At 62.5% G+C, this 53,446-nt stretch carries 68 protein-coding genes (1 of these 68 cut by a window edge); 16 read left to right on the plus strand and 52 right to left on the minus strand.

What is annotated here, in order from left to right; translation table 11 throughout:
- Positions 1–826 carry the beginning of a dihydroxy-acid dehydratase gene (gene ilvD, locus CIT40_RS24180; protein ID WP_094891373.1) on the minus strand. The gene continues 869 nt to the left of window position 1, outside the view, so 826 of the gene's 1,695 nt are visible here — the first part of the coding sequence; its start codon is at positions 824–826; the stop codon falls past the left edge of the window.
- Positions 827–904: 78 nt separating this feature from the next.
- Complete coding sequence (locus tag CIT40_RS24185) at positions 905–1,888, minus strand: ABC transporter substrate-binding protein (protein WP_094891637.1); 984 nt, start codon at positions 1,886–1,888, stop codon at positions 905–907.
- Between the two features lie 168 nt (positions 1,889–2,056).
- Between CIT40_RS24185 and CIT40_RS24190 the strand changes: the two genes are divergently transcribed.
- Positions 2,057–2,965 carry an NAD(P)-dependent oxidoreductase gene (locus CIT40_RS24190; RefSeq protein WP_162307654.1) on the plus strand — a complete coding sequence of 303 codons (909 nt, stop codon included), beginning with the start codon at positions 2,057–2,059 and terminating at the stop codon, positions 2,963–2,965.
- A gap of 25 nt (positions 2,966–2,990) precedes the next feature.
- Here CIT40_RS24190 and CIT40_RS24195 read toward each other — a convergent pair whose 3' ends face one another.
- From CIT40_RS24195 to CIT40_RS24235, 9 genes are all read right to left on the minus strand, one after another.
- On the minus strand, positions 2,991–3,554 hold the full coding sequence (locus CIT40_RS24195) for a flavin reductase family protein (protein WP_094891371.1): 564 nt from the start codon (positions 3,552–3,554) through the stop codon (positions 2,991–2,993).
- A 9-nt stretch (positions 3,555–3,563) separates the two neighbouring features.
- The gene (locus CIT40_RS24200) at positions 3,564–4,769 is read right to left on the minus strand and encodes an acyl-CoA dehydrogenase family protein (RefSeq protein WP_244611836.1); all 1,206 of its coding nucleotides are present in this window, start codon (positions 4,767–4,769) and stop codon (positions 3,564–3,566) included.
- Between the two features lie 152 nt (positions 4,770–4,921).
- Positions 4,922–6,190, minus strand: coding sequence for a CaiB/BaiF CoA transferase family protein (locus CIT40_RS24205; protein WP_162307891.1), 1,269 nt, complete (start codon positions 6,188–6,190; stop codon positions 4,922–4,924).
- Positions 6,191–6,450: 260 nt separating this feature from the next.
- On the minus strand, positions 6,451–6,879 hold the full coding sequence (locus CIT40_RS24210; RefSeq protein WP_094891368.1) for a GNAT family N-acetyltransferase: 429 nt from the start codon (positions 6,877–6,879) through the stop codon (positions 6,451–6,453).
- 62 nt (positions 6,880–6,941) lie between these two features.
- On the minus strand, positions 6,942–7,241 hold the full coding sequence (locus CIT40_RS24215; protein ID WP_094891367.1) for a hypothetical protein: 300 nt from the start codon (positions 7,239–7,241) through the stop codon (positions 6,942–6,944).
- Complete coding sequence (locus tag CIT40_RS24220; protein ID WP_094891366.1) at positions 7,238–7,621, minus strand: hypothetical protein; 384 nt, start codon at positions 7,619–7,621, stop codon at positions 7,238–7,240. The genes CIT40_RS24215 and CIT40_RS24220 overlap by 4 nt, the downstream gene beginning before the upstream one ends.
- Positions 7,621–7,863, minus strand: coding sequence for a hypothetical protein (locus tag CIT40_RS24225; RefSeq protein ID WP_094891365.1), 243 nt, complete (start codon positions 7,861–7,863; stop codon positions 7,621–7,623). The genes CIT40_RS24220 and CIT40_RS24225 overlap by 1 nt, the downstream gene beginning before the upstream one ends.
- Positions 7,863–8,003, minus strand: a complete 141-nt coding sequence (locus CIT40_RS24230) for a hypothetical protein (RefSeq protein ID WP_162307305.1) — start codon at positions 8,001–8,003, stop codon at positions 7,863–7,865. The genes CIT40_RS24225 and CIT40_RS24230 overlap by 1 nt, the downstream gene beginning before the upstream one ends.
- A gap of 11 nt (positions 8,004–8,014) precedes the next feature.
- Positions 8,015–8,701, minus strand: coding sequence for a hypothetical protein (locus CIT40_RS24235; protein ID WP_094891364.1), 687 nt, complete (start codon positions 8,699–8,701; stop codon positions 8,015–8,017).
- 254 nt (positions 8,702–8,955) lie between these two features.
- Here CIT40_RS24235 and CIT40_RS24240 point away from each other — a divergent pair, with 254 nt between their 5' ends.
- Positions 8,956–9,600: a class I SAM-dependent methyltransferase gene (locus CIT40_RS24240; RefSeq protein WP_094891363.1), complete on the plus strand. Its 645-nt coding sequence runs from the start codon at positions 8,956–8,958 to the stop codon at positions 9,598–9,600.
- On the opposite strand, the gene CIT40_RS24245 is transcribed toward CIT40_RS24240, so the two are convergent.
- The 24 genes from CIT40_RS24245 to CIT40_RS32940 all read right to left on the minus strand — a co-directional run bounded on the left by CIT40_RS24245 (position 9,575) and on the right by CIT40_RS32940 (position 27,737).
- A complete protein-coding gene (locus tag CIT40_RS24245) occupies positions 9,575–10,594 on the minus strand; it encodes a phage tail protein (protein WP_094891362.1) in 1,020 nt (339 codons plus the stop codon). The two genes, CIT40_RS24240 and CIT40_RS24245, sit on opposite strands and share 26 nt — an antisense overlap.
- A 75-nt stretch (positions 10,595–10,669) precedes the next feature.
- Positions 10,670–10,870, minus strand: a complete 201-nt coding sequence (locus CIT40_RS24250) for a hypothetical protein (RefSeq protein WP_244611837.1) — start codon at positions 10,868–10,870, stop codon at positions 10,670–10,672.
- Positions 10,857–11,345, minus strand: coding sequence for a hypothetical protein (locus CIT40_RS24255; RefSeq protein ID WP_094891361.1), 489 nt, complete (start codon positions 11,343–11,345; stop codon positions 10,857–10,859). Before CIT40_RS24255 ends, CIT40_RS24250 begins: the two co-directional genes overlap by 14 nt.
- Positions 11,342–11,608, minus strand: coding sequence for a hypothetical protein (locus CIT40_RS24260; protein ID WP_094891360.1), 267 nt, complete (start codon positions 11,606–11,608; stop codon positions 11,342–11,344). The genes CIT40_RS24255 and CIT40_RS24260 overlap by 4 nt, the downstream gene beginning before the upstream one ends.
- A gap of 55 nt (positions 11,609–11,663) precedes the next feature.
- Positions 11,664–12,185, minus strand: a complete 522-nt coding sequence (locus CIT40_RS24265; RefSeq protein ID WP_094891359.1) for a hypothetical protein — start codon at positions 12,183–12,185, stop codon at positions 11,664–11,666.
- A gap of 105 nt (positions 12,186–12,290) precedes the next feature.
- Entirely contained in the window at positions 12,291–12,749 is a 459-nt protein-coding gene (locus CIT40_RS24270; protein WP_094891358.1) for a hypothetical protein, read from the minus strand.
- Between the two features lie 232 nt (positions 12,750–12,981).
- Positions 12,982–14,166 carry a hypothetical protein gene (locus CIT40_RS24275; RefSeq protein ID WP_244611838.1) on the minus strand — a complete coding sequence of 395 codons (1,185 nt, stop codon included), beginning with the start codon at positions 14,164–14,166 and terminating at the stop codon, positions 12,982–12,984.
- 5 nt (positions 14,167–14,171) lie between these two features.
- Entirely contained in the window at positions 14,172–15,041 is an 870-nt protein-coding gene (locus CIT40_RS24280) for a hypothetical protein (RefSeq protein WP_094891356.1), read from the minus strand.
- A gap of 91 nt (positions 15,042–15,132) precedes the next feature.
- On the minus strand, positions 15,133–15,576 hold the full coding sequence (locus tag CIT40_RS24285) for a hypothetical protein (protein WP_244611839.1): 444 nt from the start codon (positions 15,574–15,576) through the stop codon (positions 15,133–15,135).
- A gap of 517 nt (positions 15,577–16,093) precedes the next feature.
- Complete coding sequence (locus CIT40_RS24290; protein ID WP_148667223.1) at positions 16,094–16,543, minus strand: hypothetical protein; 450 nt, start codon at positions 16,541–16,543, stop codon at positions 16,094–16,096.
- 939 nt (positions 16,544–17,482) lie between these two features.
- Positions 17,483–17,797 carry a hypothetical protein gene (locus CIT40_RS24295; protein WP_094891355.1) on the minus strand — a complete coding sequence of 105 codons (315 nt, stop codon included), beginning with the start codon at positions 17,795–17,797 and terminating at the stop codon, positions 17,483–17,485.
- The gene (locus tag CIT40_RS24300; protein ID WP_094891354.1) at positions 17,794–19,266 is read right to left on the minus strand and encodes a hypothetical protein; all 1,473 of its coding nucleotides are present in this window, start codon (positions 19,264–19,266) and stop codon (positions 17,794–17,796) included. The genes CIT40_RS24295 and CIT40_RS24300 overlap by 4 nt, the downstream gene beginning before the upstream one ends.
- The gene (locus CIT40_RS24305; RefSeq protein WP_094891353.1) at positions 19,266–19,874 is read right to left on the minus strand and encodes a hypothetical protein; all 609 of its coding nucleotides are present in this window, start codon (positions 19,872–19,874) and stop codon (positions 19,266–19,268) included. The genes CIT40_RS24300 and CIT40_RS24305 overlap by 1 nt, the downstream gene beginning before the upstream one ends.
- On the minus strand, positions 19,875–21,299 hold the full coding sequence (locus CIT40_RS24310; protein WP_094891352.1) for a hypothetical protein: 1,425 nt from the start codon (positions 21,297–21,299) through the stop codon (positions 19,875–19,877).
- Position 21,300: 1 nt separating this feature from the next.
- The gene (locus CIT40_RS24315; RefSeq protein ID WP_094891351.1) at positions 21,301–21,732 is read right to left on the minus strand and encodes a hypothetical protein; all 432 of its coding nucleotides are present in this window, start codon (positions 21,730–21,732) and stop codon (positions 21,301–21,303) included.
- Between the two features lie 9 nt (positions 21,733–21,741).
- Entirely contained in the window at positions 21,742–22,395 is a 654-nt protein-coding gene (locus tag CIT40_RS24320) for a phage adaptor protein (RefSeq protein ID WP_094891350.1), read from the minus strand.
- Positions 22,392–22,724 (minus strand): hypothetical protein, encoded by a 333-nt coding sequence (locus tag CIT40_RS24325; RefSeq protein WP_094891349.1) that lies wholly within the window; start codon positions 22,722–22,724, stop codon positions 22,392–22,394. Before CIT40_RS24325 ends, CIT40_RS24320 begins: the two co-directional genes overlap by 4 nt.
- Positions 22,724–23,035 carry a hypothetical protein gene (locus tag CIT40_RS24330; protein ID WP_094891348.1) on the minus strand — a complete coding sequence of 104 codons (312 nt, stop codon included), beginning with the start codon at positions 23,033–23,035 and terminating at the stop codon, positions 22,724–22,726. The genes CIT40_RS24325 and CIT40_RS24330 overlap by 1 nt, the downstream gene beginning before the upstream one ends.
- 1 nt (position 23,036) lies before the next feature.
- Positions 23,037–23,399, minus strand: coding sequence for a hypothetical protein (locus tag CIT40_RS24335; RefSeq protein WP_094891347.1), 363 nt, complete (start codon positions 23,397–23,399; stop codon positions 23,037–23,039).
- A gap of 71 nt (positions 23,400–23,470) precedes the next feature.
- On the minus strand, positions 23,471–24,433 hold the full coding sequence (locus CIT40_RS24340) for a DUF5309 domain-containing protein (RefSeq protein ID WP_094891346.1): 963 nt from the start codon (positions 24,431–24,433) through the stop codon (positions 23,471–23,473).
- Positions 24,434–25,004: 571 nt separating this feature from the next.
- Entirely contained in the window at positions 25,005–25,841 is an 837-nt protein-coding gene (locus CIT40_RS24345; RefSeq protein WP_094891345.1) for a hypothetical protein, read from the minus strand.
- Positions 25,842–26,024: 183 nt separating this feature from the next.
- Positions 26,025–26,324 carry a hypothetical protein gene (locus tag CIT40_RS24350; RefSeq protein ID WP_094891344.1) on the minus strand — a complete coding sequence of 100 codons (300 nt, stop codon included), beginning with the start codon at positions 26,322–26,324 and terminating at the stop codon, positions 26,025–26,027.
- A 682-nt stretch (positions 26,325–27,006) separates the two neighbouring features.
- Positions 27,007–27,465, minus strand: coding sequence for an SMI1/KNR4 family protein (locus tag CIT40_RS24355; protein WP_162307655.1), 459 nt, complete (start codon positions 27,463–27,465; stop codon positions 27,007–27,009).
- Positions 27,466–27,479: 14 nt separating this feature from the next.
- Complete coding sequence (locus CIT40_RS32940; RefSeq protein ID WP_094891634.1) at positions 27,480–27,737, minus strand: HNH endonuclease; 258 nt, start codon at positions 27,735–27,737, stop codon at positions 27,480–27,482.
- 679 nt (positions 27,738–28,416) lie between these two features.
- Between CIT40_RS32940 and CIT40_RS24365 the strand changes: the two genes are divergently transcribed.
- The gene (locus CIT40_RS24365) at positions 28,417–28,605 is read left to right on the plus strand and encodes a hypothetical protein (protein WP_094891342.1); all 189 of its coding nucleotides are present in this window, start codon (positions 28,417–28,419) and stop codon (positions 28,603–28,605) included.
- A gap of 102 nt (positions 28,606–28,707) precedes the next feature.
- On the opposite strand, the gene CIT40_RS24370 is transcribed toward CIT40_RS24365, so the two are convergent.
- From CIT40_RS24370 to CIT40_RS24410, 9 genes are all read right to left on the minus strand, one after another.
- Positions 28,708–29,160, minus strand: coding sequence for an SMI1/KNR4 family protein (locus CIT40_RS24370; RefSeq protein WP_094891341.1), 453 nt, complete (start codon positions 29,158–29,160; stop codon positions 28,708–28,710).
- A 14-nt stretch (positions 29,161–29,174) separates the two neighbouring features.
- The gene (locus CIT40_RS24375) at positions 29,175–30,170 is read right to left on the minus strand and encodes an HNH endonuclease (RefSeq protein ID WP_094891340.1); all 996 of its coding nucleotides are present in this window, start codon (positions 30,168–30,170) and stop codon (positions 29,175–29,177) included.
- Complete coding sequence (locus CIT40_RS24380; RefSeq protein WP_244611841.1) at positions 30,163–31,770, minus strand: portal protein; 1,608 nt, start codon at positions 31,768–31,770, stop codon at positions 30,163–30,165. Before CIT40_RS24380 ends, CIT40_RS24375 begins: the two co-directional genes overlap by 8 nt.
- Before the next feature lie 742 nt (positions 31,771–32,512).
- Positions 32,513–33,256, minus strand: a complete 744-nt coding sequence (locus CIT40_RS24385) for a hypothetical protein (protein WP_094891339.1) — start codon at positions 33,254–33,256, stop codon at positions 32,513–32,515.
- A complete protein-coding gene (locus tag CIT40_RS24390; RefSeq protein ID WP_094891338.1) occupies positions 33,253–33,642 on the minus strand; it encodes a hypothetical protein in 390 nt (129 codons plus the stop codon). The genes CIT40_RS24385 and CIT40_RS24390 overlap by 4 nt, the downstream gene beginning before the upstream one ends.
- Positions 33,643–33,818: 176 nt before the next feature.
- A complete protein-coding gene (locus tag CIT40_RS24395) occupies positions 33,819–34,403 on the minus strand; it encodes a portal protein (RefSeq protein WP_094891337.1) in 585 nt (194 codons plus the stop codon).
- A gap of 389 nt (positions 34,404–34,792) precedes the next feature.
- Positions 34,793–35,032, minus strand: a complete 240-nt coding sequence (locus CIT40_RS24400) for a hypothetical protein (protein WP_148667225.1) — start codon at positions 35,030–35,032, stop codon at positions 34,793–34,795.
- Between the two features lie 107 nt (positions 35,033–35,139).
- Positions 35,140–36,426 carry a PBSX family phage terminase large subunit gene (locus tag CIT40_RS24405; protein ID WP_094891335.1) on the minus strand — a complete coding sequence of 429 codons (1,287 nt, stop codon included), beginning with the start codon at positions 36,424–36,426 and terminating at the stop codon, positions 35,140–35,142.
- Between the two features lie 100 nt (positions 36,427–36,526).
- Positions 36,527–36,871, minus strand: a complete 345-nt coding sequence (locus CIT40_RS24410; protein WP_094891334.1) for a hypothetical protein — start codon at positions 36,869–36,871, stop codon at positions 36,527–36,529.
- Positions 36,872–37,443: 572 nt separating this feature from the next.
- On the opposite strand from CIT40_RS24410, the gene CIT40_RS24415 reads away from it, so the two are divergent.
- The 3 genes from CIT40_RS24415 (at position 37,444) to CIT40_RS24425 (ending at position 39,823) form a co-directional block, all read left to right on the plus strand.
- Positions 37,444–37,635, plus strand: a complete 192-nt coding sequence (locus tag CIT40_RS24415) for a hypothetical protein (protein ID WP_094891633.1) — start codon at positions 37,444–37,446, stop codon at positions 37,633–37,635.
- A 71-nt stretch (positions 37,636–37,706) separates the two neighbouring features.
- Positions 37,707–38,039: a response regulator gene (locus CIT40_RS24420; RefSeq protein WP_244611842.1), complete on the plus strand. Its 333-nt coding sequence runs from the start codon at positions 37,707–37,709 to the stop codon at positions 38,037–38,039.
- Positions 38,040–38,263: 224 nt separating this feature from the next.
- The gene (locus CIT40_RS24425; protein ID WP_094891332.1) at positions 38,264–39,823 is read left to right on the plus strand and encodes an FAD-dependent monooxygenase; all 1,560 of its coding nucleotides are present in this window, start codon (positions 38,264–38,266) and stop codon (positions 39,821–39,823) included.
- Between the two features lie 107 nt (positions 39,824–39,930).
- Here the strand turns inward: CIT40_RS24425 and CIT40_RS24430 are convergent, their stop codons facing one another.
- The 3 genes from CIT40_RS24430 to CIT40_RS24440 all read right to left on the minus strand — a co-directional run bounded on the left by CIT40_RS24430 (position 39,931) and on the right by CIT40_RS24440 (position 43,490).
- Positions 39,931–41,559 carry an AHH domain-containing protein gene (locus CIT40_RS24430; protein WP_094891331.1) on the minus strand — a complete coding sequence of 543 codons (1,629 nt, stop codon included), beginning with the start codon at positions 41,557–41,559 and terminating at the stop codon, positions 39,931–39,933.
- Positions 41,560–41,926: 367 nt separating this feature from the next.
- Positions 41,927–42,574 (minus strand): imm11 family protein, encoded by a 648-nt coding sequence (locus tag CIT40_RS24435; protein WP_094891329.1) that lies wholly within the window; start codon positions 42,572–42,574, stop codon positions 41,927–41,929.
- 322 nt (positions 42,575–42,896) lie between these two features.
- Positions 42,897–43,490, minus strand: a complete 594-nt coding sequence (locus CIT40_RS24440; RefSeq protein WP_244611843.1) for a DUF4261 domain-containing protein — start codon at positions 43,488–43,490, stop codon at positions 42,897–42,899.
- Positions 43,491–43,823: 333 nt separating this feature from the next.
- Between CIT40_RS24440 and CIT40_RS24445 the strand changes: the two genes are divergently transcribed.
- The 3 genes from CIT40_RS24445 to CIT40_RS24455 all read left to right on the plus strand — a co-directional run bounded on the left by CIT40_RS24445 (position 43,824) and on the right by CIT40_RS24455 (position 44,989).
- Positions 43,824–44,288: a GNAT family N-acetyltransferase gene (locus CIT40_RS24445; RefSeq protein WP_094891327.1), complete on the plus strand. Its 465-nt coding sequence runs from the start codon at positions 43,824–43,826 to the stop codon at positions 44,286–44,288.
- A 297-nt stretch (positions 44,289–44,585) separates the two neighbouring features.
- Entirely contained in the window at positions 44,586–44,786 is a 201-nt protein-coding gene (locus CIT40_RS24450) for a hypothetical protein (protein WP_094891326.1), read from the plus strand.
- Complete coding sequence (locus CIT40_RS24455; protein WP_094891325.1) at positions 44,783–44,989, plus strand: hypothetical protein; 207 nt, start codon at positions 44,783–44,785, stop codon at positions 44,987–44,989. The genes CIT40_RS24450 and CIT40_RS24455 overlap by 4 nt, the downstream gene beginning before the upstream one ends.
- 4 nt (positions 44,990–44,993) lie before the next feature.
- On the opposite strand, the gene CIT40_RS24460 is transcribed toward CIT40_RS24455, so the two are convergent.
- Both CIT40_RS24460 and CIT40_RS24465 read right to left on the minus strand, forming a co-directional pair.
- Positions 44,994–45,251, minus strand: a complete 258-nt coding sequence (locus CIT40_RS24460; protein WP_094891324.1) for a DUF6894 family protein — start codon at positions 45,249–45,251, stop codon at positions 44,994–44,996.
- A gap of 147 nt (positions 45,252–45,398) precedes the next feature.
- Positions 45,399–45,647, minus strand: a complete 249-nt coding sequence (locus CIT40_RS24465; protein ID WP_094891323.1) for a hypothetical protein — start codon at positions 45,645–45,647, stop codon at positions 45,399–45,401.
- Positions 45,648–46,000: 353 nt separating this feature from the next.
- On the opposite strand from CIT40_RS24465, the gene CIT40_RS24470 reads away from it, so the two are divergent.
- The 6 genes from CIT40_RS24470 (at position 46,001) to CIT40_RS24495 (ending at position 50,906) form a co-directional block, all read left to right on the plus strand.
- Positions 46,001–46,771, plus strand: coding sequence for an EAL domain-containing protein (locus tag CIT40_RS24470; protein ID WP_094891321.1), 771 nt, complete (start codon positions 46,001–46,003; stop codon positions 46,769–46,771).
- 240 nt (positions 46,772–47,011) lie between these two features.
- Positions 47,012–47,206 (plus strand): hypothetical protein, encoded by a 195-nt coding sequence (locus CIT40_RS24475; RefSeq protein ID WP_094891320.1) that lies wholly within the window; start codon positions 47,012–47,014, stop codon positions 47,204–47,206.
- Between the two features lie 782 nt (positions 47,207–47,988).
- Positions 47,989–48,309 (plus strand): PepSY domain-containing protein, encoded by a 321-nt coding sequence (locus tag CIT40_RS24480; RefSeq protein ID WP_094891319.1) that lies wholly within the window; start codon positions 47,989–47,991, stop codon positions 48,307–48,309.
- Positions 48,310–48,348: 39 nt separating this feature from the next.
- Positions 48,349–48,975 carry a hypothetical protein gene (locus CIT40_RS24485; protein ID WP_094891318.1) on the plus strand — a complete coding sequence of 209 codons (627 nt, stop codon included), beginning with the start codon at positions 48,349–48,351 and terminating at the stop codon, positions 48,973–48,975.
- Between the two features lie 238 nt (positions 48,976–49,213).
- Positions 49,214–49,399, plus strand: a complete 186-nt coding sequence (locus tag CIT40_RS24490) for a hypothetical protein (protein ID WP_094891632.1) — start codon at positions 49,214–49,216, stop codon at positions 49,397–49,399.
- Positions 49,400–49,619: 220 nt separating this feature from the next.
- Complete coding sequence (locus tag CIT40_RS24495) at positions 49,620–50,906, plus strand: NRAMP family divalent metal transporter (protein ID WP_094891317.1); 1,287 nt, start codon at positions 49,620–49,622, stop codon at positions 50,904–50,906.
- 143 nt (positions 50,907–51,049) lie between these two features.
- Here CIT40_RS24495 and CIT40_RS24500 read toward each other — a convergent pair whose 3' ends face one another.
- The 3 genes from CIT40_RS24500 to rocF all read right to left on the minus strand — a co-directional run bounded on the left by CIT40_RS24500 (position 51,050) and on the right by rocF (position 52,674).
- The gene (locus tag CIT40_RS24500) at positions 51,050–51,250 is read right to left on the minus strand and encodes a hypothetical protein (protein ID WP_244611844.1); all 201 of its coding nucleotides are present in this window, start codon (positions 51,248–51,250) and stop codon (positions 51,050–51,052) included.
- 34 nt (positions 51,251–51,284) lie between these two features.
- Positions 51,285–51,569, minus strand: a complete 285-nt coding sequence (locus tag CIT40_RS24505; RefSeq protein ID WP_094891316.1) for a hypothetical protein — start codon at positions 51,567–51,569, stop codon at positions 51,285–51,287.
- Positions 51,570–51,696: 127 nt separating this feature from the next.
- Positions 51,697–52,674, minus strand: a complete 978-nt coding sequence (gene rocF, locus CIT40_RS24510) for an arginase (RefSeq protein WP_094891315.1) — start codon at positions 52,672–52,674, stop codon at positions 51,697–51,699.
- Between the two features lie 248 nt (positions 52,675–52,922).
- On the opposite strand from rocF, the gene CIT40_RS24515 reads away from it, so the two are divergent.
- On the plus strand, positions 52,923–53,183 hold the full coding sequence (locus CIT40_RS24515) for a hypothetical protein (RefSeq protein ID WP_094891314.1): 261 nt from the start codon (positions 52,923–52,925) through the stop codon (positions 53,181–53,183).
- Positions 53,184–53,446: the final 263 nt, after the last annotated feature.

Raw genomic sequence — 53,446 nt, forward strand, 5'->3', positions numbered from 1 at the left:
GCGCGGCGTTGGTCGAGCCCCCCGTCGCCGCAACGATCGCCGCGCCGTTCTCGAGGGACTTCCGCGTCACGATGTCACGAGGCAACGGTCCGCCGCGGGCCAGCATCTCCATGATCAGGCGTCCAGCACGTCGCGATATCTGCGCACGCTCGGCATAGACACCGGGCACCATCGAGACGTTGGGAATCGTCAGCCCCATCGCCTCGGAGACCATTCCCATGGTGTTGGCGGTGAACTGGCCGGCGCACGCGCCGATCGTCGGCAGGCAGGCGCGCTCGATCCGCTCGAGCGTGGCGCCGTCGATCTCACCGGTCATGAAGCTACCGACGGCCTCATAGGAATCGAGCACCGTCAGCGTGCGCCCATCCACGCGGCCCGGCAGCGAGCTGCCGCCGTAGATGAAGATCGAAGGCACGTTGCAGCGAACCATGCCCATCATCACGCCAGGCAACGTCTTGTCGCATCCGCCGTATCCGATCAGCGCATCGTAGGCCAGACCGTGGACGACGGCCTCGATCGAGTCGGCGATCAGTTCACGCGAAAACAGCGAGAACTTCATTCCCTCATGGTTCATGCTGATGCCGTCGGAGACCGACACAGTCGAGAATTCGCGCGGCGTACCGCCGGCTTCCTCGATACCCGTCTTGGCCGCGGCCACCTGAAAATCGTGGGTCATGTTGCAGGGCGTCTGCTCGCCCTTCATGCTGACGACGCCCACCATCGGCCTGGCGATCGCAGCGTCGTCGAGCCCCATCGCGCGCATGAACGCGCGGTGTGGGGCCCGGTCGAGGCCATCAGTCGTCACTCGTGATCGCAACTTCTTCATACGTGCATCTTCTTCGTGCCTCGTCCCGGATGACCCGGGACGCCGCAAGATCCTCGTTCGGATCGTTCGCTCGCTCGCCTACTGCAGCGGCGCGACGATCGTCGGATGCTTGAACTGCGTGACATCCAGTTTCGGCAGCATTCCGGTCTCGGCGTAGATGTCCAGCATCTTCTGGATCGCCGGGAAGTTCGGCGCCGCACCTGGATCACGGCCGAAATCGTTGTCCTTGAGCAAATAGGTCTCGAGCACCGGGATCGGCGCCTTCAGCACTTCGTTGACGACCTTGAGAGTTTCCTCGCGGTTCGCCAGCGCCTTCTTCATGCCCGAGGTAATATCGCGGACATAGGCCTTGACCACTTCCGGGTTCTTGTCGACGAAATCGGCGCGGCAGGCTTCCAGGATGTGCACGATGTTCGGCATGGCCTGGGACAGCGAGAAGAGCTTCCTTGTGCCGCCCTTTGCCTCGGCCCGCGCGGCGAACGGCTGGTTCATGTTGACCGCATCGACGCGGCCTTGGCGCAGCGCATCCTCAGATACGGCAAAGCCGACCTCGACCAGCTTGATATCCTTGGCTGGGTCGACGCCATTCTGCTTCAGGAGCAGGTTGAACGGGCCTTGCGTGCCGCCGCCGATCACGGAGATGCCGACCGTCTTGCCCTTGAGATCAGCGATCGTCTTGATGGGCGAGTCATCCTTGACGGCCCAGTAGACCGAGAAGCCGCCGGGCTTCTCGAACACGTGCTGGGCTACGATGTAGGCTTTGAGATTGCCGCCGACCACACCATTGGCAAGCGACAGCGGTGCCTGCGTCGCGCAGTCCAGCGCGCCGGCTGCCAGGGCTTGCGTCATAGGCGCCGTGCCCTGGAATTGAGTCCATTCGATATTGTAGGCCTTGCCGATATTGGGGAATTCGGTCGGCCTGCGCATCATCCAGTACTTGGATTCCTCGGCCGGGATCGTCCAACCGACGCGGATCGTCTGCTGTGCCCGTGCCGGGCTTGTCCCGGCGCTCACCGCCGCCACCGCCCCCAAAGCCAGGATCCATCTCGAAACGGTTCGCATCGTGCCCACTCCGCTGCTCCGGCGCCGACAGGCGCCACCCAACCCCGACCGGGCTCAAATCTTTCATGGTTCAAACAATCAGGCAAGCCATGCGAGCCCGGCGGTTTTGCCGTCCGACGCGCAATGTATGGTAAAGCGGCGTCGCGCTGCGGCAGAAGGAGGCAACCTATGGCTGATGCGAGCAAGACAAACCCGCAACACGTCGAGAGAATCGGCTATCTCGGCCTCGGCCTGATGGGAACACCGATGACCCGACGCCTGCTCAAGGCCGGCTATCAAGTCACTGTCTGGAACCGTTCTGAGGGCAAGGTGGCTCCGCTCGCCGAGGCCGGAGCCAGGCGCGCAGTCACGCCTCGCGATCTCCTGGCGAACGCCGATATCGCCTTCATGTGCGTGACGGATGCCGCGGCCGTCGAGGAGGTGATCTTCGGGCCTGAGGGGCTGGCAGCGGCGCCCGGCGCAGGCAAGCTTGTCGTCGACTTCTCGTCGATACATCCCGACGCCGCGCGCGATCTGGCAAAGCGATTGAGAGCCGCCAATGGCGCCGGCTGGATCGATGCACCGGTTTCCGGCGGAACGAAGGGCGCCGAGGAAGGCACCCTTGCGATCATGGCCGGCGGAGACGCAGGCGAGATCGAGAGGGTACGCCCCTACGTGCTGGCCATGGCGCGCAGGTTCACCCACATGGGCCCGACCGGCGCCGGCCAGACCACGAAACTCTGCAATCAGGTGATCGTGGGCTGCGCGATGGCCGTGCTGGCAGAAGCCACGCGTCTGGCCGTCAACGCGGGTATTGACGCCAATCGCCTGCCCGAAGCGCTCGCCGGCGGATTCGCGGACTCGATCCCGCTTCAGCTTTTCGTGCCGAGAATGGTGCAAGGCATTCACTCGCCCCCGCTCGGTCACATTGCCACGATGCTCAAGGATCTCGATACGGTCGCCGACGTCGCGCAGGCGACCTCGACGCCGGTGCCGATGGCCTCGCTCGCGGGGCAGCTTTTCAGGCTCGCCAAGGTCGCACGCGGCGCGGAAGCGGACGCGCTGGAGATTTACAAGCTTTCAGTGGCGGAGAGCTGAGCTATCGAGGGCGATCTGAAGCACGTCAAGGCGACGTCTTGCGCTCGTCATCTGCGAGGAATCGGCCGAACGTCCCTCGCGCGAAGAGCAGCGGCTCCTTCGAGCTGTAGGTGTAGGCCTCGACCGCGCCGAGGAAGATGACGTGGTCGCCGCCATAATAACGATTCACGGAGCGACATTGAAAATTGGCGACGCTCTCCGCAAGCACCGGCGCTCCGCCGAGGCCCGGCGTCCAGCCCACACCCGTGAACTTGTCGTCGGACGACTTGGCAAATTTCGTCGCAAGCGCCTGTTGCGAAGCTCCAAGCACGTTGACAGTGAAATGGCTGGCATTCTGGAAGATGGTCAGACTCGAGGAATAGACGACCAGGCTCCACAGGACCAGCGGAGGGTTGAGCGAGACGGAGGCGAACGAATTACAAGTCAGTCCGTAGGGCTTGCCCTCAGGCGCTGCGGCCGTGATGATCGTCACGCCCGTTGCATAGGTTCCGAGCGCGTTGCGAAAGTCGCGAGGATTGATCGACGAGCTGTCGCTCGCGAACTCGTTGGCGGGATCGGACGCGCCGGGTTGCTGCGGCAGATCATTCATCGGCCGGCCTCACAGCGTGAGATTTTCGGACGGCAGGCCCAGCGCTACCCGTCCATAGTTCGTGCCGGCCGCATCGAAGTTGAATGCGAGATGTGAGTTGATCGCGTGCGCGTCGCGGAATTGCCGCTGCAACACGCCCGTCGTGAACAGACCGCGCGCGCCGCTCGCGGCAAACAGCATCGAGACGGCGTCCGTGCAAAGGTTCACCGAAAAAGATCCGTCGCGCCGATAACGGGTCTTGGTCGCCATGTCAGGGATGTGGCCGCGCCGCGCTTCCTCCATGGCGTCGAGGCAGGCCGACCGCATGATCAGGCGCGCGGCATCAATCTTCGCCGAGGCCTCCGCGATCTTGATCTGGGTGCTCTGGAAATCGCTGAGCTTGGCGCGATTGTAGGTCGAAATACGGTGACGCGCGACCTCCGTGTAATCGTCGAGGCACGCCTGCGCATTCCCCAGCGCGACACCGGAGAGGACGTATGGGAACAGCGAGAACACGGGCAGCGCATATAGCGGATTTGGATTGACCGTACTTCCCGGCGTCGGGCCGCCTGAGAGGTCACCGACGGCGACCGTCATGTGGTCGGCCACGAAGGCATCCCTGACCTCCACGTCGCAAGACCCCGTCCCGCGCAGTCCCGCAACATTCCACGTGTCCAGCACCTTGTAATCGACCTTGGGCAGCAGAAAAATCCGATACTCGATACCGTCCGCCTCGTCGTCGGAGTAGACCACGCTTGCAAGCATGTTCCATTCGCAGGAGGCCACGCCGGAGGAGAACGGCCAGCTGCCGTGCAATCGGTATCCGCCCTCGACTCGCGTGGCGCGTCCGGCGGGAAAAATGAACGAGGATGCGATCAGCGCGTCCGGATCACGGCCCCAGACCAGATCCTGCGCCCTCTGCGCGAACATGCCGAGCATCCAGTGATGGCTCGCCAGATTGGCGAGATTCCAGGCTACCGACGCATCCGCCTGTCCAAGCAGCTCAGCGCAGTCGACAAGAGCGACATAGTCAAGCTCGGCGCCGCCAATACGTGCCGGTTGGAGCATCCGGAACAGGCCGGCTTCATGGAGATCGATCTCGGTTTCCGACGGGAGATGCCGCAATTCCTCCGTTCGCACCGCCCGCTCTCGTAGCCGCGGCACGAGGGCCCGGGCTTTCGCGATCATTGCCGCATACGCGCGTTCGCCGGCTTCCGGCCCGGTGGGCTGACCCATGCTCGGCTTTCGACCCGGCGCCATTCGCATCCCTCACTTCCGCGTATTTATGCGGCCGGCCCTTCACCAAATCAAGCCAATGCGGTCCGCATCACAAAGCATCGATTCCCACGCCGCGCGATGCCTGTTGCCTGGGGACCGGCCGTGCCGGCCTAGACCGCCGTCGAGGGCTTACCCGAGCCAAAGACGCCCTTCCGGGTCAACTCCGTGATCCGACGCTCGTCATAACCGAGCATGCTGCGCAAGACGTCCTCGGTATGCTCACCCAACAGAGGGGCCGCAACGGGATCGATCGCGCCGGTCAGGCTCATGGTAATCGGCGGCTCGATGTTCGGCACCCATTCCGCCGTACGGTGCGGAATGCGGCTCAAGCGATGGCGCTCGCGAGCCTCTGGCGCGTTAAACCCCTCCTCGACCGTCCGGAGATAGCCGACCGGAATATTGGCCTGTTTCATCTTCGCCATCCAGTTCTCAAGCGTATCGCCGGCAAAGACCTCTGCAATGGCTGCCCGCAAAAGCTCCTTGTTCTCAGAACGGGCCTTGCGCGTGGCAAACTGCGGATCGGTGATGAGATCAGGTCGGCTCAGCACCTCGACCACCAACCGGCGATACAGCCGATCGTTGGCGCAGGCCATGTAGAGCGGCCCATCGGAGGCCTCATAGACGCCAACGGTGGGAGACCCGCTCGGTGAATTGCCGAACCGGCCGGGGTTTTCGCCGTTGATGAGATACGCCATGCCGTAGAAGCCAGTCATCCCCATCGCAACATCGAACAAGGCGACTTCGACACGCTGCCCGCGGCCGAGCCGGTCCCGCGCCAACAGCGCCAGCAGGATGGCGTTACAGGCAGACATCCCCGTCGCCATGTCCACGATGGGCGGACCGGTACGAACCGCCGGGCCGTCGGCAAATCCATTGAGCGACATGAAGCCGCTCTCCGCCTGCGTGATGGGATCGAAGCCGGGACGCGAGGCGAACGGCCCGGAGCGCCCGTAGGCGGAGATCGAGCAATAGACCAGACGGGGATTGAGCGGGGCGACCGCCTCATAGTCGAGCCCGAATTTTTTCATGACGCCGCTCGAGAAGTTCTCCACGACCACATCCGCCTTGCGGATCAGATCCAGCGCGATCTCGCGGGCCTCCGGTACGGCAAGATCGAGCGCAATACCGCGCTTGTTGCGGTTCAGGCTGAGATAGGCGGCGCTCTCGCCGCCGATTTCGGCGTGCTCATAGGCGCGCGTGTCGTCGCCGCCGTCGGGATTTTCGATCTTGATGACGTGCGCGCCAAAATCCGCGAGCGTCTGCGTGCAGGCCGGGCCGGCGACGACACGGGTGAAATCGATGACCAGCAGACCGTCGAGCGCACTCGGCCCTTCCACCGCTCGCGACGAACGTTCCGGCAATTGAGGCTTGGTCGGCATCTCTAGCGCTCCCTTACATCGGCTTATGGTCGCCGAATTTCCTGCAAGAGCAAACTTAAAGCCCGGCGCCGGCAACTTCGCAAGGGTTTCGCTTCACTCCGCCCGAAACGCAAAAACGGCCCGGCAGCGTCAAGCTGCCGGGCCGCTTTATATTTATGCTTAGGGAGACTGCGCACATCTTGCACAGCCACTCCAGCCTGAGAAGGTCACGTCAGTCGGAGAAGATCACGTTCCGCATCGCGGGAAACCACTCCTATTGCTCAACGCAGCCACTTTCTCCAATAAAGCGTATGCGACCAGGCCCAGGGCGCTTCGGGCTCGTACAGCCGATAACCTGCATGGATGAAATTATTGGCAGATACCGGATTGTCCGTCGTATCGGAGACGATGCTGTCCCATCCGAGACGCCGCCCTCGCGCCTCGATCGCTCGCATCAGCCTGCGCTGAAGTCCCCGCCCCCAATGCCGCTGCAAGACCCCGACCCGGCAAAAATAGCCGCTGTTGCGCGCATGCGTCGACGGCACGACACCGGCGAAGGCCACCGCGTCATCATCGTGGTGGGCGAGCCACCACGTACCCGATCCGAACTGCGGCAGGGCCGCCCCATCGAAGAATGTCAGCCGGTGCAGATCGCCGAGGATTTCGCTGGTCTCATCGTCGTCCGTATCGGCGATACGAATTCTGTACATGGGATACCTATTGGCGGGCGTCATCGGGAGTGAGTGAGCTTGCGATTCCGTTGCGTCGAGGCTCACTTGCCCAGCACGACCTTGACGCCGAGCCAGACTGCCCCCATCAGACCGGTCGCAAGCACGGTGATCACCGCCTTGAAGGTGTAGCTCTGCGCCTGTTCGACGCTCCTTCGCCAACGCCGCAAGTGCTGGAAGTCCGCTCTCAGCTCCCTCCGGTCATCGTCTTCGATCCCGAACGAGGCCAGGACCGATGCCACGGCCTTCAACACGATCGCGTCGACGCTCTCCTGCTGAACTCGGTGCTGCTCGGCCAATGTCTCCGCGACGATCGCCCGGATCTCCTCGTCTTGAATCTTCACTGCTTGATGATCCTCGCAACATTCTCGAAGCCGCGCTTGGCGAAGTAGAAAGAGACAACCAGGTTGGCCGTGATCGCTGCAAATCCTGCCAGAGCGTCCGTCGACCCAAATCCCAGGACCTTGTCCCAGACCAGCAGCTTTGCGAAGTAGAGCGCCACGCAATAGCCCATGAGTTTGTCGGGCTCGTACCAATGCCCGATCTCGGCGATGCGGTACTGCATGACGGCCTTGGTTTCGGCCGTCTGCGCCGCGATCTCGCTCGCTGCAAGATCGGCTGCAATCTTGCTGTCGACAGTTTCGGCCTTCAGCTTGGCGCTGTAGGCCTCGATCAGCGCCTTGACGACGGGGCCTCCGAGAAACGAGATGATGGTCATCCACATCAGTTTATCCTCCGGAGGGTTCGCAGGCGTGCGATGATCGTCACCACGGAGATCGCAAGCAGGATGCGCCCCGTCGTCTTGACGTCACCGATGGCTGCGCTGATCTGATCCTTGACGCCGGGATCGCCGAGCGCGTCGGCGAGGTCGTCGATGATCGAAGCCAGGGCACCGGCGAGCGCGATGCAATAGCTCCACGCAATGGTCATTGAGTGCAGGCAGACCGCCTTGATCCTTGCGAGCATCACGATTTGCCTCGCAGCACTGCAAATTTTGCCCCAACCGACTTGATCAGAGCATCGATGCCGGTCACGAGCCGGAGCACTGGATCCTTGCAATACCAGCAGACGCCGAAGCCGGCAGCGAAGAGGATGATGTCGAGCATCGTCCGCATGTTCACTTCCTTCCAAGAATTGCTTTGACCATGTCGATCACGAACGCGCCGATCGAGCCTTTCGACGGGTTCGTCAGTGACGGCTTCGCTGAATCGCCGGCAGACGCGCTGTTTGCGATCTTCGCTCCCGCAAAGTCGATCTCGGGATCGAGCTCCATCAGGGCGATCATCAGCGCCGCGCATCCCAGTTGCGGATCGACCTTGCCTGGATCGTAAACGCCGTCCCGGACGTATTTCCCGGCGCGATATTGGTTGGTGCCGGACCAGAGATAGGGCGACGGCCGGCCGCGGGCCGCGTAGCCGATGCCATTGTAGGTCTCGAGCGCCGTCAGCGCCGCGGCAATCGACCAGTCCCTGTGGCGCGCGAGGTAGGGAGGACATTTGACCAATGCATCGATCGCCGCGGCCTCCCACGAGGCGAACGGGCCCCGCCTCGCAGGTACGTGAACCGACACGCAGTTCCATGGATCGCCCTGCGCCAGCGAAGCCCGCCAGTCCTGGGAGGATTCCCGTTCGTGAATAACGGCGATCGCCGGCCAGGGGACGCCAGTCTCTCGTTCGACGGCCTGGTATCGGGCCTTGGCCTTGTAGAGACGCAAGGCAGCGTTGGCGGCCTCGGCCTTCCGAGTCGGCCTGGCATTCGACCAGCGGCCGGCATTCGCCCGCTTGAGGGCGTTGAGGTCTACCATGGGGTAACTCGGTTAGGGGTGGAGATGGATTCGGATCGATGCACCGCAGCGACGGTGGCCGAGACCCGCGATCGCCTTCGACATCCGGGTCGTTTGAAGTCGGTGCGGCTCAGACTTCGGCTGTCGATAGGTTTTCATGGCCCGGCCGCCGGGCGTCGAATCCCGCGGGAAAAGAAGCTAGGCGGGGCGTTTCAGCTCATTGCCCAGCATTTCTGTGTATTGCGCTATTTGCGGTTGTGAGGCATCCTTCGGGGATGCTGGCGCGCATCCTCCGATTACTCCCCACCTCCACAATTGAGGGCTATGAGCATCCCGATCTTGTCTCGGAGATTTACGCGAAGACTGTCGCGGCCGAGCCAACCGGCGAATGGCCGGAGATTCGCAACACCGAGACCGTTCTAGATTTCGGTGGCGCGTGCGGCATCCACTACAAGCTTGCTCGCCGCGAAGCTCCTCTCGTCCGGTGGGCCGTCGTTGAAACGCCCGCCATGGTGCGCCAGGCAGCTCAGCTTGAGACGGACCACCTTCGATTCTTTGAGACGATAGAGGCTGCAGCTTCGTGGCTGGGGACCATCGACCTGATTCACTCAAACGGCGCAGTGCAATACACCCCGAACCCGATTGAAATGGTAAGGCAACTCGCTGGTGTCGGCGCTCCACGCATGCAGTGGAAGCGGCTCTTCTTCTCAGATCAGCCGCTCGCCGAGCGGCAGCGCTCAATGCTGATCGAGAATGGCCCCCGCGCGATGGGGCGCGTTCGGTTCTCGACCAAGGCCGTCACTTATGACCGCAAAAGCTTTTCGCGATCGGAGTTCGAGGCTGCACACGTCGGCTACCGGGTAGAATCTAGCGGCTCCGATTGGTCTGACTTTGTCAGAGAACCCTCAACAGCTTGTTAGAAATGATTGTTGGCTGAGGTATCGCAACAGGCGAACTCGACCCACCTTGGGCGGCTCCTGTAAAAGTGGCAGAGAGCGAACTACTTGAAATGAGCAAGCTTTGGGAGCCCAGATCGGTGCCTCCCGAAACGCCGGCGGAAACGGTGCCTGCGTCTGTTGTCCCCGTCGTCGCGGGCGACCGCATCCTTACACCTATCGGCGAAATCACCGAACCGGTGATCGTCCCAGAGGGCGTGTATGCAGGAAGGTTGGCGGTGATAAGCGCCTTGCTTTCAGAGCCACCGACTGCGCCGAGCGCAGCGGCTGACGTGCCAAAGTAGGCCAAAGTCAGGCGCGACGCAGCACTCCCACCCATGTCATCTTTACCAGCCGCGATGCGACCTCGCAGATCCGGGATGTTGAAGGTAGTCGAACCATCCCCCGTACCATAGATGGTTCCGACCAGCGCAAAAAGTGCACTGTACGTGGTACGCGAAATCGCCTGCCCGTACATGAGCGCGAACGAACTGTTCGGAGCCGCCGTGCCCCAAAAGTCGATACTGCCACCGATTGGAATGTTGTATGGGTTGCCGAAAAGGCCCTGCAAATAGAAGGCCTGATCTGCATGGTTATACAGCGCCACATAGGGAGTGCCTTGAATCAGCACGCCGACCGGCAGATCAGTGCTCGGCGCCGCCCGGAGCGGCTTTGCGCCAAGGCTATCCACGTTGATCGTCACGGTGGCGCCATTCGTCGTATGCGGCGTAAACGCGATCACTTGACCGTTCAATTGCGAGAGCGACTGAAACACCTGGTACGTATTGACCGCATATGCCGTGCTCGTGCCGCTCGAGACGATCGCGCCGGCGACGTCGTCGCGGTACTTGGCAATCGCCGCCATCATCCCGCGTGCCGAATCGTTGACGCTGGAGGGCGACTGCCCCTCCGCCCAATTGATCGTCGAATCTGCCGTGGCGTCGGCGGACGCCGTTTGAGACCATTTGTAGAGAGTCATCTGTATCCCTGACGTGGTGAAGCTGCCGTTATGGACAGCGTCGCATGGTTCGAAATGGTGGTGGTCCGGGCGTCGTCAGTCCGGCGCCTTTGCATCTCCGCCGCACAGCGCGATATATTGAGCGCAGCGGCAGGACGGTGCCCGCGCCGTCAGGAGGTTGCGGATCACGCCTGCGGGAACGCCGGGGCTTTCGCTCGAGATCCGGGCCACGCGCGCGTCGATGATGCCGTCGATCTCGGCGCGCAGTTCTTCGATGCGATCTTCAATCCTGGTCACGCGTTGCAGCTTCGTTGCCATTGCTCTCTCGGTCCTTCGTTTCGGCCTCGAGCGCCGCCAGTTTCTGGCGGGCGGAGGCGGCATCGTTTTGCGCACGCCGGAGCGCACGTTCGCGCTGCGCTTCGTGCGCGGCGAGATGAATTTGGATGTCGTAGGGGAGCGCTGAGAACCGCTGCTTGAACGGTGCCGGCCAGGATCGCGGCGGCGGAATGGCGGCGATCGCATTCATCGCGCTCGCCGCCGCACCGCCGAGCGTGGGGTCGGCGAGGCCCAGCGATACGTGCATCCGCGAGATGTCCTGCACGGCCGACCAGAGCCGGCTCACGCCGAGCGCCGCACAGTCGGTGACGAAGCGTGCCACCAACGCGGGCGCAGCCGGGCACGCGGTCACGCCGTTCAACTCGCACCATCTGACGAAAATCGGCGCGTCGCGCAGGCGCGCCTGCGCAAGCGCGGTCAGCAACGGATGGGTCATCGCCGGGCTTTGCGCAGCGCCTCGTGCAGGCTGCCCATCCGCCGGCGCAGATCGACCAGTTGAACGCGCTTCCGCAAGCTGTGAGGACTGGAATCGATATCGCCACCCAGCTCTGCGTCGAACCGCTCGAGCGCGGCCACGCGCTTCTTCAGCCCATAGAGCGCGAAGTTCTCGGCAATACGATCCGCTGACATCGGTTCGCCGTAGAGATTGCCGGTGATGGATTCGGCACGCTCGATAAAGTTTCGATTGTCTTCGCTCATGGTGTGCTCTCCTGCCAAGAGTTCGGTTGATCGGCTATGAGACGACTGACGGCCGCTAGAAGGGAAAGAAGATGGGTGGCGCGACGCGCCGCTCTGGCCTGCTTGCGCCGCCGCTGCGACGATCGGATGTCGCTGCGATTGGCCACTCTTGCCGCGGAACGGGAGGAGTCTTCATCGGAGGAGCAAACGGATTTGGATTTACGTACAGCTCGTTCCTGTCTCGGGTGGTCGGCGACAACTCTGGTGGCAATTCGATCGGATCGGAGGGCCCCGCTCCTTCGATTCTCTCGCGAAAGTCTTTCGCATGCGCGCGAAGAGACCTGACCACGTCTCCGAGGATATCCCTCGGATCACTGACGCGCCCCTGCGAGCTCATGAACGATTTGATGTAGCCGTCCAGATCATCGGCCCGTGCCTGCCAGTCCTTCTGGACGCCATCCGCATAGTAGGACCGACTGCCGTCCAGGAGATCCCCCAATTGCTTGCGAACGGCATCGTAGATACGCGGACGGTCCGCCTCCCCGATCGTCGTCTCGTAATCCGGGGGAGGCAGATACTGTTGCTCGATGGTCGCCATGACGAACTCCTTCGATCACGCCGGCGCGGTCCGAGGTCAACAAAGGACTGCAGACTGATTCAGCTGGCGATTAAGTGGGTAAGAGGGGCTGGCGGGGCGCCCGAACTATTTCAAGTCCGAGAACTGCAGATACAGGAGGCCCAAAGGAATGTTCTCGACGTATTCGTTTCTCTTACGTGCTTGCCCTTCGTAGATCCACAGGCGAAGCAATGGCTCGGCAAGCCTCTTTTCGGCCCGGCGGTCGCCGCCCGAAAAATAGCAGCAATCGGCGCTACGGCTACGGCCGCCATCCGCAAAGACGACCACATCGTGGTAGGCCGAACGCTTAACACTGAACGATATCGTCAGATCCGATTTCGCTAACGCGATCGTGCAACGCCTCTCGTACTGGCAATCTTTTGCGATCCCCTCTTCGTTGGATGCGCCCATCACGCCCCGGGCAACATCCGCCCTCGTCGTACCGTCGAAAGCATAGGAAACGGTGTAATCACCGGCGAACGCATCAAGCGATAAAAGAAGGCCGATCGCGACAATCACGAGCGACAAAAGAAGTCTCAACGACATCTGGGTCCTATCCTGTATGCAGAAGTCCCTATTCCGAGCGACCAGGGCAAGCTGGCGAGAAATCGCACAAGTGCCGACGATCGGACCCAAACAGCTCCTGTATCACGACGCCAGCTGCCCCTACGCCGATGCCCGTGCAGACTGACGAGCATCACAAAATTGGCCATACGCACGCTCGACGAGAATGGAACAAACGACGAACATTGTCAACGGCTGTGAATATATCGTCTCATCATTCGCCACGCGCGCGTCTCGCCTGGTAGAGCGTGACCGCATCCTTGATATCTCCCGTGCTAGACAGCCGGGCGCTCAGCGTTCGCAGATCGTGCTGGCCACGCTCTCCGCGGGTCAATGCCATGCCCGGTCTTTGCACCGGCGGCATCGGTTTTGCCGCGGCCGCGTCCCTCGCTTTCATCATCAACCGATATTTGCCGGCGTCGTACATCATGCGCTGGAACGTCGCATTGCGCATCAAAGGCTCGTTTTGGAAGAGGCGTTGCATCTCTTCCGGCTCGATGCCGCTGGCCCTGGCTGATGCCATGATCTCCTGCGCCACGGCCTGCCTGACGCCGCTCGCCTCCTCCTTCAGCATTGTTTCCAGCCGAGCGTCTTCCGCCTTCGCATAGTTCTGGAAGTGACGCCTCGTGGCCTCTGCTGTCCGCCGCATCTCCTCGCCCTGCCTCGCGCGCAATTGCTCGCTGCTGGCGACAATCGCCTGAATGCGCGACAGCTTTGCGGGATCCTGTTGCGCGATTTGCGCCAGGGTTTCCGGAAGCCGTTCGGGCGGCAGGCTGGCCAGCTCCGGAAACTGGCTGATGAAGCTTGCCTGCGCGATCTGCATGGCCGCATCGAGGCCATCGACATAGCTTCGCCGCGCGCGCTCGACCTCGCCGACCTTCTCCTCGAGCGCAAGCCGCACTTGTGGATGCTGAAGAAGTTGTTCGACATCGGGATCGAGCTCGGCCGAAGGCTTGCCTTGATCCCCCTCCGTATCGGCCGGGGCCTTGATCTTCTCATCGTGCCCGTCTGGCCGTTCAAAGCCGTAGAACTCGGGCGCATTTGGATCGCTGGCGGCGACCTCCGCGCGTAGCGAGTCGATCCCGGCGGCAAGGGCCTCCGCGGACTCGTTCTCGGAGATCTGCCTGTCGTTGGCCGTTGCTTTGGCATAGTCCCGCGCGGCGCGTGCGAGGGTTACGGCCTCGTTTGCGGCTGCCGGCTTGCCTTCTCCATCCGTGTATTGCCTGACGACAACTTTTGGCTGTTGATCTGACAGATGGTCAGCCGCATCGCGTAACGAGGCGCTGTCGCTATCAAACGACGGGCGCTCCTTCTCCTCGCCCGGATCTGGCATCCCGGCATAACCAGCATTGACCAGGTCGTAAGCGGCGCCGGTCAGGTTGATGTCGGATTCGCTCATGATTGTTACTTTCCGAGGCCAAAGTTGAACTTGAACGGGCTCATGAGATTACTGATACCGCCAGCAAGCGTCGCGAATTGATCGACGCCCGACTTCTGCTGCGTCCCGGTCGTCGTGCTGTTGCTCTGCGTCCCGAGCTGCGCGATGGGCACGCCGATCTGCGCGAGCAGGCTGAGCGCCTGCACGGGAATGCCGCGGCGCTGCGCTTCTTCTGCGAGCGTGGCATTCGCGCCGTAGTTCTGGGCATCGAGCGCCGATTGCGCGGCCGCCACGCCCTGGCCACGGTTGGCGAGGTCGCTCTGCTTCATCTGCGTCAGCGTGTTGGCGGTGGTATTGCCGGCGTTGTAGAGCGAGCCGGCAGCTGCAAGATGGTTCGCCACGTCCTGGTTGTACTGGGCCGCGATCACGGGCGCTTCTCCCGCCGCCACGCCTCTTCCATAGGCCATCAGGTTGGCACCGCTGAAGTCGCGCCCCGCAGCCGCGAACTGCGAGTTCACGTCGTTGCCGACATCCGACCGGATTTGCGCAAGCTGCGTCATGAGCGCCGGGTTGTTGCCCACCATGCTGCCGCTGGCGTACGGCGCCAGCGCGCTACGATAGGCGGAGAGGTTGTCTTGCACATTGGTGCCCTGCGCGGTGGCGTCGCCTCCGTTGAGCAGAGTTTGTGCGTAGCTTGCGATCTGGGCCGCGTACGGATTGCCCGCCGTAGCGTTGTTCTTCAGCGTATCGAGCGCCGAGCTCTCCGCCGACGTCAGACCGGTGTTGTTCAGCCCGGTGCCGAGTTGCCCAAGCATGGTTTGCAGCGCGGGTTGCGCAGCAACCCAGGGCGCCGATTGGGATTGTGCGGTCTGTGTGGAAGTGGATTGTCCGCCCATGGACGATGCTCCTTCTTGCGTGGTTTTGGTAATCGGCCGTTGCGAGAGACGTGCGAACTGCATTCAGGCGAGCGGTAGGGCTTCGACGCCTCTACGGCAGGCGCTTGTCGATGATCGCGTGAGTTTCTTCGTATCCTTCGAGAACGCGCGCCCAGCCTCTTCGCCCGAAGATGCGCACATACCGGCAGCCCTCCGCTTGAGCGTAACTCTCGATGCCGCCGATCAGCGGCAGCCAGCGGGTCATGCCTGTGCCCGCGCATGCCGTGATGACGCAGACCTTGCCGGCATCGGTCTGCTGAAGGCTCGTGGCTGCAGCCGCCTCGATTACGGCACCATTCCAGGCGACCCAGAGCAGTGAGGCGCCGACGAGGATGTCCTGCTCGATCGCAGCAAAGGCCGACAGCCCCGTCGTGACAATCGCCCGCTCAATGAGTGGGGCGACAAGTGGCCAGACCTCGCGCACGTAGCCCGGATCAACGGAGACGAGTTGCGCGCCGTGATGTCCATCGGGCCACAAGCCGGGTGCCTGCGGCACACCATTTCTCATGTGAACAATTCCGAATGAAGACGGTGAATGACACGCCGGCTCCCGATGACCGCGCGCGAACCTCGCTCGCCATCAGCGGCGTCGCTGCTTCAATGGGCACGCGGACCTACGCTGGCCGGCGAGCGGTCTCAGTCATGCGGGTCGTCAGGCTCGTCACGAGAAATTGCCGATAATGGCGCGATGCGCTGCCCGACCACGATTTCGATCGAGTTGCCCATCCGTACCCTCCCAGCACATGATGCGATTAACGACTTGCGACGAAAGGGCTGCAACAGCGTAATCGCCCCTCCAGATCAGCCCCCATTCTGTGCTCCGCGCAACCAGATCTCGCCTCAGGAGACATAGCCAGCCCTCGACACAAAGTGCAAAGCGTTCGTTGCCGATCTAAACGTACTCGGATCGTCGCCGGCAAAACAACTCATGCTAGAACAAATCACGAATTACAACAAAAGCAAACCCACGATACCTCCGCTGTTAGAGAGTCAGAATTGCCGATGACGCGAGGTCACCTCTTCTTCCTTTTCGCTTTGAGCTTTCTCTCCTGCAATTTATTCCAACGCTGAAGCCCTTCGAGATCCTGACGGGAAACATCCTCCCACTCGAACCTCGGCGGCTCCGCCTGCCCTTGAAAACAAGCCTTAAGGCGCTGCGCTGCCCGATCCTTGCACTGCTTAAGGTATTGATCCTCGAACCTTCCAAATTGGGGACAATGATAACCGATCTCGTCCTGCCATTGCTGATTGCATTCCCGGTCTCGATTCGCTTTGTCGCCACCCGATCCTAGACCACTGCCTTTGCCGCCCAAGCCGCCGCCGCCCGTGTTAATCTCGGGTTCTCGAGCGGGCGGTTCCTGGTCTGGCACGATCGAGGGAGATGGAATGCCGAGCGAGGGCTTGCGATCATCGTCTGTCCCAGAGCGGGAGGCATCGCGCGAATTTTGATCGACACGCCTCAACTCCCTATGGTTTGGATCGAGCCCTAGTAATCCAACGATCGGCGGAGGCAGACTGCCGCCCCTGTCTGGCTCAGGCTGAAGGGGCGATCTGGACGATGGTCTACCGAAAATCTCCCCACCTGCGCGAGGAGTTCTGAGAAGCCTCTCGGGACCTGGAAACGTGGGCATGAAAGCAGACCGTCCGACTGCACCAGCCGGCAGAGGCCCGCCTGCTCCTGCCGGCTGCGCAACCGGAGGTGCAAGCGCTTGCATCCACCAGGGAAGCTCGGTCGGAGGTAGAACCAGATCTCCAAAGATTCCGCCGGTCGGGACCTTAGGACCTGCCTGCGTTGCCGGTAGCTCGCTGTAAGCATATCGGTGCGATTGAGAGCGCGGCCCGAATTGAGGCATCCCATGCGAGCTATTGCCGAGAACGCCGGCTTGGGCCTTCAACCCTCCTTCCACACCCTGGCCCGAGCCAGTGTTGGGCCTGACCGTAGGCCCTCTCACCGCTCTTGGAGCGGTCGGGCTGAGCGCGCTAGCTACTTCAAATGCTGCACGCGGGAGATATTCGCGAGCTCGATTGTACTTATCGGCTTCTTCCTCCGTGCCGGGAGCTGGACCCGTGACGACGCGCGAAGCATCGACCAGCCCACGGATAGTTTCGGGCGCGCTCAACAAGGTCTTAATCTGGGCGATTAGGCCGAACGGTGTTGGATGGTCCCAGACCTCTTGAAATCGCTCCGAGAATGTGCGGCTGGGCCGTTCCGATTGATCGACATAAGACATAAAACTTTCCCTTGAATAACCAATTGAAATTGCGGCCTTTGCCGACGATCCATTGCTGTCGTTCGGATTTGCCATTCAACGTGGCAAACCGGTGCTTAGGAGCCTCACCGCGCGTGACTACTGAAGGAAACGTTTGGTAACGTACGAAAGCGCGAATGCCTTAGGACCCCATCACCCCACCACCGCCCACAAGAACACCCGTCCCGTCGTCGCCGAATTCGCATGCGTGATCGTGAACGCGCCGTTCGCGACCGCGCTCACGTACATCGTGCCGTTGCCGACCTCCGCCGCCGCGTTCGCGGACGCCGGCACCAGGATCGGCACCGATCCCACGGCGCAATTTGCCGTCGTCACCGTCGTGCTCGATGCGCCCACAGCCAGCGTCACGCTGCCAACGGCATTCGACCGGCCGGCGGCGAGCTGCTGGATCGCGAGCACGATCTTCTTCAGATCGGTCTCGGTAATGCCCGGTACGTAAGCCGTCATAGCGTGCCGTTCGGCGTGAGGTCGGGAACGATGCCGGCGCAGAACGACCAATTCGTCGCGGCCGGAATGCGTACCTTGACGCGCAAATAGCGGGTGTCGCGCCTGATATCGCAGCGGCCGGTGCGTGCATTGACCAGCACTTCGGCGCCCGGCATCGCCGCTGCGGCCGGCGTGTCGCGCCAGGACACCGAGCCGAACAGTGTCGCCGCATCGGTGATCGGACGGAAGCCTCGGATCGTGATGCGGTTCTCATCCGTCCCCTGCTCCGCGCTCTCCAGCGTCGCCTCGAGACTGGGGCCGCGGAAGAATCCGAGCAGATGGGCATTGGAGAATTGCGCGATCTCCGGCTGCACTGCGGTTGCGTAGGCATCGAGGCTGAGCGTCAGCGCATCGAGTGACGAGGAGATGCTGTCGAGATTCTCGAGCGTCAATCCTGTCTGCGAAATGCCGAGCAGATACTCGCCGGCCACCGCCACCGGAAAGAAACGGTCGAGCAGAAAATCGTAGCCGAGCAGCTTGTCGTAGGCGCCGACCGTGCCGGACACCGACTTGTAAGCCCAGTAGACGCGCGTCGAGCGCGGGTCGGCGGCCCCCATGAAGAGCTGGAGGTTGCCCTTGTCGAGATCGGCAAGGAAGCTGCGGTCGACCTTCTCGCGCCCGATTTGCTGGGGCACGCCGCCGGGCTCGATCTTGTGAAAGCCCTGGCCGGCATAGAAGAAGATGCGCTCGCCGGCGCGGATGATCGAGTACGGCGCGTAGAGGCCCTTGTCCTGGGTGATGCGATCGATCTGGAAGATGATCGGCGAGCCCGGGACATAGGACATGCGCCGGATCGCCTGGTCCTGGAATACGATACCGGACTCCCCGCCGGCGACACCACGAACGATGCCGCCATCCGGAAAATCCTGGAAGTCGGACGACTTGATCCCGCTGGTCCAGCTGTCCGCCGCGTTGAAGTTGTTCAGCCCGGACCATTGGATCCGATACGGAGTCGACAACAGCCCCGACAGCACCAGGAAGCGTCCGACCACGCTGATATAGGCGGCCTGGGGCGGTGAGCCGAGTGCGTCGGTAAAGGCAGTCGATGACGAGAGATCGAAGACTTGCAGCACGGCGTTGGCCTGCGTCGCGAAGACGAAGTTGCCGGTCTGAGCGAACTGCCATTGAGCCGTCGCCGACAGCGCAGAATAGGACGCGCCTCCTTTGGAGACATCGACCCAGGTGAAGTCGATATTGTTGAGCCGGTAGAGCTTGGTGCCCGTGCCGGCAAAAGTGACGACCGTGCCGTCGGACTTCAACGCATAGAACGCGCCCCGGCACGGCGCCGGCAGCGCGGACGTGTAGGCGGAGAAGGACGGAAACGGCCCATAGCCATCGCCGCGCGGAATGACGTTGAGGATGTTGCGCGAGGCCTGGCCTTCGTAATCGCTGACGTCAGGGCGATATTCGCCATAGGCAAGGAGTGGCATTATTCAGTCGTCCATGGTTCGGGGTCGGTCGAAGCTGGAATCCAGGCGTTCTCCGGCTGCACGTCAGCCGTCCATGCGCCTGCAGCACCCGTGGCTGCATTCCAAACCGGCGGCGGCAACGTCACCTGCACCTGCCAAGTCATCGTCTCGAACGGCCGCCGGACCCAGGCCTCCTGGTCCCGGCCGGGCATCGAGTCGCCGCCTGCCCAGGCAAAGGCGCCCTGCTCCAGCGCGAGTGAGGCCGAGAATCGGGCCGACGGTCCCAAAATAGACACCGCGCCTTGAGAGGCGAGTACGCGCGCCGTCCCGTTCGCCGGGGCGCACGTCACCAGGAACGCACCATTGAGGCTCAGCTGCTTCGACCTGAACGCGGCTGCATTGCTTGCGCAGACGAAAGGTGGCGGGCCCGCCGGTTCTGCAATTCTGAAACCCGCCGAGATCCCGGCAGCCAGGGTGCCGGCCGTGGTGACGGCTTGCGATATGCCGAATGCCGACGCTGGTCCTGCAAAACCGATCGAGCCTTGCACCGCCGTAAGAACAAAGTTGCTGCTGCTCGGCAGCTGGCCGAGCGCCCAGCGTCCGAGAGCGTCGAAGCCAAGGAGCGACATCTACATCCTCGCGCTGAACTTGGTCGGCGTGGTTCCGGCAAACACGACAAGCGCATCCGAGATCGCTGACCCGCCGGCACCGGACCATGTGAGTGACAACATCAAGGTCGCGTGGCTGGTCGCAACAGCGGTGATCGCTGTCAGCGCCCCTGTTATGGGGCCATTCGTCACGACCGCCGACGCACCCAATGTCACGGCCGGATCGGTGCGCATCGTCACCGGAACCGGCATCGACGAAAACTTGCCGCTCGTCGCGCCATTGAGCAGCGTGCCTGAAATCGGCAGATACTCGTTCGCGGCAGTCTGGAAATAATAGCGCTGACACTTCCGCAACTCGGCTTGGTAATCCGGCAATTGGAACGCCGGAGCCGCGCTCCCCTCATAGAGACCGACGTCGAACAGCTCGAACACGTTACCGACGGTAGCCATAAGGTTGAACTGATTGGAGGTCGCGAAGACGCTTGCGGCCGCGCTCCAGGTGTTGGGAGATTGGACGAAGCTCGAGCCCGCCATTAGAACGAAGATCAACTCCATACCGGCGGTCTGGTCGAAGGCCCAGGCCCCGGCCGTGTCGCCAGCGAAGGTCACGCTTTTGACCACGTCGATATTCGCCTCGCCGCCGGCAATCGTGTACTCCCCGACGATGATGCGGTTTGGGGTGCCGTTCCGGATCGCAACGCAATATGTTCCGGCAGGCGCCTTGACGCCGAATTGTACGGTGACGGTCTTTGCTGCTGCGTTGCCGAACCTCAGATCGGCGATACGGCTTCCTTCGATCCTCTGAGTGATGACTGAATAATCCGAGCTCGCAACCGAAGCATCCGCGGTTGTGATCGTCGCTCGAATGCGATACGGCGAGCCTCCGGGTGTGGAGCTTGCGACCTGTGCCACACTGAGTCCGCCGGCGTTGCTGAATTCGGATCGCCACTGGTCGACCGGATAGTAGCCGGATGCGGCGCCTGCCGTCGTGCCATTCTCCTGAGAAACCTGCATCCCGCCGTTGACGACATAGCTGTTTTTCGTCACGCCGATATTGGCACGGGCTTGTGCCATCTGCCCTGCCGTGAATCCGTTTGGCTCCTCGATGGAAATCAGATCTTCCTTGATGCCGACGACGGCGACGTTCGGCGGCGCGACGAAGCTGATCCTGGAGCCGGCCCCCGACTGCCCTGCGGCCAACCCGGACCCGGACGAATTGCAAAGCACGATCGTGCGGGCAAACGTCCCGCTTGCCGCCGTATAGGCGCCCTCCGCGATCTCCCATTGGGTCAGGTCGCCGCTGATCGCGATGAACTTGTACTTGCGACCGTCGACTGCTCCGGCGAGGGCCGGCGATTGACAGCCACCGACCGCCGATGAATAGACCCAGTCCGTGGTGCCGCCGGCCGTGGGAATGAACCGACAATTGTTGAGAAATGCAGCCATGTCAGGTGATCGTCAGGATGCCGTTGGTCTGATCGAGATCGATGATGAAAGTATTGCCGTTGGTCAGCGTGATCGCGGTGCCGTAATCCCACCAGCCGATCAGCGGCTTGGTCGAGGACGTCGAATTGTAGAGCACCGCGTATTGAAACGGCCCGATCGAACCGCCGGACGCCGTCCATGACGGGTCGGTCGCGCCGACGAACTTGAACGTCCCCGTCGTCTGCGCGCCCGTGATGGTGCCGACGCTGTTGCCGCCCGCTGTATAGCCGTTGCCGGCGGCCAGATCCGCGGGCGCGTTGTACACCGTGTTGGCGGCGACCGGCGCCGTGTTGGTCAGATAGACCTTGTAGACCTGCGCGGTGCCGGTCTTCATGTCGTGCAGCGCATTGGCGACGTCCTGCACGAAGCAATAGAACTTGTTGAAGCTTGCCATGATCGTCTCCTAGATGACCTGTCCGGAAACGCGCACCGTCATCGGTCCGGCATTGAAGGTCGATGTCAGCCCGAGATTGTTGAGGTCGGCGAGCGCCGACGTGAACCCGAGCCCCCAGGTCTGGATGCGCGCGTCTTCCTTGATGTACGGCGCGGACTCCAGCAGGGCCGCGTAGAGATAGAGATCGGGCGCCATGGTCAGCAGCCAATTGCCGCCGCTCGATGCGAGCGGTGGAATATTCTGCCGATAGACCATCTCGATCGTGTAGGCCGCGTCGGGTGTCGGCGCGAGCTCGAGCTCGTTGCCGAACACGGTGAAATAGCGCGGCTGTGCGGCGACATCGGACGTCGCGAAGCGGTATTCATCCATCTGGGTCCCGGATTTGAACGCGAGGCACGGCTTCCCCGTCACGCTCGAGAGCCGGACCCTGCGCATGGACTGGAAATCAGACGGCAGCGAGATGAACTCCGGCTCGTTCGAGCCGAGGTCGACGAGTGCGGTCGATCGCTGCTCCATCTGCCGCACGAACAGCTGACGGTTGAACTTTGCCTCCGCGAGCTGGACGAAAGTCGGGATCCGCGCGATCAAAATCGTGTCCTGATCGCGCGCGAGATATTCGGTCACCGCTGACTGCAGCGACGCATAATCGGTGATTTGGGTCATCTCAGCTCCGCTGACCAGCCGGCCTGCAATTTCGGCCTGTCGGTTCGCAAATAGGCCCATTCGGGATCGTCGAGCTTCTTCTGCACGATCGCGTCGAATTCGGGCGTGAAAAGCCGCAGCGAGGCATTGCCCATCGCATGCGCCTCGTTGAGCCATTGGACGTAGACGACGTTGGGGATGCGGGCGACGTGCCGCCCCCAATCGCTACGCTGCTCGTCCTGGCGCGCCTGCCTATTCCATTCCAGGATCGGCGCGACGTCCTGGACCTGCTCGATCGCGAGCTCGCGGCCGTTGCTGTCGAGATGAGGCCTGATCAGGACGCCGTCCATCACGACAGCTCCGTCACCCACAGCGTGCCCGCGGTCGCGGTGACCAGACCGTTGGTCGCGGCCTTCAGCGCGGCAATACGCTGGCCCGGACTGACCGTGACGTATTCGACGGTATTGGCGGGCAGATAGGGATCCGAAATGGTGGCCGTCTGAGCGCCGTCACCGATGCGGTAGCAGCAGCCGGAGTTCGCGACCAGGCGGAGCTGATAGGTTCCGGATCCGAACGCGTTGGTGGCACCGACACTGGCGTCATAGGCGACCGTCTGGGTCGGACCGACGCGCGAGGAGTTTTGCTTGGAGAAGAACGGCATGTCAGGCGGTCCTCACGGAGATCGAGAAATGCATGGGGATCGCCGCGCCGGACGCGCCCGAGGGCGTCAGCACGATCACGTCGTCCTCGTTGAGATAGGTGGGTGACGGCGGCACGGCCGAGAACAGCTGGCCTGCTGCCGATCCCGCCTGCGTGACGGTGAAGGTCGCCAGCGTGGCTGCATTGGCCGAGACGGTAATGGTCCCGTCGGCGGTCGTGATCGCGCCCCCAAGGATGCCGCTGACCTTCAGCACGCGGCAACGAAAGGGAACGCGGACATAGGCGGCGACGGGGCTCGCGCCGCAGGAGGGTGTGTAAGCCGTGAGGTCGGCGGAGTTGAGGGTGCGATTACCGGGAAGCGGCATCTTGGCTCTCCAAAAAGAAAGGGCAGCCCGAAGGCTGCCCCGATGTTGAGGTGGATGATGATCGTGGCCGCTCAGGTGGTGGTGTTGTCGAACACGCCGCCGGAGGCCTTTTCGTTGCGGGACACCAGCGCGTATTCGGCCAGGATCTGCCGGCGATCGGAATCGCCGGTCTTGGCCAGCGGGATCGAGATCATGTTGCGGCCATTGAGATAGGCCACCGCCCATTTGTCCAGCTCCAGCACGAGGACGTCGCGCGGCCGCTGGAAACGATTGGCAACCACCTTGAGCTTGCCGAAGTCCGATTCATAGGCGTCGACAGACGCGACAATCTTCTTCGACTTCGATTCCTCGATTGCGGTGGACCGGCCGGTGAAGGTCGAGAACACCTGCTTGTTGAAGGCGCCGGTCATGATCGTGCCGGGCTTGCCGCCATTGGTCCAGATCGAGGACAGCACGGTCTTCAGCCGCACCTCGGTGAAGGCGAGCTGCGTGCCGTCGGTGCGCGTGCCGGTGCCGTCGGCCGCGGCCGGATCCGCCGCACCGCCTGCCGTGCCCTTCGAGGTGTTCGAAGCGAGCCAGGACAGGACGGAAGCGCTCTTGCGTGCCGTCGTCGTATTGCCGACAACCTTGGCCTGGTTGGTGCCGCACAGGATCGTCTCGAGGTCGCGCTTGAGCTCGAGACCCTTCAGCATCTCCTGGTAGGCGAGCTCGTTGTCGCGCCCGGCGTGATCCACCGCCTGCTGCGTGCCCGAGACCCGCGCGACCTTGTAGGAGATCTGGCAGAGATTGCCGAGGCGCACGGTCGGCGTCGTCGTGTTGGTGCTGGGATCGTCGCCCTCGAGCTGGGCGTTGTTGGCGTCCGCGCCGGCGAGCGCCTGCGTCTGCCATTCGTGATTGACGGCAGTCGCCTTCTCCTTGTCGACGCCGCTCATGAACGGCGTGTCGACGGGATCGATACGATAGATCATGTCGCTGAGGTCTTCGCGGTTGCCCACCGCGGAGTAGGTGACGAAGGTGGAGGTTGGTAGAGTCATCGATGTGTCCTTGTGAGAGCCGTGCTGTTCCGGTAGCGCAGCGATGTCGCTGCGCCTCTCATGGAAACTACGGCCTGATGTGCTGGCGTCTTCTGTTCTCGCTCGCGCGATGGCGCGGAAATTCAGGTTTCCGGTTCGCGGATCCGCGAGACGTCTCTGCCGGGCGCCTGCGCGTATCGCGCAGGGTCGGCCTAACTACGATGGTTGATCTGATCGGCGTTGTTGCGCGACGTCAGGTTGCCTGGACTCGCGTCAAACGCCGGATCGGCGACTTTTCGTGAAACGGATCGTTTTCGACCGGCTCGTATCCTTGCGCCGCGAGCGTGGCCGCGGCACTGAACGGTAGCGGTGCAGATCCCGTGTCGAAAGTGGAGGATTGCGTTCGAGTTGAGTTTTGCTGTTGCAGGCGTCGAATACGGCCGATCATGAGATCGGCCAGAGGCGTTGATAGTCGAGGATCGGATTCTGTCGATCGTTGTCGGCCGGAATCTCATTCATCTTCGATATGCCACGTCTTCAAATCAAGGGATGAAAAAGGATCTGGTTCACTTCGCAGTCGATCGGTACCGGCCTATGGATCGTAAATCACCTTCATGTCGAGATGCAGCCGGGCCACCAGCTCGTCCACCTCGGCCTGCCCTTCCGGATAGGTCTCGTAGACAATTGCGGTCTTGAAAAATCTTGCAAAGTATCTGGGATGAAGAGTCCACCCGATATGGTGGTAAGCATGAGTATCGGGATGGAGGGACTTAACGAGCTTTCGCAGATAGCGATTGTCCGGCGGCGGCTCAAAATACGGGTCGATCATGCGTTCCTTGTAGAAGGCGGTCTGGGCCAGAAGGATTTCCCGCCAGTGAGCCTCGTCAGCGGACCAAGGCTGACAAGATCCACGCTGCAGGCGGTAATCTCCATCTCGCGTTTTTTCCGTCGCAAGTTTGGCGCATGATGGAAACGCGGGATCCGTGCTCTCGTAGTCCCATGCGACCAAGGCGCCTTTGAGCACATAGCTTCGATCGGACGCGATCAGGAGATAGTTGGCGCAGCTCGACAAACACTGGTCATACACAACGACCAAAGCGCGTCGTTCACGCAGCACATTGGCAAGTGCAATGCTTGACGCGATGTCGCCCCCGGCGCTTCGAACGACGAAGAGACCGCCTTCTATCAATTTCTTCGCTGGCGATACGTCCGCATCCTTCTCGATCGGGCCGTCAAGGCACAGGACCGTCTGGTCCTCGCTGAGCGCGACGGCCCCCGCAGCAACACCGCGGCAATAATCAGACGCGCGATAGAATAGCGCCTTGTCGAACAGGCCCTCCCGGGCGCCAGACTGACCGCAAATGAGGAAAGCGCAGAGCGAGGACAGTGCAGCGAGCGACCGCACGGCTGCGATCTTGACCTGGAGCATTCTCAAGCTCTTACCCCCGAAGCAACGGCCTTGAATCCCTGTCGGCGAACTATCGCATTGATGCCGCCACTGCCACCGACCGAGGCCCGACGTGAGCCTTTACCCCCGGCGCACCGCAAAATTGAGTTCGCCTAACCTAGAACAAACAACGAACAACGTCAATTCTATTTCAGGTTGTCCTGATTAAATGATCCCGAACCGCTTCCGCCGCTCCGCCGTTTCCGCAAGCTGCTTCAGCTCCGCGCGTGCCAGCTTGCCGTTGGCAACGACGCCGGCGAGGTGGTCACGCACCTTCCCGACGATGTTGATGGCGAGGAACAGCTTTTCGCGGCCTGCGGCATCGTCCACCGTGGTGGCGCGCCAGGCTGCGATGTAACTCTTCTCGAGCGCGTCAAAGGCTTCGTTCAACAGCTCGTCATCGAGCAACGCTTCGGCACGGGCCGCCCTCGCGGCCGCCCTTTCCAGTGTGCTCTCGTCAGACATTGGTTTCCTCCTCTTGGTTCGGCCGGCGCATTAACATATCTCGTCCCTGGAGACAGATCCCGTCATCGGCTCCTTTATTGCTTGGCAGCGGCGGACGCGCGACCTCCGGCACCGTCATCCCCGCGTCGAGGATTACTTTGATCTTGGCGAGTTCGATTTCGCCTTGCTCTTGGCCTGGAGATGGATCGCGTCATTCAGTGCTTACTGTTGCCTGAACTGGGCCTAGCGGAGAGCACCGACCCGATCGATCTCGCTCAACCTTTTGTGGCAATAACTTCGGGCTGACTCCGGCAGGCGGCGTAGCGAGTTGTTTGATCAAGTGTCCAAATCAGCGCGCCTGCATGCTTAAGAGCATCTAGTCAAGCAATCACGGTCTTAGGTTACTCAAGCTGTCCTCAATCTTTGCGACCGTCGGATTATTCCGCACAAGATCTGTCACTCCTTGCGACTCAGCGAGTTCAGGAGCGGCGACCTGATTGATGAACCTGACGAATGCCCCCCAAAGACCTCCAATCGCAGACCTTCGGCCGTCTCCGCAGGGGGATAGCGAGTGGTTGATCAAACCGATCAAACGTCCAAGCAGCGCGCCTTCATGCTTGGATGCATTTGCCGAGCAATCACGGACCAAACGAGCGTAGAGTCAGCTGCGTGCAGCAAGTCCATGAACAGCTGGGCTTTCCTATCACTCCATCCCTTCGGGGCATTCAGTGAGAGAATTGATAAACTCTCTCAAGCTTGGGGCGAGAAAGAAAATGTATCGATCGTCGTCTCCGTAATCTGCCCTTGAGTTGAACATGATATTCCCAAAGGATCCAGGAATGACGCTATAGATGAAATAATCACCTGCTGAATCGCACGCGAAGGGTATATATCCCTGAGGAAATTCTGGCTTCTCATGTACCAGGAATGTGTAGGTACGTTCGAAGGTTAATCCTTTGTCGTTGCGTATGTTCATCGGAAGGAATTCCTCGACGTCATAAGCCTCTCCGTCCTTGACGAAGAATTCCGGACGAGGGGTTCCGCCGTTATAGCGGAGGTAATGCTCTTTGAGATCTTGCGGCAAGCGAACGCGCAATTTCTGCTCGACGCGCCGAATGTCCAACTCGGAAAGCGGGGAAGCAGTCCCTTCGAAAACAACCAATGCTTTTCTCCTCGTCAACGCCTATACGGGACACCGTGGTGTTTGGAGTACTGGGCAACAGAACCAGCATGAGGATTTGTGGATTCGTGCGCTCCCCTAGTGATTAGCTCAAACGTGGCCTCTCCATTCGTTGGATCGAAGTCGTCGACGTGGTGCCACCGATAACCATCGGGCGTTTTAGCGAACTTACCTTCTTTGTTCGCGAGGCGAAAGTCAGCTCTCCGTCGTACTTCATTGCCGGCAGAGCGACCGACGCCCTTCGCACCCGGTATCCGCTCGCGGCCTCAACGGCTCCAGGAAAGTCATCGCGGCGCTTCGCATCAATCAGGTTAAGGAAGGACCCGGCAACTCCAAGCGGGGTCAAGCCCAACAGATTGCCGATACGCGTCGCCAGCTCTTGGGCGTTGTGCAGCGGCACGCCAAAGGCTGTCAGGGCGTCGATGGCCCGATGCCCGATCTGTTGTGTGGGGGTGAAGGTCGCCGGTTTCAACTCGCCGAGCGGTATGAAGTGCGATAGATCAGGACGAAGCTTGTCCTGCGAAGGCGTCGATGCAACGGGTCGATCCGTAGACGCATCGCTAGCCTCACTTCCCGGATCCCAGGACTCACCCTCCTCCGGGACCTGTGTGATCTTCGCTGCCGGACCGACATAGAGTCGGTGAACTCCCGTCGCGGGCAGCGGCGGCGGAGGCTGCGCCAGTTGACTCCGTGCTTGTTGACCCGGCGCCTGCTGCGCTACGCCATCGGCACTGAACGGATCGTGGTCGACCGGAACGAGCGTGACATTTTCGAAGTCAGGCTGGTGCTCGACCGGCACCAGAGAATAGTCAGCCATGATGGACAACCAGCAGGTATTTGCCGGGACGGTCGGAGTCCGGAACGTAGTGGTGGCCGTCCCTCGCCTGGCGGGTATGAGCGCTGCACCTTCCCGGCCTCGATCGCTGCCTTCAGATGCGTCTCGAGCACCGTCATCTTGGCGTCGAGGGCGGCCTTGATCTTGGCGAGCTCGATCTCCCCTTGCGTCTTGACCTGGAGATGGATGGCGTCGGCCTGCGCCTTATGGAACAGCTTCTGATGCGCGGCATCGACCTGAGCTCGCGCCGGCACGGCGAGCAGCTTCGGATTGGCCGGCGGCTCTGAGGGCAGAGGGCTGCTTCAGCAAGCGGCTGGTCAACGTGACTTCAACCTGGGGTGCATCCACGCAGACAGTCACGATCTCAGAGCCGTGCGCCCGTAGTGCCCCTACATCCCTTCAGGCAGTTCAGTGAGGGAATTGATAAATCCTTTCAGTGTCGGGGCGAGAAACACAACGTAACGATCAGGGTTCTCATAATCTTCATGTGAATTGAACATTATATTCCCGAAAGATTCGGGCCTTACACTGTAAAGAAACATATCTCCCGCAGAATCGTCCGCGAACGGTATATATCCCCGAGGAAACTCGGGCGTCTGATCCACCATCATGACGTATGTTCGTTCGAAGCTCGATCCTCTCGCGCCAGTGTTCATGGAGTAGAAACAGTCAACATCATACGCCTCTCCGTCCTTCAGGAAAAACTGAGGACGAGGTTTTCCTCCGTTATGGAGGAGGTAGTGCTCCCTAAGATCCTGCGGCAGCCGAACACCTAAGCGGTGCTCCACACGCCTGATGTCCAGCTCAGAAAGTGGTGGAGCAGTCTGCTCAAAAACGACCATTGCCTGTTTCCTTATCAACGCTTGTAAGGCACTCCGTGGTGCTTGACGTACTGCGCAACCGAGCCCGCATGAGGTCGCGTAGCATTGTGGGCGTCTTTATCTATCAGCTCGAAAGTGGCCCTTCCAGTCTGCGGATTGAAGTCGTCGACGTGGTGCCACATGTATCCATCCGGTTTTTCAGCGAATTTTCCTTCCTCGTTCGCAAGAACGAAGTCTTTTCTATAGCTGCCAGTAAGTGGAATATTCACAACGCTTAGCTGCCCCTGTGCGGCCGGATAGAGGTGCTCCGTTCCAGCAAAAGTGGGACCGCCGTTTACGGTCGTTCCCACACCGGCGTATCCTTTTTTAGCCGCCCAGGCCGCCGGCAAGAGCCGAACCTTGCTCGTTAGCGCGCGTACTTCGTTGGCGGCGACGCGCCCGGCGCCCTTCGCACCTGGTATCAGTCCGCTCGCAGCCTCAACGGCTCCGGGGAGATCATCGCGGCGCTTCGCATCAATGAGATTAAGAAACGAACCGGCGACGCCAAGCGGAGTCAACGTCAATAAATTGCCGATACGCGTCGCCAGCTCTTGGGCATTGTGCAGCGGTACGCCGAGAGCTAGCAGCGTGTCGATCGCGCGATGCCCGATCTGCTGTGTGGACGTGAAGGTCGCCGGCTTCAGCTCGCCGAGCGGGATAAAGTGCGACAAATCAGGAGGAAGCTTGTTCTGGGGAGGTATCGTTGCAGCCGGCCGAACTGCTGCAGACGTATCGTTAGCTTCGCTTTCCGGATCCCAGGATTCCCCCTCCTCCGACGGCTGTGTGACCTTCGCTGCTGGACCGACATAGAGTCGCTGAACTCCCGTCGCCGGCAGCGACGGCTGAGGCTGCGCGAACTGCTCCTGTGCCTGTGGGCCCGGTGGCTGTTGCGCTACGCCATCGTCACTGAATGGATCATGGTCGACCGGAACGAGAGCGACGTTCTCGAAGTCCGGCTGGTGCTCGACCTGCACCAGGGAATAATCACCCATGGTGCACAACCAGCAGAAATTTGCCGGGCCGCCCAGGGTCCGACACGTAGTGGTGGCCGTCCCTCGCCTTGCGTGCGCCCGGCGGATACGATCGCTGCACCTTCCCCGCTTCGATCGCCGCCTTCAGATGCGTCTCGAGCACCGTCATCTTGGCGTCGAGCGCGGCCTTGATCTTGGCGAGCTCGATCTCCCCTTGCGTCTTGACCTGGAGATGGATGGCGTCGGCCTGAGCCCTCTCGCGTTCGATCTGCACCCTGTGGGCGGCGGCGAGCTGGTCGGCCTGAACGCGCGCCTGCAGCGCCATCAGCTTCGGATCGGGCGGTGCCTGTGGCGGCGCCGGCGGCGGATTGAGGAGCTGTCCGGTCTGCGGATTGACGGCCGTGGGATCGTTGAAGAACTGGTCGGGGTTTCGGTGTCCCATGATGCGCGTCAGCTCGGCCGCGGTGTTGTAGAGCTGGCGGTCGCCGACCAGATTGAGCTTGCCGCCGGCCAGCAGCTCCTTCTGCACATTGGCGATCGCCATGGTCTGGGCGAATTGCTGGGCCTTGCCGCCGGCGCCGAGGCCGACATTGATGGTCATGTCGTCCCGCGTCTTCCAGTTGCGTGGGTTGACGGCGACCCAGGCGTTGCGCAAGCGAACCGTTTCCTCGCGCTGGCCATGCTTGCGGATCGTGCCGTGCAGCAGCGCGAAGATGTCGCGCACGCCTTCGGCCATGACGCGGGCGATCAGCTTGATGCGCATCTGCGAGGCCGAGAACACCTGCGCGACTGCGGTCGCCGACTGGTTCTGCAGCACGTTGGCGTCGATGCCCTGCGTCTGTTTGGCCAGCCCGGTGCGGAGCTCGAGCTCGGCGTCGAGATATTGCAGCATCGGGTAGATCGACGTGGTGATGTCGGGCACCACCTGCCAGTTCAGACCGCCCGCCGTCTTGGTGCGAACCACCCCGCCCGGCCGCGACACCAGGAGGTCGTCGAGCGTGTTCGGCCCGGCATTCTGCTCGGCGACCTCGACGCGCGGATTGTTGTGCAGATAGAGATTGTCGAGCGCGCCGCGCTTCAGCGCGGTCTTCTCGCGCTGCAACGGCATCACGAGATCGGCGATCGAGCGGCCGAAGAAGCGATGGGTGACCGGCACCGGCGTGGTCGCCGCAAACGGCATCTCGTCGAACGGCGTGATGCAGTCCTTGCCGTCCTTGCGCAGGATCTCGGCCTGGTCGCCGCCGGTGATGACCTGATAGAGGCAGGGACGGCCCGAGCCCTCATAGTCCATCCGCACGTAGTGCTCGGTGATGCGCAGCAGCCGCGCCGCCGAATTGCCGCTGCCGCCGCCTGATGTCGCGGACAGATGCTCTTCCACAGTGTCGCGCGCCAGCGTCTCGATCTCGGTCGTGCCGGTGTGCGGCAGCAGGGCCCTGATCTGGCCGGCATCAAAGCCCTCCGCGATCAGTTGCGCCTCGGTCTTGGTGACGACCTCGTGGAAGCAATAATTGCAGTCGCGGATGCCGCGCGCACCGCGCTCGATGCCGAACTCTTCCGGCGGCACGCCCATCACCCGCGCCTGCGCGAGCTTGCGCGTGGTGACGATGGTGACGTCATGCATGACTGGAGAGCCCATCGGCGCGGGCGGCGCCGGGGCTAGCAAGGGAATGGGCATGTTTTGATTGAACTCTCAGGTTTTGCCGCGTGAACATAGGCGGCAGAAGAGCAGCGGCGGCTAATAGCCGCTCTTGCGCATGTAGTCCTGGATCATGCCGAGCAGTCCGCCGGCCAAGGCCGTTCGAGATTGGAGAGATCGTCCCGTGCGATCAAGCGGACCTGGTCTGGCAGGCCGGTGGAAGCACGTTGTGATGGCGTCGCGCTTGCAGGCGGATCGCTCGGCGCGATACCCGGCTGAGGCTGCCGCTGATTGGCAGACGACGCGGCAGAACGAACTTGGCTTCGCGGCGGCAACCGACGGGCTCCGACGTCGCCTTGCGTGCCGGTCTGCTGCTTCGGCATGACTTCATCCTTTGGTCTTACGTTCTGCGTCCGCGTGTGGAGTATTTCGACATGGTAGCCCGTGGGCTGCTTGTGACGATGGTGACGTCATGCATGACTGGAGAGCCCGCCGGCGCGGCGAGCCGGGCCTCGAATTTGAGGCGGGAGTTGTTCGCGCGCTGCACTGTAAACAGGAACCGCCGCCGCCGTCCGCTCTCGGCAATTGGAATGAAAAAACCCGCAGCAGATTTCTCCGCGCGGGCTTGATGCGAACTCTTTCGATGATGCCACTCTAGAGGTGTTTTGCCCGACGCGTCCAAGCCAAATTTCGGGTTTTTAGATCCGATCGAGTGCTGGCTCAGCGGCTAATAGCCGTTATTGCGCATGTAGTCCTGGATCATGCCGAGCAGACCGCCGGCCGTGCCGCTCGTCGGATCGTTGCGATTATCAAATCCCCGCATCGATGCCATGGACGAGCCAGGCTCATTTGCGAACACGCCGATCGGCCGGCTGGCCTGAGTCGGTTGCGGCCCACCAGGCAGACCGCGCCAATCGCCAAATCGTTCATTGAAAGTCGATGGATAGCGTGCTGGAGCGTTTCCCGACGCCGAAACAGGTCCGGCATCTTCGGGATCAACGCGCGTGAGACGTCGAACGGGAACGGCGTTGGTTTCGGGACCATTCTCCCCACCCGGCTCGGGATAGCCATATTCCCACACGTTTCGACGGTTTGGCAGACCCGCTCCGTCAACGGAATCCCTGATCAGCTGCTTGATCCACGGCTGCGAGTAGTCCTCAGAGAAATCGAGAGGACCATATCCATAGGTGACGCCAGCGCCGGGCGTGCCAAACCCAACACCAGTCTCGCTGCCCACTGTCGCCACGTTGGCTCCGACCCGTCCCATCCCGAGAGTGCCTGCTGCCGATGGTCCCGTCAGCAGAGCCCCCAGATCATTGGTGTATCCCGCCGACAGACTGAACCCGGGCGTACCGTAGTAGAGCTGCGGATAAAGCCTGCCGGAATTGTCTATGTAGGCCCCAACGCCCACTCCTCCCGCCAACGTCGGAATTGCGGCAGTGAATCCGCCATAGGTGCCCTTGTCGCTCATTGGTTTTCCTCATCACTCTGGGCCTCGGCTCTTTTGCAATTCTGCTCGTAGACCCTCGAACATTTGATTGCGTAAAACACGCTGTAAGCAAAGACCGCCAATAACAGCACGCCAAAGACCATCGCATCCGCCCGACCGGACGACAGGCAGGCCAACGCGCCGGCGAGCGCCAAATAGGGGTACCCTCTGACAAGTCGGACATAGTCTGCCTGCACGGTGAGTGGCATCGGAGGCTGCAGCGCCCACACATCGAGCGCATAGCGCGCAATCTCGTAGTCCTGAAACTGCGGCGGAAGATGCTCGCGTGCGGCATTGAAGACCCGCATGTACGTGAAGCCTAACCAGATGGCGGCGAACCCCGCCAAGACTGTGAAGAGAGCGACCATGGTTTTGCTTTCGATGGACAATGCTGTCCGCGATAAAAGTATGCGGCCGACTGTTCGCCGGCAAGCGGGCCTCCGAGCTTATCCAGGCTGTCTCGCATTGTGGCTGGTTGATGCCGAGTAGCCCGTCGACGGAGCCGGGTCGGTGACCGCCCGGCCAAAGCAACAGACAGCGATCCTCAACCGACCTCCAGCGGAGCCTGCAACATGTCTTCCCGGTCGTTACCATCATGCATCGTATGCGCGACGATCTTCATGGCCCCGTTCGATTCCGCGACGTCCTGGGCCAGCAGCGCGAACTGGTCGTCGGTGAGATCGTAATAGGTCTCGCGGCTCTCCTCCTCGCGCTCCTCCCACCAGACCTTGACGATGCCGGCCTTCGACAGCAGCGCGTCCTTGATGAAGGAATAGAGCACCATGAAGCCGCCGTTCTGCTGCATGAAGACGTGGTTGACGTAATCCGTCTCCTGCTGCGCGGCGGCGACGTCCTCGGGGCCGACCGGCTCGAACCGCACCACCTCGTCGGAGCCGGCGAAGATGTCCATCAGCTGGGGCATCAGCCCTTCGATGGTGTCGGCGACGTCGGTTGATACCGCGCGCGAGCGGCCGTCTTGCGCCGGCATGTCCTTGCGCATGTCGCCGAGATAATAGTCCATCGCATCCGCCCGCTCCTCGGCAAGCCGCGCCGCCGACATCGCGGCGAGCGCATTGGCCTTCTCGGAGGCGAGCATCGCCTTCACTTCGGAAATCGACATCTTTGCCATGAAACTCCCTCGATCAAAACTCGATCGCCGCATCGCGTGGCGGCGCAGCGTCACCAGTGCGACAGGTACGGCATCTGCGGGGCGCCTGTCGCAAACACATCCGCCTCCTCACTTACGTCGCGGGACTCTCGGGCATTGCATTCCTCAAGGCGCGTCGAGAAGAAGTAGCGATGGGCGCCGACGTCTGGACGTAACGTCGTCCTGCGAGCGCGTTTAGTTTCTCGGACTTGTGCCGTATCTCGAGTTGCCAGGATTGTTGTTGCGGCAGTTCCTGCCCGCGCCGGTCAAAACCGTGACCGAGCCGTCGTCGTTCGTGTAAACGCGCGTAAGTCTGTTCTGAGCTGCGGATACCGCCTTCGCCATTTGGAGACATCAAAAATGCTCACTGCTCAGAACGACACGCCGTGAAGAATGATTGCAATCGCGAGCAGCACCGAAAGGCAGATCGCAAACCCGATCCAACCCGCAGCGTCCTGTCGCAATTCGATCCGTCCATCCGCGTGCCGACGGTACCATGGCCGGCGCAGCGACGACGTCGATGCGCTGAACGGCTCGACATGGACATGTCCGAACGAAAGGAGCGGCAAAGCAGCTCGCGCCACCGCGTACCCGATCAGTTCGACCAGCATCCGCAACGCCGGCATTCGCAAAACTCACGCAATGGTAGAGATTACACCAACTAGAACATAACAAGAACGATTGTCAACCGCTGGTTTTACCAAGCGCATCCGTTTTCTCACATCCATCCCCGCCCGGTGTACTGGATCGGCCGGTTGAACGCGGCCACCCTGCCCGGCTGTTCGTAGCAGATCGCCATCAACCCCAGCGCGTCGGCAGCGTGGCTCGACCAGTCGTGCTCGGGGCCGAGGCCGATGTTGCGCGTTTCGTCCTTGCGCTCGTGATAGAAGCCGAGCGCTTCGCGGCCGGCCTCCGTCGTATCCTCGTTGAACCAGAGCTGCGGGCCGAGCCGTCGCAACGCCTCGATCCGCATCATGGCCGCGCCCGGCCCCTGGTTCTTCACCGGCGGCTCGACCTTGAAGCCGGCCTCGCGCAGATGATCCTCATAGCGCTTGCCGGTGATGTTGTTGGCGGCCATGCCGTCGTGCGGCAGATAGAGCACGGCGTGGTCATAGCGGCGCGAGCGCAGCCAGTTGACGTGAAACGCCAACACCTGGCCGACGCTCTCGTAGTAATCCAGAACGCGGATCTCGCTGCCCACCCACTGCACGATCCAGATCGTGAAGGCATCCGCGGCAGCGCCCGCGCCGCCGATGTCGATGAAGGCGCGGAGCGGCAGGAGGGGATCGGCGGAAACTTTTCCGATCCGCCCCTGCGCACGCGCCTCCGACAGCAGCGCGGCGAAATAGGCGCCCTCGAAGGCGCGGGCATACTCGCCTTCCCAGATGTGATCGTAGCGCTCGGGGTAGAGTTTTTGATCCAACAGCCGCTCCTCCCCGAGCACATCCGGAAACCAGGGATTGTCGCGCCAGTTCGCCTTCACCAGCACGGCGCCATCGGGCTTGCGCCCGCGCAGGAAATCGTCGATTGCGTCGCTCTTGCGCCGTGGATTCCAGCTCGCCCAGAGTTCGGAATCCTTGACCCGGATCGTCGGCCGCAGCAGCGCGAGGCTGCGCGCGCTGAGGGATTGCGCCTCGTCGATCCAGGCGATGCGAAACCCTTCCAGGGATTTGATCGAGTCCGCCGTGTGGTCCTGAAGTCCGCGGAAGATGATGAGCCCGTCGCCGGGCGTCTCGATCTTGTCGCTGAACAGCTTGAAGCCGTGGCCGAGGCGAAGGCTCGCGATCTTGCCCTCGATCAGACGCTTGGACGATTGCGCCAGCGAGCGCTGCGCCTCGCGGATGCAGACCGCGAGCGTGCCGCGCTCGGCCTGGCAGGTCTCGACCAGCAGCTCGCCGAAGAAATGCGATTTGCCCGAGCCGCGTCCGCCGTAAACGCCCTTGTAGCGTGCAGGCCTCAACAGCGGCTCGAAGATCTTCGCGGTCGGAATTTTCAGGATGGACAAATGGATGCGCTCGCTCGCCCTGGGATCTGTACGCGAAGGATTCCGGCAGAGCGCCGTCCGTGATTGCCAGCGCACTCGCCCCACCTGCGACGGTGAGGCCCTATCGTTCGCCTCGCCCGCGTTCTCCAGCGTCGCTGGCGTCGTCCGGGCGCACGATGACGCGCTCGACCCTATGGATCGTTTCCACGGCACCCTCTTCGCCGCCTTCGATCGGCTGCGCCGACTTGCCCCAGCCGCGATCGAGCACGGCGTTGGCCGCCGAGAGGCGCACGGCCGGCGTCGCGCTGTCGTTGCGCATGATGCCGAGCAGCACCTTCAGGGCCGTCCTGGTGTGGCCGCGGGCCAGCGAGCGGATTTCGGTCGTCGCGCGCGCCCTGGGCCTTGTCTTCGTCGTAGGCGGCGGGGACGGCTCGCCGGCAAGCTCGCGTTCGACGTCTTCGCTCACGACAACATCTCCCACAACACGATTGCGACCAGGCCCGCGAGCGCGAGCGATATCAGATAGGCGGTCATCGATCCTCCATGCGAAGAAAATGCGCGGCAGATCGCGCCAGGCGAGGCGCGATCGTTTCGGGCGCGAACCCTATCTCCGTGTTGTCCGGAGACCGCAGCGGCGCGGGCAATGGGCCCTGCGCCGCGGGCCGGCACGTTCGCGCGTGCACGGCCAGCAATGGTTCGGACGGCGGCGCGCCGATCGGCGCTCCAGGTTTGACGAGTGCGTGGCCGTGATGCGCCGCCGCCGTCCGATTCCGAAGTCGAGACGAAAAAACCCGCGGCGGATGTGCTCCGCGCGGGTGAACCAAACTCGTCTCGATGATGTCACTATGCCGGTGTTTTGCCCGACGTGTCAAAGCCCCGTTGAAATGAAGCAGGCCGCGAAATGAAACAGCCCGCCGCGGACATTCTCCGCACGGGCTGAACCAAACTTCTTTCGATGATGCCATTCTGCCGGTGTTTTGCCCGACGTGTCAAACGAACGAATGCGCTCAACCTGCGTTGGTCGATCGGGAGAACCGCATGATGCCGAGGACACATCGAGAGACACCGCAGGGCGATGACAAGCCGCGCAGCGACAAGGCGCGTGACTTGCAGGAGGCGATCATCGAGGACGCCGCCGAAACCGGGGACAGCGGCCGCGACCTCGTGCACGGCGAAGGCGGCACCATCGATCTTCCCACCAGGCCTGGCGATTTGTCGAAGGACGACTAGGCGCCCAGGAACTTACCACTTGGGCGCGGCGTTATTCCCGTTGGAAGGAAAGTGGTAAGATGAGGCACACTGTGCTGGTTGTCGACGACGATCCTGCTGTCCTCGACGTGGTCGTGGACATGTTGGAAGAACTCGGCTGCGAGGTCGTCAGCGCCCACAGCGGCGCAGAAGCGCTCGACCGTCTCAGGCAAAACCAGAAAATCTCCATCCTCATCACCGACATCAACATGCCTGGCATGGATGGTCATGAGCTGGCCGAACTCGCACGACGACGGCGGCCGGCGCTGAAGATCCTGCAACTCTCCGGCCGCGAGCCCCGGCGCGACGGCCTGCCGATGATCCGGAAGCCGTTTTCGTTCGAAGAGCTCGTCGAGGTCATGCAGCGAACCACCGGCGTTTGCTGAACCTGAGCCGGCAAAGCAAAACCCGCCGCAGATTGCTCCGCGCGGGCTGAACCAGACTGTTTCGATGATGCGACTTTGCCGGTGTTTTGCCCGACGTGTCAACGCGGCGCTCGCGGACGAGAAAGCCCCTCCTCCCAACTCAATATGTGGTGCGCAACGGGCTTGCTTCAAGTCCCCGCCTCTGCCGTAGAACCCTCGCCCGAACAACAAGCCGAGGGGTCCACATGCCTGTCCTGCTTCCGACGTCCCGTTCGCGCCGTCGCATCCAGCCCGCCGACGCGCGGCAAACGCCGACCGACCACGCCGTCATCATCGCAGGCGGCGGCCCGACCGGGCTGATGCTGGCCGCCGAGCTCGCGCTCGCAAAGGCCGATGTCGCCGTCGTCGAGCGGCGCGCCGACCAGACGATCGTCGAGACGCGCGCCGGCGGCTTGCACGCCCGCACCATCGAGATCCTCGATCAGCGCGGCGTCGCCGACCGCTTCCTGCGCGAGGGCGAGATGCTCCAGCTCGCCGGCTTTGCCTGGACCCAGCTCGACATCAGCGAGCTCCCCACACGTCACCCTTACGGCCTCAAGCTGCGGCAAAGCCGCATCGAGCGCATCCTGGCGGACTGGGTCGAAGAACTCGGAGTGCCGATCTATCGCAACGTCGAGCTCACGGGCTTCGCCGAGGGCGAAGCCGGCATCGAGCTGACGCTCTCCAGCGGCGAGACCTTGCGCGCAGATTATCTGGTCGGCTGCGACGGCGGTCGCAGCCTGGTGCGCAAGGCCGCCGGCATCGACTTTCCCGGCACCTCACCGACGCTCAGCAATCTGATGGCCGAGGTCGAGTTGAGCGAGGCGCCGGCATGGGGCCTGCGTCATGACGCGCTCGGCTATCACGGCCTCAGCAAAGCCGAGAGCGGGCGCGTGCTGGTCGTCGCGACCGAAGCGGCGATCGCGCGCAGCGGCGAGCCCTCCTTGCGCGATCTCAGCGGCGCCCTCGTCGCGGTCTACGGCACCGACTTCGGTGTGAAGAATCCCGCCTGGATCTCCCGCTTCACCGACGCGGCACGGCAGGCCACGACCTATCGCAAGGGCCGCGCGCTGCTCGCCGGCGATGCCGCGCATATCCATCACCCCGTCGGCGGCCAAGGCCTCAATCTGGGTGTGCAGGATGCCGTCAATCTCGGCTGGAAGCTGGCGCAGGTGGTCAGGGGCCACTCGCCCGACAGCCTGCTCGACAGCTACCATGCCGAGCGCCATCCGGTGGCCGCGCGCGTGCTGAAGAACACCATGGCGCAGATCGCCCTGCTCCGCCGCGGCGACGACGGCCTCAAGGCCGCGCGCGACACCGTTGCGGATCTGCTCGCCATGGACGAGCCGCGCCGGCGCTTCGGCGCCATGATGAGCGGGCTCGACATCGCCTACGATCTCGGCGACGGCCACAAATTGCTGGGGCGGCGCATGCCGGATCTCGATCTGACCATCGACGGACGGACGCGGCGATTGTCGACGCTGCTGCATCGCGCACGCGGCGTGCTGCTCAACTTCGACCGGCGGGAGGGCATCGACCTCGCCGCATGGGCGGAGCGCATCGACGTCGTCGATGCCGACGTCGATGGCCTGTGGGAGCTCCCCGTCATCGGAACGGTCCAGGCGCCGGACGCCGTGCTGGTGCGGCCCGACGGGCACGTGGCCTGGGTGGGAGGCGAGCGGCGGCATGGGCTGGAGGATGCACTGACGCGGTGGTTTGGCGCGGGTGCGGCCGAATGCGCGGAACGCCACACCTCTTCCACATGAGACAGCCCGCGGGCTCGATACGAACTCTTTTGACGATGCCATTCCGCCCGTGCTTTGTCTGACGTGTCGAACGATCGTGAACGACGTAAGTTTCTCCAAGATCGTCTTCACTCCGGTCGAAGCAACGGCTGTATCCAGCGCGAAAACCATTCCTCGGCGTCATTGCTCGGCTTGCCTGGACCATCTACGCCGAAGATCGGAGGTTGAATGAGGTACCTTGGTTCGTCCGTGAACGCGCCGATCGGCCTGCTCGGCTGCGGCTGACCGCTGCTAGCAGTCGGGAAGGTCCAATTGCCAAACCGCTCGTTGAAATCCGTGGAAGGCAGATATGGCACCGGAGCACTCCCCGAGGTGTAAACGCTGCCCGCGTTGGACTCGTTGACGCGCCGAACGTTCTCGGGTGCGGCGGATCCGTATGCTGGAGCGTCCGGCACCTTGTAAGGATCTGCCGGCTCGGCGAACACAGAGCCGTCTGCAGTATTGACCCAATTGCCGAAACGATCCGCAAGAGTGCTAGCGCGTGTTTCGAGATCGGTCGAGGAAGCTCCGCTCAGCTGACGTCCGAAGCTGGATGAGGCCCAAGCGCCGCTGCTCCCGGCCGTGTTGTCGACGTTGAGTCCGTTGCCGATGGCGTTGAACGGGGAGGCTCCTGTCGAGTACACTCCCTCGCCAGGAGCGACGGTGCCCCTCGGCGCGCCCTGACTACTTTCTTGGGCATTGACCGCGCGTGAAAACGCCAAGGCGCCACCTATGGCAAGCAGCCAGGCGGGAATGAAGGGAGTCGCTGCGCCGACCGCCGCCGCCCCAGCCAACCAAGGAAGCGCATCCTGCACCACAGACGTGCCGCCGGCCAACGGGTTGTCGTAGAAGGGAAGCGGCGTTCCGGTTATTGGGTCCGATTTAAGGACCAAGGGATCTGAAGCCGCGGCCGCGCTTGGAGGCAATCGGTCGAATTGCTTCTCGCCTTGGTCGGGCGTTGGGAAAGGCGGCAGCGCGCCCGCGAAACGCGGATCACTTCGTGTGAGCCCTTCTGGCTCGTTGAACCATCCGAGAAAAGGAGGAAAGAAGGGGGGCGGTAAGGGAATGTCTCTCGGGTTGGCCGGAGTCGTTGGCGGAATCTGGAAATTGTCGTCGACGGGTGCAAACTTGGAGTACGGCGTTCCGCGCAGATTTTTGTTCCCTGACGTGACAGCTTTGTTTGGATTACTCCTAATCGCGTCGTGTAGGAGTTCTTCTCTTCGCGCATCGTCCAGTATCGCTGACCACAGCTGCAGATGATCGAGTCCGGTCTCCAAGCCATTTGTCTTACGATCCCGAATTTTCTTTAGTTCATCCGAATAGCGCTCAACATAAGCCTCGCTGCGCTTGATGACCGTCTCGACACCCAAATTGAACTCTTCCGCGGTTTTTCCATTCGGCAAATTTGTATAGAGATGACCATTGCTGAAGCCGATGCGCATTGCATCCATCAATGTTCTTATCTTCGCCTCACGAACGTCCGCCTCCGGGATTTTGGTGATTCGGTCGAGGACGCATTCGATGGCTTTGTAGTAGATTTCTTTATGCCCGCCGGGATGCGGCGATATTCCCATAGCCTCAGCCAATTGATAAGTCATTGGCAGATAGATTCCGTTCGCGAACGAATCGATTCCTAGCTTCTGTTGATCGATGTCGCGAAACGCAGAATGAGAGCGGAAAGCTCTTGGGATCATATGATGGTAGACTAAAATTGACATGTCGCCGCGGTGCTCCGTAGCCCTTGGTGAGTTGAATGATTGAGTTTCGACAAACCTGGCTCAGACGCAGTCCAGCCGGTGCACGCACGACATGCAGCTGCCGCACGCCCGGAGGTCCGGCGTGGCCAAGAGGCTGAACAAGAGCTGGCGCAGGTCTTGATAAGAATCGCCGCTACGACGCGCTTGGATTACGTTCCGCAAGGAGCGGCAGTGCCGAGCGAGCGTCTGGAACGACGCAGCACCCGGCGCGACAAGCGACACCGGGCCGTGAGAATTTCAGTGGGGACGCGTCTGGACCCGGACTTTACAGCGGATCCACGAATGATCATCCGTGGTTCGGCTAAGCTGTGATCAGGAGGAAAGACTTCTAGCGTCTTGGAAGTGTGAGCAGCGGAAGATCGGACGCGTCTTCGAACAACATGCCCCTAAGGCTTGCAGACTTCCACGCGTCCTTCAGAGCTTGGTCACATATGATCTTCGAGTCGGCGTACGCCATTCGAAACACGTGCGCATCACCGACCAGTTCGTCCTTGAAAACGAGTTCAACATCCCCGAAAAAATCGTAGAACTTCTGACCGAAGTCCCGCGCGGCCGGTTCGTCCGAAATCCCGATCTTCAATCGCGATCGCTCCTCATCCAATGCGTCGAGGAGACGGCGAACGTCGCAGAACCAATAACGGGGTCCGTCCCAGACCCCGTTTTGGACATGCACATCGCAGGCAAGGAAGGAAAACGCGTCGGGGTCGACGGCTTCGAAAACGTTCTTCGCCCGATCAGAGATCAGCCAGAATGCATACCAGCGTTCACAATCTCGAGGCCGACGACTTCTCGGATCAAATGTGATGCGTGGCGTCGGCCCGGCAAAGTCCGACAAGTGCCCCGGATCCAGAAGAGAATGACTATCGTCAGACACTTGGAAATAACAAGGGTTGCCCGTTCGATAGAAATCCATCTCGTAGAATTTGCGTTTCCGCAACGAGGGGCGTTTGTTTTGCTTCGGCGGTGCATTGCTCATCTGAATATACCAGTTGCTTTAAGCTTCGACCGAATGAACACCTGAGGTTCGCTTTCGCCACACGCACGCCCCCATATGCCCCAGCGGTGCTTCCGCGTCCTCCGCTCTTCAGCGGACTTGCCCTCGACGATGAGGGCGCCCTTTAACTTGATGACCAGCAGGACGCCATGCCAGGACCGGGGCAAAAAAAAGCCCGCAGCACAGTGCGGGCATCCTGAAAACTATCTCGATGATGCTACTCTGCCAGAGTTTTGCCCGACGTGTCAAACTATCGATCTCGCGGAATTTAAAGGCGAGGACGGGCGGGAATCGTTCGTCGAAATCAGCGTTCGAACTCATCAACACAATAAAACACCGGGAGTCCGCCAAACACGTCGGAGTTCTTGTGGCGCACTTGAATTCGCTCGCTTGCGCTTGCCCCGATCGTGTCGCCGTCCTTCACAACGCTACCGTGCTCGATCAGATAGACGGAAAGTCCCGCCACCTTGTCGAACAACGCTGACAGCGTCAGCTTGCCGGTCACGAGCTCGATTTCCCGGCCCACGAAGGCGGTCAGTCCCATCGTGATCGCGCCGATCTTCGCGCCTGACCGGAACGGAAGAATGTCGATCCACAGCCTGAAGGGGTAATCCGGATACGGTGCGAACGAATAGGTGGACGTCTCGAGCCAGAGGTCGGCGGGGCGCGCGACCTGGCCGGACCACACAACGCCGCGAGCTTCCGGCATCGTCGCAATCAACGCGCCGATGACCGCGGTCGTGACGCGCGCCGCGACCAGCGGCTGCTCATTCTTTCCGAGCATCGAGACAATCACGTGACCGCGATGCTGCGCGGCAACCGCCTTGCTTTCCGGCCACGTCATGGCAGCACGCGTCCACAATCCCGGATCGTGCGGAATGGGTGCGGGCATCGACATGACGGCAACGAGTTCGTTACCGCAGCGAATGAGCGGGGAATTTGCTCCTGCCTGCTGCGTATGTCCGTCCTCTGTCGCCAACTTGGGATGGCGGGCGTGAAGGACCTCTGCGACCCGAGACATGTCCGGCGTCGCCGGACCGTCCAATAAGACCAAAGCGAGAAGCGAGCTACTCATCGACTGCCCCGCGAAAAATTAAGGACGAAACGCAACTCTCTGCCCGCTCGCCCATCAGTTGAACCATTCGAAACCTAGAACAAAACGGGAACATTGTCAATTGGCATCTTCGTGCATCATATTGCGCAGGCCCATTCCAGTCCCGAACGGTCCCCCATGTTCACAATCCACCCCGACGACCTCACCTCCGAACCGACCCGCCGCCTGCTCGCGCTGCATCTCGCCGGCATGCATGCGAACTCGCCGCCGGGACATGTGTTCGCGCTCGACCTGTCGGGGCTGCAGACGCCTGACGTCACGGTGTGGTCGGTGCGCGAGGGCGACGATGTCGTCGGCATCGGCGCGCTGAAGCATCTGGGCGACGGCGGCGCCGAGGTGAAGTCGATGCGGACCCACCCCGATCATCTGCGCCGCGGCGTCGCGGCGCTGCTGCTGGACCACATCGTGCACGAGGCGACGGCGCGCGGCCTGCTCCGGCTGAGCCTGGAGACCGGCAGCGGCCCGGCGTTCGAGCCGGCGCTGGCGCTGTACCGCAAGCGCGGCTTCGTCAACGGCGAGGCATTCGCCGATTACCAGGCGAGCGCCTTCAACCAATTCCTGCACCTTGCGCTGCGCGCCTGAGCCGGCGCGCGGATACAGCGCCGCAACGCTTCGCCAGGCATCCGCGTGCGTCTTGCAGACGGCCCGAGGCTTGGCTTTGTTCGGAAGTGGACGCGGGATGCACGCCGCACTCAAATGAGTAAGTGGCTCAAACGGCTGATATTACGCTCGTCAAATTAAGTTGCGGTCGTACCAAATGATAGTGCACGGCGCCGCTCCGGGGCGTAGGCTTGGTGCATCACCGCAAGGCCCGTGGCATTCATCGGTGATGAGAACGCGAGTTCGCGCTCCCGCCTCCCCGGTCAAAGGAGATGCGCGATGCTGACAAGGCGTCGTTTCAAACAAACCAGAACGCTCACGGAAAGGCTCGCCGACGAAGCCAAGCGCTGTCGCGAGGAAGCGCGCGCGCTCTCGCCGGGGCGGCGCCGCGAGATGCTGCTGCGCCGGGCGCGGCAGGACGAGACCGCCATGCAGATGGAAGCCTGGCTGCGCTCGCCCGGCCTGAGGGCGCCGACATGACGCAGCAATATCGCGCCTATCTCGTCGGCGAGGACGGCATCTTCCGCTCCGCCGAAGCGTTCGAGGCCCCGTCGGATTCCTCCGCCCTCGGCTTCGCGCGGCAGTTCACACGCCACGGCAAGGTCGAGGTCTGGCAGCTCGGCCGGAAGATCGCCGTGCTGGATCCCGAGCCGTCGCCGCAGGGTCCGTTGACGCGTCAATGACCGCTCATTGCGATCGCGGATTGAAAATCTCGATCGAGAACGAGAACGTCACCTGCATCACGGGCCCTCCGGCGTCGCGAACGTCGATCGCCATCTTTTGCCGGGCACCTGCCGACGGGGCGGACATGACGCCCTCGCGGGCCATGTCGGCCACCGACTTGGCGGCCTCGGCCTGAACCGCGCGCGCGCTGGACAATTCCAGGCCTTCCTCGTCGCGTGCAACGCCATTGTCGTCGCAAAGATCGAAGTAATAACGGGGCATCGGCGCATCCTTTTCGTAAAAAAGGCGCGGCCTGCCAGAAAGGTTGCTTGCCGAACGGAAATTTTCCGCAGGGGATCAACCGGTTCCGGGAACATCGCGGGCGCCTTACTGCTCCCGCGGCCCGACTGCGCCAGCTGGCGCAGCTCCCTACTCCTCGGCCAGCTTGTGCTCGATATAGGCGTCCACCGTCTCCGCAAACGAGCGCTGCACGCCGACCGCCACATCATGCTGGTCGAGTGCGTCGCGCTGGAGCACGCGCAGGCCCCGGCCACGCGCGCTGAGCGGCGCCGTGTTCAGATATTGATCGATGACGCCTTTGGCGAGCGGGATGGCCTTGGGATCGCCCCTGGCAATCAGGAGCCTGAGCAGGCTCTGGCATTCGGCCAAACCTGGCATGGCTTGGGCCTCTTTAGCGTTGCTGCGATTTTGGCTTCGGCCGCTTCACCGGCTGGGTGTGGGTGCCGAACAGCGCCAGCAGGAACGCGACTTCTTCCTTCGAACCGATCTGGATCATCAGTTATCTCTCCTCTTCGCTCCGTTGGTCGGAACCGGGCGCGAAGCAGTTCAGGGCAATCGGGTTTCAGCTCTGTTTCAGCCGTGTTTCGTCGCGCCGTGACGCGCGCCGCCAGCCTGCCTGTGTACACAATTGAACCTGGCGCGCCCGGGCGCGGCCCGTTTGCACTTTTCGCTTCTTTTTAACGGGTGCGCCGTAACGTCCGCGCAGCCGAGAAGCTGCGGGAGTTCAGGAGATGGTCGTGAAGTGCGCGGGGTGTGCCGACGGAACGGAGCTGCCGTTCGCATTCAAGATGGCGTTCCAGCCGATCGTCGACGTCGCCGAGCACCGGGTCTGGGGCTATGAGGCGCTGGTGCGCGGCCCGACCGGCGAGAGCGCCCACAGCGTCCTCAGCCAGCTCACCGACGATCAGATGTACCGCTTCGACCAGGCCGCCCGCGTCATGGCGATCGAAACCGCGGGCAAGCTGTTCACCGATCCCCGCGCGCGCCTCTCGATCAATTTCATGCCGAACGCGGTGTACGAGCCGCGCGCCTGCATCCAGAAATCGCTCGAGGCCGCGCGCCGCGCGAATTTCCCCGCCACCAATTTGATGTTCGAGTTCACCGAGAACGAGCGGATGAGCGATCCCGCGCATGTCGAGAACATCGTGCGCGCCTACAAGGCGCTGGGCTTCTGGACCGCGCTGGACGATTTCGGCGCCGGCTATGCCGGCCTCGGCCTGCTCGCGCGGCTGCAGCCGAACCTGATCAAGATCGACATGGAGCTGCTGCGCGACATCCACCTCAGCCATCCCAAGCAGGTCATCGTCTCGGGCATCGCCGCCATGGCGCGCGAGCTCGACATCACGGTTTTGGCCGAGGGCGTCGAGAACGAGGCCGAACTGACGGTGCTGCGGGCCGCCGGCATCGCGCTGTTTCAGGGCTATCATTTCGCCAAGCCCGGCTTCATGTCGCTGCCTTCGGTGCGGGGACTCGAACGGATGGACGTGTCGCTGGCCGGGTGAGAACCTGCCCGGCGTTGCCGGATTTCTTCTCCTCGAGAGAGGTTTCATAAACCAACAGCCCGTGTGGATCGCTCCACGCGGGCTTTTGCTTTCGCTCGCCGCGCAGCCTCCCTTGGAAACGTTGCGGCAGCCCGGTCATCCGGATCCGCCTGCTGCAGACAAGGAATTCTGCCACTTGTGCCCGGTCGCGCGCGAACCAACTTCGGCTCCCTGCGTTGATGCGCCAAACCGGAGGCTTCGATGCTGGATTTGAGACTTGTAGCGACTTCGCTGGCGATGCTGATTGCACTGCTGTCCGTGGCTCTGGCTGATTCCGCCAAGGATCAGGCACGGCCCGACGCTCAAATCGCCGCTACGGCGCGCCCCATTCGCGTCATCCTGCCTGCCCCCTGGGAGGCCGCCACGAAGCAAGCCGAAGCGCAGCCTGTGAAGTGACGAACCGGCCTCTCAACGGCTGCGTCGCTTCCGGGTGACAAGCCGATGCCGTGCTGCCAGGCACGTCCGCGCACCGCCGCTTCGCTTCGATCGAACTCGTTTGCGATCTCGTCCGGCAAGCCCCATGGCAGCGACCCCAGGCACCTCCGGGGTTGGGCGTGAGGAGCGAAAATGCCGGGGCCGCCAGAGCGCCAACTCAACGCTCGCTCCCGGCCATCATCCGCCCGACAGTCTTTCGTGCCGTATCAATTGATGCGTCGGCTGAAATAAATACGGCCGCGCCCTCATAAGCGACTCGGCGGTCCAGCGGCGCTACCGCCAGATCTCTTCCCGGCAGGTGTCGCACCGGTAGACCAGCATCTGCCTGTCCTGCTTCAGGTCGAGCACCGACGTGACGAAGCGCGCCGGCGTCCGGCAACCCGGGCAGGAAGGCCCTGGCTGTGGAGGTCTCTGTATGGAACGCTCTGCCTTGCTTTGGTCGGTCACGGCTGCTCCCCCGAAACGTCCGGTTCCTAAGCACCAAAGTGGACAATTGTTCCACCCGGCTCGCGGCTGGCGACGCGCGACGCGGGCTGTTCGGACATCACGAATTGCCCGCGCGCGATCATCTCGACCGCAGAGCGCGCACAAACAGGACAGACCGGCAAACGTTCCTAAAACCGATCTCGATACGCACCGCATTCGCGTGAGACGAGTTGCGGCACTCGACAGCTTCGGACTCACGCAACCAATTCGAATCTCACTTGTTGTCGCCGGCACATTCACTGCCGGAGGACAAAAAAATGCGACGTCTTACTCTCCTTGCCACGACCATGTTGCTGCTCGCAGCGGTGCCCGCAAGCGCACAGTCACAGCCTGCCCAGAGCGGGCCGGGCAACAACGCCGTCAACAGCGCGGACCAGAACAACTCGAACAAGCCGGTCGCGGGCCGCAACAGCTTCACCGAGGGCCAGGCGAAATCGAAGATCGAAGATGCGGGCTATTCCAACGTCTCCAGCCTGAAGAAGGACGACCAGGGCGTCTGGCGCGGCAAGGCCGACAAGGCCGGCACCAAGACCGACGTGAGCCTGGACTTCCAGGGCAACGTCAATCCCGCCAAGTAACGCGCAGATCGACGCGCCAATCAACGAGGAGACCCGACAATGACCACCACCATCTCTCGCCTCTACGACAATTACTCCGACGCCCAGGGTGCCGTGACCCGGCTGGAAGGCGCGGGCGTACCGCATTCCGACATCAGCATCGTCGCCAACAATTCGGACAATTGGTACAGCCCGTCGTCCGGCAAGGTCGATCGTGATCGCGACGGTGTCGACGATCGCGCCGAGGGCGCCGGGACCGGAGCCGGCATCGGCGCGGGCCTCGGCGGCGCCGCCGGCCTGCTCGCAGGTCTCGGCCTGCTTGCAATTCCGGGTCTCGGACCGGTCGTCGCAGCCGGTTGGCTCGCCGCGACCGCCGTCGGCGCGGCTGCAGGTGCGGCCACGGGCGGCATCGTCGGCGCCCTGACGGAAGCCGGCGTCGCCAAGGAAGATGCCTCGCGCTATGCCGAGGGCGTTCGCCGCGGCGGCACGCTGGTGACCGCACGGGTGCCCGACCAGGACCGCGCCCGCCTCGATGCGCTTCTCAACGAGCGCGCCGTGAACCTGCAGGAGCGCAGCGCGGCCTGGCAGAAGGCCGGCTGGAACGACTTCGATGCCGCGAGCCCGCCGCTGTCTCCGGAGGACCTCGGCCGCGAGCGCCAGCTCTACGGCACCGGCACGCGGCGCTAAGCGCCTCCCACACCCACACGACGAAAGGCCCCGCGATGCGGGGCCTTTTTTTGCCGGGAAAGAGCGCCATCCGCGCCGCGCTTTCATGTCGCGATGCGCAAACCTGCCGATGCTTTGCGCGGCGGACCAAACTTGATTCAAATGCAGCCGAGCGGATTTGGCGGAATGCAATCCCTTCGCGCCATGCTGGGACATGTGCATTGCGCGAATGCAATCGGGAAAGCTCGGAGAGATCGCCATGTACTACGTCGCCGCTGCATTGCTGGTGCTGTCGGGACTGTTCTATTCCGCGAGCCATCACGAGATCGGCTCGTTCGGCGTCACCATGTGCAGCTATGGCAGTGCGTTCTGCGACAACCCGCTGATCGTCTTTTCCGGTGCCGCGCTGGCCGCCGCCTGGGGCATGTTCGTCAGCATCAAGTAGCGCAGCGGACGCAGGTGCTTCATCGCGCGCGCTCCGGGGCACGAAGCCCCGGCGATGCCTGTGTTCGAGATCTGCTGCGATGATGACACCCTAAACCTGTTTTGCCCGGCGGTCAAGCCGAATTAGCTTTATCAGAAATGACGCGCTCCGACTGGAGGAACTTTTGTTCCGTCACCGGCATTTGCGGTGACATGCAAGCCGTGATCGAGGTCCCCTTCCCATGAGCGACAGTGCCCTCACCCCGACCAAGTCCGCGCCGACGCTGCTGCAACGGCTCGGGCCGGGGCTGATCACCGGCGCCGCCGACGACGATCCCTCGGGCATCGCCACCTACTCGCAGGCCGGCGCGCAATTCGGCTACGGGCTGCTGTGGACGGTGTTTCTCACCACGCCGTTCATGATCGCGATCCAGCTCGTCAGCGCCCAGATCGGCCGGGTCACCGGCAAGGGGCTCGCCGCCAACGTCATGCAGCTGGCGCCGCGCTGGGCGGTGCTCGGCCTCGTCGCCATGCTCGTCGCCGCCAACACCTTCAACATCGCCGCCGACATCGCCGCCATGGCGGAGGCGCTCTCGCTCGTCATCGGCGGGCTGAACCACGAGCACGCGCTGATCTTCGCGGCGGGCTCGACGCTGCTCCAGGTGTTCCTGCCCTATCGCCGCTATTCGCCGGTGCTCAAATTCCTCACGCTGGCGCTGTTCGCCTATGTCGCGACCGCCTTCACCGTCAAGATTCCGTGGAGCACGGCGCTGCTCGCCGCGGTGTGGCCCAAGGCCGACGTCAACGCCGATTATCTCATGATGGTCGTGGCCGTGCTCGGCACCACCATCAGCCCGTATCTGTTCTTCTGGCAGGCCTCGCAGGAGGTCGAGGAGATGAACCAGGGCCGGCGCGACAAGCCGCTCCGCGAGCTGAAGCGCGGCGGCAACCACGAACTCGACCGCATCAAGACCGACACCGTCGCCGGAATGCTGCTCTCCAACGGCATCGCCTTCTTCATCATCCTGACCACGGCATCCGTGCTCCACGCGCACGGCGTCACCAGGATCAATTCGGCGACGGAGGCCGCCGAGGCGCTGCGGCCGCTGGCCGGCGATTTCACCTTCGCGCTGTTCGCGCTCGGCATCATCGGCACCGGCCTGCTCGCGATCCCGGTGCTGGCGGGCTCGGCCGCCTATGGCGTCGCGGAGATCTTCGGCTGGCACGCCACGCTGGAGGCAGAGCCACACGAAGCGGTCGGCTTCTACGCCATCATCGCCGCGGCAACCATCATCGGCTTCGGCCTCGGCTTCACCGGGATCGATTCCATCCACATGCTGGTCTGGAGCGCAGTGCTCAACGGTATCGTCGCCGTGCCCATCATGGCGATGATGATGCTGATCGTCTCGAGCCGCGCGATCATGGGCCGCTTCAGGGCCCGGTCATGGCTGATCGCGCTGGGCTGGCTCGGCACCGCGCTGATGGCGCTCGCCGTGCTCGCTCTGCTCGGCTCGTCGGTGATGGCGTGAGGCTAGACCGGCGACAGCGCCGCCGAGATCTGCGAGGCGATGATGAAGGCCGCGAACACGGCCGGCACGCTGATGAACCGCAAGAACTGGTCTATCGAAAGCATCGCTGTCCCCCCAGACAAGAAGCACCTTCGCCCGCCGCGCTATTCCACCCCGTGCGCAGAGGGCTGATCGGCCGTCAGAAGCTGATCGGAAATCGCAGCACCGCTCATGGTGAGCAGTGCCAGAATCGAAATGATCGCCAGAAATTTCATGATCGGAAAATCGGCGCCGATTGTGGCCAAAAGCGTCAAAACCTGGCGCGATTCCGCGACGATCCAAGGAAAGATCATGGCGGTTTTCAACCGTTCCGTCGCCAATCCGACAGCAGCTGAAAGGTTACGGCGTCACCGGATTAACGGTCGGCGACGTCTTGGGTCCCGGTCGTGCCGGCTCGATCGGCGATCGCGGGTTGGTCGGGAGTACTGCGGCACCAGCGGCCCGCGCCGCTTCTCCCGTGGTCGCAAACATCGCGACATGGGCTGACTGGGTCTTCGCACGGTTCCACGGGCCGTGATCGACAATCAGCATCGCGGCGATCGTCACGCCAGCCACGATCAGCGCGATCACACCGGGATGGCGGAGAGCGGCAGAGACGGAGCTCGCAAAACGAATATTTGTCATCGAAGAATCCGCTGTTGTTCTTACTCAGGTTAATTCAATGGCGCCCTTTCCGGTTCCCCACCTCCTCAAGCAAGTTCCAGCACGGGGCGGATTCTCTTGCGGCGCTCGGACGCCCCTGTCAGCCGATTCACTCGCCCGGAGCGATCGCGTTGCTCGGCGTCTGCCGGTCGGTGATCTGCTGGCCGAACAGGCTGCCGATCAGTTCGACGGCGGTACGCGCGGTGCGGCCACGCTCGTCCAGGAACGGATTGAGCTCGACGATGTCGACCGATCCCACCACGCCGGAATCGTGCAACAGCTCCATGATCAGGTGTGCCTCGCGATAGGTCGCTCCACCCGGCACCGTGGTGCCGACGCCAGGCGCCACGCACGGGTCGAGGAAGTCGACGTCGAAACTGACATGCAGCACACCGTTGCTCGCCTTGACCCGCTCGATGACGCGCCGGGTCAATACGGCAACGCCGAACTCGTCGATCTGGCGCATGTCGACCACCCTGATCCGGCGCGCGCGCATCAATTCCTTTTCGAGCTTGTCGATCGAACGCGCGCCGAACAGATCGAGCCTGTCGGGCGTAATCGAAGCGCGCGGATCGTCGCCGAGCAGGCCGTCGAGGCCGGGCTCGCCGCACAGGAACGCAGCCGACATGCCGTGCATGTTCGCGGTCATCGTCGTCTCCGGCGTGTTGTAGTCGGCATGGGCATCGAGCCAGAGCACGAACAGCTCGCGTCCCCGCTCCTGCCAATGACGCGCCATGGCATTGACCGATCCCATCGACAGCGTGTGATCGCCGCCGAGGAAGATCGGCAGCGCGCCGGTTTGCGCGATCTCATGGCCGCGTTGGCTCAGAACGCGCGTCCAGCGCTGGATCTCGCGGTAATGATTGGCCCTTTCCGGTGGCCTGTCGGAGAGATCCCCCATTTCGGCCACGGAAAGATCGCCGTAGTCGACGACCTCGAAATCCAGGCTTTCGAGCAGTGTCGCAAGGCCCGCAGTGCGTAGCGCCGCCGGGCCCATCAAGGTGCCGCGCTGCGAAGCCCCCATGTCGATGGGAGCGCCCAGCAAGGCGATGCGCCGGGCTCGATCCGTCGGGGTTCGATCGGTCACGGCTGTCTCCTGACGTCAACAAGGTCCAGTCAGCCTAACAGAGATTCGCGCCCGTCGTTTCACGGGTGCGCTTGGCCCGGCCGGAACCAAATCCCGCGCGCTGAATTGCTTATCCAAGGCCGGCACCCGCCGTGGACTTACGGCGCCTCTCGCGGATAGCCAAAGGTCGTCAGACCCGCTGTTCTAAACGAGCGCTCGCGCGGATAGCCAAAGGTGTCGGCCTCCATTCTCACGCTTGGAGACCGCGCTTGAGCACCGAGATACCGCAGTCAGATCACCAACCCGGCATGGCCGAGCGCGCCATCGATACAGCGGCGGACGTCTCCCGCACGATTGGTGAAGTGGCCGGAGGCCTGCATTCAGCAGTCGGCCGCCTGACCTCGGCCGTCGAGGAATCGCGCAAACCTGGAGGGACTCTCGCGACCGTCTCAGCGATCGCGCGCGAAGCGCCGCTTGCCAGCCTGTTCGTGGCGTTCCTCTTCGGCATGGCGATCGCGCGGCGGAGGTAGCTGTCCGGTGGCCGCCCTCGCCGCGAGAACGTCTCCCATCAGGCATGTCGCCCCCCCGGAGGCTATGCCGCCACTCTTGCCTACGACGGAGCCGGCGACGCAAGCCTTCGTCAGTTACGTTCGCGATGTCGCCAGTGCTCTCGCTTAGCACAGGCGACACGTCACCAAGGCGGATCGCCTAACTATCAACTTATACGTCCGCCGTGGCAGTACACCGTTGAGCACCCGACCGCGTCGGTCTACCGCGGATAATGACACCACAA

This window comes from Bradyrhizobium amphicarpaeae (genome assembly GCF_002266435.3).
GTDB lineage: Bacteria > Pseudomonadota > Alphaproteobacteria > Rhizobiales > Xanthobacteraceae > Bradyrhizobium > Bradyrhizobium amphicarpaeae.

Bases quoted from the DNA above. Each gene is read 5' to 3' on its own strand.
- CIT40_RS24255 (WP_094891361.1), bottom strand. From the start codon at position 11,345: ATGACCCATCCGTTGCTGACCGCGCTTGCGCAGGCGCGCCTGCGCGAC.
- CIT40_RS24475 (WP_094891320.1), top strand. From the start codon at position 47,012: ATGCTGGATTTGAGACTTGTAGCGACTTCGCTGGCGATGCTGATTGCA.
- CIT40_RS24210 (WP_094891368.1), bottom strand. From the start codon at position 6,879: ATGTACAGAATTCGTATCGCCGATACGGACGACGATGAGACCAGCGAA.
- CIT40_RS24330 (WP_094891348.1), bottom strand. From the start codon at position 23,035: ATGCCGTTCTTCTCCAAGCAAAACTCCTCGCGCGTCGGTCCGACCCAG.
- CIT40_RS24200 (WP_244611836.1), bottom strand. From the start codon at position 4,769: ATGGGTCAGCCCACCGGGCCGGAAGCCGGCGAACGCGCGTATGCGGCA.
- CIT40_RS24465 (WP_094891323.1), bottom strand. From the start codon at position 45,647: ATGCCAGGTTTGGCCGAATGCCAGAGCCTGCTCAGGCTCCTGATTGCC.
- CIT40_RS24480 (WP_094891319.1), top strand. From the start codon at position 47,989: ATGCGACGTCTTACTCTCCTTGCCACGACCATGTTGCTGCTCGCAGCG.
- CIT40_RS24205 (WP_162307891.1), bottom strand. From the start codon at position 6,190: ATGCCGACCAAGCCTCAATTGCCGGAACGTTCGTCGCGAGCGGTGGAA.
- CIT40_RS24495 (WP_094891317.1), top strand. From the start codon at position 49,620: ATGAGCGACAGTGCCCTCACCCCGACCAAGTCCGCGCCGACGCTGCTG.
- CIT40_RS24245 (WP_094891362.1), bottom strand. From the start codon at position 10,594: ATGACTCTCTACAAATGGTCTCAAACGGCGTCCGCCGACGCCACGGCA.
- CIT40_RS24225 (WP_094891365.1), bottom strand. From the start codon at position 7,863: ATGCTCGCAAGGATCAAGGCGGTCTGCCTGCACTCAATGACCATTGCG.
- CIT40_RS24315 (WP_094891351.1), bottom strand. From the start codon at position 21,732: ATGGCAAGCTTCAACAAGTTCTATTGCTTCGTGCAGGACGTCGCCAAT.
- CIT40_RS24275 (WP_244611838.1), bottom strand. From the start codon at position 14,166: ATGAGCGAATCCGACATCAACCTGACCGGCGCCGCTTACGACCTGGTC.
- CIT40_RS24435 (WP_094891329.1), bottom strand. From the start codon at position 42,574: ATGAGCAATGCACCGCCGAAGCAAAACAAACGCCCCTCGTTGCGGAAA.
- CIT40_RS24440 (WP_244611843.1), bottom strand. From the start codon at position 43,490: ATGTCGATGCCCGCACCCATTCCGCACGATCCGGGATTGTGGACGCGT.
- CIT40_RS24395 (WP_094891337.1), bottom strand. From the start codon at position 34,403: ATGGCAAAGATGTCGATTTCCGAAGTGAAGGCGATGCTCGCCTCCGAG.
- CIT40_RS24300 (WP_094891354.1), bottom strand. From the start codon at position 19,266: ATGCCACTCCTTGCCTATGGCGAATATCGCCCTGACGTCAGCGATTAC.
- CIT40_RS24385 (WP_094891339.1), bottom strand. From the start codon at position 33,256: ATGAGCGACAAGGGCACCTATGGCGGATTCACTGCCGCAATTCCGACG.
- CIT40_RS24400 (WP_148667225.1), bottom strand. From the start codon at position 35,032: ATGCTGGTCGAACTGATCGGGTACGCGGTGGCGCGAGCTGCTTTGCCG.
- CIT40_RS24335 (WP_094891347.1), bottom strand. From the start codon at position 23,399: ATGCCGCTTCCCGGTAATCGCACCCTCAACTCCGCCGACCTCACGGCT.
- CIT40_RS24470 (WP_094891321.1), top strand. From the start codon at position 46,001: ATGGTCGTGAAGTGCGCGGGGTGTGCCGACGGAACGGAGCTGCCGTTC.
- CIT40_RS24370 (WP_094891341.1), bottom strand. From the start codon at position 29,160: ATGGTCGTTTTTGAGCAGACTGCTCCACCACTTTCTGAGCTGGACATC.
- CIT40_RS24365 (WP_094891342.1), top strand. From the start codon at position 28,417: ATGCGTCTCGAGCACCGTCATCTTGGCGTCGAGGGCGGCCTTGATCTT.
- CIT40_RS24380 (WP_244611841.1), bottom strand. From the start codon at position 31,770: ATGCATGACGTCACCATCGTCACCACGCGCAAGCTCGCGCAGGCGCGG.
- CIT40_RS24415 (WP_094891633.1), top strand. From the start codon at position 37,444: ATGATGCCGAGGACACATCGAGAGACACCGCAGGGCGATGACAAGCCG.
- CIT40_RS24490 (WP_094891632.1), top strand. From the start codon at position 49,214: ATGTACTACGTCGCCGCTGCATTGCTGGTGCTGTCGGGACTGTTCTAT.
- CIT40_RS24270 (WP_094891358.1), bottom strand. From the start codon at position 12,749: ATGTCGTTGAGACTTCTTTTGTCGCTCGTGATTGTCGCGATCGGCCTT.
- CIT40_RS24195 (WP_094891371.1), bottom strand. From the start codon at position 3,554: ATGAATGATCTGCCGCAGCAACCCGGCGCGTCCGATCCCGCCAACGAG.
- CIT40_RS24310 (WP_094891352.1), bottom strand. From the start codon at position 21,299: ATGGCTGCATTTCTCAACAATTGTCGGTTCATTCCCACGGCCGGCGGC.
- CIT40_RS24320 (WP_094891350.1), bottom strand. From the start codon at position 22,395: ATGACCCAAATCACCGATTATGCGTCGCTGCAGTCAGCGGTGACCGAA.
- CIT40_RS24505 (WP_094891316.1), bottom strand. From the start codon at position 51,569: ATGACAAATATTCGTTTTGCGAGCTCCGTCTCTGCCGCTCTCCGCCAT.
- CIT40_RS24190 (WP_162307654.1), top strand. From the start codon at position 2,057: ATGGCTGATGCGAGCAAGACAAACCCGCAACACGTCGAGAGAATCGGC.
- CIT40_RS24220 (WP_094891366.1), bottom strand. From the start codon at position 7,621: ATGTGGATGACCATCATCTCGTTTCTCGGAGGCCCCGTCGTCAAGGCG.
- CIT40_RS24485 (WP_094891318.1), top strand. From the start codon at position 48,349: ATGACCACCACCATCTCTCGCCTCTACGACAATTACTCCGACGCCCAG.
- CIT40_RS24185 (WP_094891637.1), bottom strand. From the start codon at position 1,888: ATGCGAACCGTTTCGAGATGGATCCTGGCTTTGGGGGCGGTGGCGGCG.
- CIT40_RS24295 (WP_094891355.1), bottom strand. From the start codon at position 17,797: ATGACGGCTTACGTACCGGGCATTACCGAGACCGATCTGAAGAAGATC.
- CIT40_RS24305 (WP_094891353.1), bottom strand. From the start codon at position 19,874: ATGTCGCTCCTTGGCTTCGACGCTCTCGGACGCTGGGCGCTCGGCCAG.
- CIT40_RS24430 (WP_094891331.1), bottom strand. From the start codon at position 41,559: ATGTCAATTTTAGTCTACCATCATATGATCCCAAGAGCTTTCCGCTCT.
- CIT40_RS24350 (WP_094891344.1), bottom strand. From the start codon at position 26,324: ATGTCTGACGAGAGCACACTGGAAAGGGCGGCCGCGAGGGCGGCCCGT.
- CIT40_RS24260 (WP_094891360.1), bottom strand. From the start codon at position 11,608: ATGAGCGAAGACAATCGAAACTTTATCGAGCGTGCCGAATCCATCACC.
- CIT40_RS24390 (WP_094891338.1), bottom strand. From the start codon at position 33,642: ATGGTCGCTCTCTTCACAGTCTTGGCGGGGTTCGCCGCCATCTGGTTA.
- CIT40_RS24340 (WP_094891346.1), bottom strand. From the start codon at position 24,433: ATGACTCTACCAACCTCCACCTTCGTCACCTACTCCGCGGTGGGCAAC.
- CIT40_RS24375 (WP_094891340.1), bottom strand. From the start codon at position 30,170: ATGGGTGATTATTCCCTGGTGCAGGTCGAGCACCAGCCGGACTTCGAG.
- CIT40_RS24455 (WP_094891325.1), top strand. From the start codon at position 44,783: ATGACGCAGCAATATCGCGCCTATCTCGTCGGCGAGGACGGCATCTTC.
- CIT40_RS24325 (WP_094891349.1), bottom strand. From the start codon at position 22,724: ATGGACGGCGTCCTGATCAGGCCTCATCTCGACAGCAACGGCCGCGAG.
- CIT40_RS24445 (WP_094891327.1), top strand. From the start codon at position 43,824: ATGTTCACAATCCACCCCGACGACCTCACCTCCGAACCGACCCGCCGC.
- CIT40_RS24230 (WP_162307305.1), bottom strand. From the start codon at position 8,003: ATGCTCGACATCATCCTCTTCGCTGCCGGCTTCGGCGTCTGCTGGTAT.
- CIT40_RS24280 (WP_094891356.1), bottom strand. From the start codon at position 15,041: ATGGGCGGACAATCCACTTCCACACAGACCGCACAATCCCAATCGGCG.
- CIT40_RS24425 (WP_094891332.1), top strand. From the start codon at position 38,264: ATGCCTGTCCTGCTTCCGACGTCCCGTTCGCGCCGTCGCATCCAGCCC.
- CIT40_RS24265 (WP_094891359.1), bottom strand. From the start codon at position 12,185: ATGGCGACCATCGAGCAACAGTATCTGCCTCCCCCGGATTACGAGACG.
- CIT40_RS24240 (WP_094891363.1), top strand. From the start codon at position 8,956: ATGCTGGCGCGCATCCTCCGATTACTCCCCACCTCCACAATTGAGGGC.
- CIT40_RS24235 (WP_094891364.1), bottom strand. From the start codon at position 8,701: ATGGTAGACCTCAACGCCCTCAAGCGGGCGAATGCCGGCCGCTGGTCG.
- CIT40_RS24450 (WP_094891326.1), top strand. From the start codon at position 44,586: ATGCTGACAAGGCGTCGTTTCAAACAAACCAGAACGCTCACGGAAAGG.
- CIT40_RS24345 (WP_094891345.1), bottom strand. From the start codon at position 25,841: ATGCTCCAGGTCAAGATCGCAGCCGTGCGGTCGCTCGCTGCACTGTCC.
- CIT40_RS24460 (WP_094891324.1), bottom strand. From the start codon at position 45,251: ATGCCCCGTTATTACTTCGATCTTTGCGACGACAATGGCGTTGCACGC.